The sequence below is a fragment of the uncultured Planktomarina sp. genome (assembly GCA_943788425.1).
Taxonomy (GTDB): domain Bacteria; phylum Pseudomonadota; class Alphaproteobacteria; order Rhodobacterales; family Rhodobacteraceae; genus Planktomarina.
In genome coordinates, this window is sequence record CALSQF010000010.1 from 1 (window position 1) to 57,671 (window position 57,671).

50 protein-coding genes and 2 pseudogenes (1 of these 52 running past the window's edge) are annotated in these 57,671 nt (G+C 54.7%); 29 read left to right on the forward strand and 23 right to left on the reverse strand.

Going from position 1 to position 57,671, the window contains the following annotated elements; genetic code table 11:
• From ABLW18_RS09455 to ABLW18_RS09465, 3 genes and pseudogenes are all read right to left on the reverse strand, one after another.
• Positions 1-493 (reverse strand): TSUP family transporter (locus tag ABLW18_RS09455; RefSeq protein ID WP_347824566.1); only part of this gene is annotated, 493 nt, incomplete at its 3' end.
• A pseudogene (locus ABLW18_RS09460) lies at positions 493-1,948 on the reverse strand (PLP-dependent aminotransferase family protein). The pseudogene ABLW18_RS09460 and the gene ABLW18_RS09455, both read right to left, overlap by 1 nt.
• Positions 1,949-2,100: 152 nt before the next feature.
• Positions 2,101-3,490 (reverse strand): annotated as a pseudogene (locus ABLW18_RS09465) (aminotransferase class III-fold pyridoxal phosphate-dependent enzyme).
• 458 nt (positions 3,491-3,948) lie between these two features.
• Here ABLW18_RS09465 and ABLW18_RS09470 point away from each other — a divergent pair.
• The 3 genes from ABLW18_RS09470 to ABLW18_RS09480 all read left to right on the forward strand — a co-directional run bounded on the left by ABLW18_RS09470 (position 3,949) and on the right by ABLW18_RS09480 (position 7,185).
• Entirely contained in the window at positions 3,949-4,950 is a 1,002-nt protein-coding gene (locus ABLW18_RS09470; RefSeq protein ID WP_347824567.1) for an ABC transporter substrate-binding protein, read from the forward strand.
• A 121-nt stretch (positions 4,951-5,071) separates the two neighbouring features.
• Entirely contained in the window at positions 5,072-5,878 is an 807-nt protein-coding gene (locus ABLW18_RS09475) for an ABC transporter ATP-binding protein (protein ID WP_347824568.1), read from the forward strand.
• 5 nt (positions 5,879-5,883) lie between these two features.
• Positions 5,884-7,185, forward strand: a complete 1,302-nt coding sequence (locus ABLW18_RS09480) for an ABC transporter permease subunit (RefSeq protein ID WP_347824679.1) — start codon at positions 5,884-5,886, stop codon at positions 7,183-7,185.
• 43 nt (positions 7,186-7,228) lie between these two features.
• Here ABLW18_RS09480 and ABLW18_RS09485 read toward each other — a convergent pair whose 3' ends face one another.
• On the reverse strand, positions 7,229-9,634 hold the full coding sequence (locus ABLW18_RS09485) for an FAD-dependent oxidoreductase (protein ID WP_347824569.1): 2,406 nt from the start codon (positions 9,632-9,634) through the stop codon (positions 7,229-7,231).
• Between the two features lie 155 nt (positions 9,635-9,789).
• On the opposite strand from ABLW18_RS09485, the gene ABLW18_RS09490 reads away from it, so the two are divergent.
• Positions 9,790-11,307 carry a trimethylamine methyltransferase family protein gene (locus tag ABLW18_RS09490; protein ID WP_347824570.1) on the forward strand — a complete coding sequence of 506 codons (1,518 nt, stop codon included), beginning with the start codon at positions 9,790-9,792 and terminating at the stop codon, positions 11,305-11,307.
• Positions 11,308-11,310: 3 nt separating this feature from the next.
• On the opposite strand, the gene ABLW18_RS09495 is transcribed toward ABLW18_RS09490, so the two are convergent.
• From ABLW18_RS09495 to ABLW18_RS09505, 3 genes are all read right to left on the reverse strand, one after another.
• Positions 11,311-13,614, reverse strand: coding sequence for a 3-hydroxyacyl-CoA dehydrogenase NAD-binding domain-containing protein (locus ABLW18_RS09495; protein ID WP_347824571.1), 2,304 nt, complete (start codon positions 13,612-13,614; stop codon positions 11,311-11,313).
• 135 nt (positions 13,615-13,749) lie between these two features.
• The gene (locus ABLW18_RS09500; RefSeq protein WP_347824572.1) at positions 13,750-14,415 is read right to left on the reverse strand and encodes an alpha/beta fold hydrolase; all 666 of its coding nucleotides are present in this window, start codon (positions 14,413-14,415) and stop codon (positions 13,750-13,752) included.
• Positions 14,412-15,728, reverse strand: a complete 1,317-nt coding sequence (locus ABLW18_RS09505; RefSeq protein ID WP_347824573.1) for an O-acetylhomoserine aminocarboxypropyltransferase — start codon at positions 15,726-15,728, stop codon at positions 14,412-14,414. Before ABLW18_RS09505 ends, ABLW18_RS09500 begins: the two co-directional genes overlap by 4 nt.
• 327 nt (positions 15,729-16,055) lie before the next feature.
• Between ABLW18_RS09505 and ABLW18_RS09510 the strand changes: the two genes are divergently transcribed.
• From ABLW18_RS09510 to ABLW18_RS09545, 8 genes are all read left to right on the forward strand, one after another.
• The gene (locus ABLW18_RS09510) at positions 16,056-16,727 is read left to right on the forward strand and encodes a GGDEF domain-containing protein (RefSeq protein ID WP_347824574.1); all 672 of its coding nucleotides are present in this window, start codon (positions 16,056-16,058) and stop codon (positions 16,725-16,727) included.
• On the forward strand, positions 16,691-17,404 hold the full coding sequence (locus ABLW18_RS09515) for an EAL domain-containing protein (RefSeq protein WP_347824575.1): 714 nt from the start codon (positions 16,691-16,693) through the stop codon (positions 17,402-17,404). Before ABLW18_RS09510 ends, ABLW18_RS09515 begins: the two co-directional genes overlap by 37 nt.
• Positions 17,405-17,539: 135 nt before the next feature.
• Positions 17,540-19,309 carry a sulfoacetaldehyde acetyltransferase gene (gene xsc, locus ABLW18_RS09520; RefSeq protein WP_347824576.1) on the forward strand — a complete coding sequence of 590 codons (1,770 nt, stop codon included), beginning with the start codon at positions 17,540-17,542 and terminating at the stop codon, positions 19,307-19,309.
• Between the two features lie 11 nt (positions 19,310-19,320).
• Positions 19,321-20,325: a phosphate acetyltransferase gene (pta, locus tag ABLW18_RS09525; RefSeq protein ID WP_347824577.1), complete on the forward strand. Its 1,005-nt coding sequence runs from the start codon at positions 19,321-19,323 to the stop codon at positions 20,323-20,325.
• Positions 20,326-20,351: 26 nt separating this feature from the next.
• Entirely contained in the window at positions 20,352-23,162 is a 2,811-nt protein-coding gene (locus ABLW18_RS09530) for a molybdopterin oxidoreductase family protein (protein WP_347824578.1), read from the forward strand.
• Positions 23,144-23,278: a hypothetical protein gene (locus tag ABLW18_RS09535; RefSeq protein ID WP_347824579.1), complete on the forward strand. Its 135-nt coding sequence runs from the start codon at positions 23,144-23,146 to the stop codon at positions 23,276-23,278. The genes ABLW18_RS09530 and ABLW18_RS09535 overlap by 19 nt, the downstream gene beginning before the upstream one ends.
• On the forward strand, positions 23,279-24,028 hold the full coding sequence (locus ABLW18_RS09540; RefSeq protein ID WP_347824580.1) for a 4Fe-4S dicluster domain-containing protein: 750 nt from the start codon (positions 23,279-23,281) through the stop codon (positions 24,026-24,028).
• Positions 24,028-24,900, forward strand: a complete 873-nt coding sequence (locus tag ABLW18_RS09545) for a DmsC/YnfH family molybdoenzyme membrane anchor subunit (RefSeq protein WP_347824581.1) — start codon at positions 24,028-24,030, stop codon at positions 24,898-24,900. Before ABLW18_RS09540 ends, ABLW18_RS09545 begins: the two co-directional genes overlap by 1 nt.
• 112 nt (positions 24,901-25,012) lie before the next feature.
• On the opposite strand, the gene ABLW18_RS09550 is transcribed toward ABLW18_RS09545, so the two are convergent.
• Positions 25,013-25,615 (reverse strand): thymidine kinase, encoded by a 603-nt coding sequence (locus ABLW18_RS09550; RefSeq protein WP_347824582.1) that lies wholly within the window; start codon positions 25,613-25,615, stop codon positions 25,013-25,015.
• 131 nt (positions 25,616-25,746) lie between these two features.
• Here ABLW18_RS09550 and arsH point away from each other — a divergent pair, with 131 nt between their 5' ends.
• Positions 25,747-26,463 carry an arsenical resistance protein ArsH gene (arsH, locus tag ABLW18_RS09555; RefSeq protein WP_347824583.1) on the forward strand — a complete coding sequence of 239 codons (717 nt, stop codon included), beginning with the start codon at positions 25,747-25,749 and terminating at the stop codon, positions 26,461-26,463.
• A 55-nt stretch (positions 26,464-26,518) separates the two neighbouring features.
• Here the strand turns inward: arsH and carB are convergent, their stop codons facing one another.
• Both carB and ABLW18_RS09565 read right to left on the reverse strand, forming a co-directional pair.
• Positions 26,519-29,815 (reverse strand): carbamoyl-phosphate synthase large subunit, encoded by a 3,297-nt coding sequence (gene carB / locus ABLW18_RS09560; protein WP_347824584.1) that lies wholly within the window; start codon positions 29,813-29,815, stop codon positions 26,519-26,521.
• Between the two features lie 139 nt (positions 29,816-29,954).
• Positions 29,955-30,428 carry an Lrp/AsnC family transcriptional regulator gene (locus tag ABLW18_RS09565; protein ID WP_347824680.1) on the reverse strand — a complete coding sequence of 158 codons (474 nt, stop codon included), beginning with the start codon at positions 30,426-30,428 and terminating at the stop codon, positions 29,955-29,957.
• Between the two features lie 101 nt (positions 30,429-30,529).
• Here ABLW18_RS09565 and ABLW18_RS09570 point away from each other — a divergent pair, with 101 nt between their 5' ends.
• Positions 30,530-30,769, forward strand: a complete 240-nt coding sequence (locus tag ABLW18_RS09570; RefSeq protein ID WP_347824585.1) for a DUF6356 family protein — start codon at positions 30,530-30,532, stop codon at positions 30,767-30,769.
• Positions 30,770-30,865: 96 nt separating this feature from the next.
• Positions 30,866-32,641 (forward strand): aspartate--tRNA ligase, encoded by a 1,776-nt coding sequence (gene aspS, locus ABLW18_RS09575; RefSeq protein WP_347824586.1) that lies wholly within the window; start codon positions 30,866-30,868, stop codon positions 32,639-32,641.
• A 202-nt stretch (positions 32,642-32,843) separates the two neighbouring features.
• Here aspS and ABLW18_RS09580 read toward each other — a convergent pair whose 3' ends face one another.
• The gene (locus ABLW18_RS09580; RefSeq protein ID WP_347824587.1) at positions 32,844-33,374 is read right to left on the reverse strand and encodes a response regulator; all 531 of its coding nucleotides are present in this window, start codon (positions 33,372-33,374) and stop codon (positions 32,844-32,846) included.
• A gap of 120 nt (positions 33,375-33,494) precedes the next feature.
• Here ABLW18_RS09580 and mce point away from each other — a divergent pair, with 120 nt between their 5' ends.
• Positions 33,495-33,899 (forward strand): methylmalonyl-CoA epimerase, encoded by a 405-nt coding sequence (mce, locus tag ABLW18_RS09585; protein ID WP_347824588.1) that lies wholly within the window; start codon positions 33,495-33,497, stop codon positions 33,897-33,899.
• 27 nt (positions 33,900-33,926) lie between these two features.
• A complete protein-coding gene (locus ABLW18_RS09590; RefSeq protein WP_347824589.1) occupies positions 33,927-34,220 on the forward strand; it encodes a DUF1467 family protein in 294 nt (97 codons plus the stop codon).
• On the opposite strand, the gene ABLW18_RS09595 is transcribed toward ABLW18_RS09590, so the two are convergent.
• The 4 genes from ABLW18_RS09595 to ABLW18_RS09610 are packed head-to-tail and all read right to left on the reverse strand — an operon-like array spanning position 34,177 to position 36,838.
• Complete coding sequence (locus ABLW18_RS09595) at positions 34,177-34,875, reverse strand: EI24 domain-containing protein (protein ID WP_347824590.1); 699 nt, start codon at positions 34,873-34,875, stop codon at positions 34,177-34,179. The two genes, ABLW18_RS09590 and ABLW18_RS09595, sit on opposite strands and share 44 nt — an antisense overlap.
• Positions 34,872-35,438, reverse strand: coding sequence for a nitroreductase (locus tag ABLW18_RS09600; protein ID WP_347824591.1), 567 nt, complete (start codon positions 35,436-35,438; stop codon positions 34,872-34,874). Before ABLW18_RS09600 ends, ABLW18_RS09595 begins: the two co-directional genes overlap by 4 nt.
• A 51-nt stretch (positions 35,439-35,489) precedes the next feature.
• Positions 35,490-36,587 carry a class II histone deacetylase gene (locus ABLW18_RS09605; RefSeq protein WP_347824592.1) on the reverse strand — a complete coding sequence of 366 codons (1,098 nt, stop codon included), beginning with the start codon at positions 36,585-36,587 and terminating at the stop codon, positions 35,490-35,492.
• Positions 36,588-36,604: 17 nt separating this feature from the next.
• Positions 36,605-36,838, reverse strand: coding sequence for a hypothetical protein (locus ABLW18_RS09610; RefSeq protein WP_347824593.1), 234 nt, complete (start codon positions 36,836-36,838; stop codon positions 36,605-36,607).
• Between the two features lie 137 nt (positions 36,839-36,975).
• Here ABLW18_RS09610 and ABLW18_RS09615 point away from each other — a divergent pair, with 137 nt between their 5' ends.
• Positions 36,976-37,671 (forward strand): M48 family metallopeptidase, encoded by a 696-nt coding sequence (locus tag ABLW18_RS09615; protein ID WP_347824594.1) that lies wholly within the window; start codon positions 36,976-36,978, stop codon positions 37,669-37,671.
• A gap of 40 nt (positions 37,672-37,711) precedes the next feature.
• The gene (locus tag ABLW18_RS09620; RefSeq protein ID WP_347824681.1) at positions 37,712-38,065 is read left to right on the forward strand and encodes a YigZ family protein; all 354 of its coding nucleotides are present in this window, start codon (positions 37,712-37,714) and stop codon (positions 38,063-38,065) included.
• Positions 38,066-38,217: 152 nt separating this feature from the next.
• Here the strand turns inward: ABLW18_RS09620 and rimO are convergent, their stop codons facing one another.
• From rimO to ABLW18_RS09640, 4 genes are all read right to left on the reverse strand, one after another.
• Positions 38,218-39,591: a 30S ribosomal protein S12 methylthiotransferase RimO gene (gene rimO, locus ABLW18_RS09625; RefSeq protein WP_347824595.1), complete on the reverse strand. Its 1,374-nt coding sequence runs from the start codon at positions 39,589-39,591 to the stop codon at positions 38,218-38,220.
• A gap of 52 nt (positions 39,592-39,643) precedes the next feature.
• Complete coding sequence (locus ABLW18_RS09630; protein WP_347824596.1) at positions 39,644-40,162, reverse strand: hypothetical protein; 519 nt, start codon at positions 40,160-40,162, stop codon at positions 39,644-39,646.
• Positions 40,128-40,328 carry a hypothetical protein gene (locus tag ABLW18_RS09635; protein ID WP_347824597.1) on the reverse strand — a complete coding sequence of 67 codons (201 nt, stop codon included), beginning with the start codon at positions 40,326-40,328 and terminating at the stop codon, positions 40,128-40,130. Before ABLW18_RS09635 ends, ABLW18_RS09630 begins: the two co-directional genes overlap by 35 nt.
• Before the next feature lie 134 nt (positions 40,329-40,462).
• The gene (locus ABLW18_RS09640; RefSeq protein WP_347824598.1) at positions 40,463-41,032 is read right to left on the reverse strand and encodes a GcrA family cell cycle regulator; all 570 of its coding nucleotides are present in this window, start codon (positions 41,030-41,032) and stop codon (positions 40,463-40,465) included.
• 104 nt (positions 41,033-41,136) lie between these two features.
• Here ABLW18_RS09640 and ABLW18_RS09645 point away from each other — a divergent pair, with 104 nt between their 5' ends.
• The 5 genes from ABLW18_RS09645 (at position 41,137) to gndA (ending at position 46,661) form a co-directional block, all read left to right on the forward strand.
• Entirely contained in the window at positions 41,137-41,940 is an 804-nt protein-coding gene (locus tag ABLW18_RS09645; RefSeq protein ID WP_347824599.1) for an ABC transporter permease, read from the forward strand.
• A 208-nt stretch (positions 41,941-42,148) separates the two neighbouring features.
• Positions 42,149-43,327 (forward strand): aspartate aminotransferase family protein, encoded by a 1,179-nt coding sequence (locus ABLW18_RS09650; RefSeq protein ID WP_347824600.1) that lies wholly within the window; start codon positions 42,149-42,151, stop codon positions 43,325-43,327.
• Positions 43,328-43,398: 71 nt separating this feature from the next.
• Positions 43,399-44,322 carry an ornithine carbamoyltransferase gene (gene argF, locus ABLW18_RS09655; protein WP_347824601.1) on the forward strand — a complete coding sequence of 308 codons (924 nt, stop codon included), beginning with the start codon at positions 43,399-43,401 and terminating at the stop codon, positions 44,320-44,322.
• Positions 44,323-44,428: 106 nt separating this feature from the next.
• Entirely contained in the window at positions 44,429-45,223 is a 795-nt protein-coding gene (locus ABLW18_RS09660; protein WP_347824602.1) for a hypothetical protein, read from the forward strand.
• Positions 45,224-45,251: 28 nt separating this feature from the next.
• Positions 45,252-46,661 carry an NADP-dependent phosphogluconate dehydrogenase gene (gndA, locus tag ABLW18_RS09665; protein WP_347824603.1) on the forward strand — a complete coding sequence of 470 codons (1,410 nt, stop codon included), beginning with the start codon at positions 45,252-45,254 and terminating at the stop codon, positions 46,659-46,661.
• 4 nt (positions 46,662-46,665) lie between these two features.
• Here gndA and hrpB read toward each other — a convergent pair whose 3' ends face one another.
• Positions 46,666-49,194 (reverse strand): ATP-dependent helicase HrpB, encoded by a 2,529-nt coding sequence (gene hrpB, locus ABLW18_RS09670; RefSeq protein WP_347824604.1) that lies wholly within the window; start codon positions 49,192-49,194, stop codon positions 46,666-46,668.
• A gap of 126 nt (positions 49,195-49,320) precedes the next feature.
• Here hrpB and meaB point away from each other — a divergent pair, with 126 nt between their 5' ends.
• From meaB to lepA, 3 genes are all read left to right on the forward strand, one after another.
• Positions 49,321-50,319: a methylmalonyl Co-A mutase-associated GTPase MeaB gene (gene meaB / locus ABLW18_RS09675; protein ID WP_347824605.1), complete on the forward strand. Its 999-nt coding sequence runs from the start codon at positions 49,321-49,323 to the stop codon at positions 50,317-50,319.
• A 216-nt stretch (positions 50,320-50,535) separates the two neighbouring features.
• Complete coding sequence (gene rpmB / locus ABLW18_RS09680) at positions 50,536-50,823, forward strand: 50S ribosomal protein L28 (protein WP_347824606.1); 288 nt, start codon at positions 50,536-50,538, stop codon at positions 50,821-50,823.
• Positions 50,824-51,580: 757 nt separating this feature from the next.
• On the forward strand, positions 51,581-53,377 hold the full coding sequence (gene lepA / locus ABLW18_RS09685; protein ID WP_347824607.1) for a translation elongation factor 4: 1,797 nt from the start codon (positions 51,581-51,583) through the stop codon (positions 53,375-53,377).
• Here lepA and ABLW18_RS09690 read toward each other — a convergent pair.
• Positions 53,349-54,155: an alpha/beta fold hydrolase gene (locus ABLW18_RS09690; RefSeq protein WP_347824608.1), complete on the reverse strand. Its 807-nt coding sequence runs from the start codon at positions 54,153-54,155 to the stop codon at positions 53,349-53,351. The two genes, lepA and ABLW18_RS09690, sit on opposite strands and share 29 nt — an antisense overlap.
• Before the next feature lie 73 nt (positions 54,156-54,228).
• Between ABLW18_RS09690 and ABLW18_RS09695 the strand changes: the two genes are divergently transcribed.
• Positions 54,229-54,792: a VOC family protein gene (locus ABLW18_RS09695; protein WP_347824609.1), complete on the forward strand. Its 564-nt coding sequence runs from the start codon at positions 54,229-54,231 to the stop codon at positions 54,790-54,792.
• Between the two features lie 72 nt (positions 54,793-54,864).
• On the opposite strand, the gene glyA is transcribed toward ABLW18_RS09695, so the two are convergent.
• Complete coding sequence (gene glyA, locus ABLW18_RS09700) at positions 54,865-56,145, reverse strand: serine hydroxymethyltransferase (protein ID WP_347824610.1); 1,281 nt, start codon at positions 56,143-56,145, stop codon at positions 54,865-54,867.
• 157 nt (positions 56,146-56,302) lie between these two features.
• Here glyA and ABLW18_RS09705 point away from each other — a divergent pair, with 157 nt between their 5' ends.
• Positions 56,303-57,076, forward strand: a complete 774-nt coding sequence (locus tag ABLW18_RS09705; protein ID WP_347824611.1) for an NAD kinase — start codon at positions 56,303-56,305, stop codon at positions 57,074-57,076.
• Positions 57,077-57,283: 207 nt separating this feature from the next.
• Here ABLW18_RS09705 and ABLW18_RS09710 read toward each other — a convergent pair whose 3' ends face one another.
• A protein-coding gene (locus ABLW18_RS09710; RefSeq protein WP_347824612.1) for a propionyl-CoA synthetase crosses the window boundary here: on the reverse strand, positions 57,284-57,671 show its 3' portion. The gene runs 1,502 nt beyond the window's last position; 388 of the gene's 1,890 nt are visible here — the last part of the coding sequence; its start codon lies off the right edge, out of view — the gene reads right to left on this strand; the stop codon is at positions 57,284-57,286.

The following is a 57,671-nucleotide window of genomic DNA, read 5'->3' on the forward strand; positions in this document are numbered from 1 at the left end:
GCGCTAAGACGTAAAGCGCCACAACCATGCCGCCAACACTCGCCAGGCCCGTGGCCACGCCGGCCATCCAGCCCGATCCGTAAAGCCCCCAGTTGCTCGCCAAAAAGCGCAATTGCACCCGGGCAAGTTGCAGGGCGGCGAGACTGGCGATGACCGCCAGCGCGATCAGCTTTGAGGTTTCCACATCCACCTGCGTTGTAAGGGCCAGGCCAAAAGGCACGCCAATGGTTGACCCAATGGCCAGACCCAGCGCAACCTTGCGATTGGCCTCCCGCCAGCCGCCGCGCAGCATGAAAAGCGAGGCGGTCATCTCAAGCCACCAACAGACGGGGATCAGTTGGACAGGCGGCAGGATCAAGGCGCCGGATGCCATGACCATGGCGGACAGTGCAAAGCCCGAAAAGCCGCGCACCAGCCCGGCAATTAAGCAAATCAGACCGAGCAATGCAAGGTGATCCGGCGGCAGCGCTAAGGCTGCTAAGGCCGCTTGCATCACGGGCGCATCTCGCTGGCAATAAGCGCCACGCCTTCTGCAATTTTCCGAACGGGAAGCGAGCTGTAGGCCAAGCGATAATAATTCTTTGGCGCATCTTGTTGGGTAAAAAACGGCCGACCTGGTTCGATCAACACGCCTTTGCTGCGCAGCCTCTCGGCAACCTGCTCCGTGTCAACCTGTGCCGGGGCACGCATCCAAAAGGAGCTGCCGCCAAAGGCGCCTTGCCCAGCGACGGTAAGGCCATTTTGGGAGAATGCCTCCTCCATAGCCAAGCGCCGCGCATGAAATTCAGCGCCCATCCGGCGGATCAGCGCGTCGTAATGACCAAGCGATAGAAAATAGGCCGCCGTGCGTTGAATATGGCCGGGCGGATGACGCAACACTGTTGAGCGCAGCGCCCGTGCCTCGCGAACAAATGGCTTGGACCCGACCAGATAGCCAAGCCGCAACCCGGGAAACAGCGATTTAGAGAAGCTGCCAACATAGATCACCCGCCCCTCACGGTCCAAAGATTTCAGCGCTGGAGACGGGGCCTTAAGAAAGGACATCTCAAACTCATAGTCGTCCTCAACAATCAAGAAATCTTGCTCTGCCGCGCGCGCCAGAAGCTGTTCGGCGGCGCTCCAGTGGCATTGTGGTGGCGGTCGGGCATTGGTGGGAAGGGGTGGTGAAAACCACATCGACATTAGACGGCAAGGCGTCTGGCCGCAAACCTCCCGCATCCACCTCAACGCTGGCAACTTGGCAGCGTGATTGGGTTAAAATATCGCGCAAGGATGGGTAGCAGGGGTTTTCCAATGCAGCTGTTCGCCTTTGGTTCAGCAGGACATTCGCGGTCAACCAAAGCGCATTTTGCGCCCCCATGGTGACCAAAACCTCATCTGGCTCTGCTCTGATTCCCCGCCGCGGCAGCGTGTGGCGCAGGATAAATTCGATCAACTTTGGATCATCCCGATCGAAGTAATCACTGGTCAGCGCATCGTAGTCTTTTGAGCCCAAAGCTTGAAGTGCACAGAGCCGCCAATTCGACCGATCAAACAGAGTTTCATCGGCTTGACCGTAGATGAAGGGATATTTGTAACTGCCCCAATCGGAGGGTTTCATCAGTGTCACCCCGCCGGAAAATTTTTGACCAATGGCGCGAACCCAATCGACTTTGTCTTCACGAGGCATGATGGGAAATTTCGGCGGCTGCGGTGCATTTGAGCTGATATAATAACCGGAGCGACCGCGGCTTGTGAGATAGTCATCTGCCAGAAGTTCGGTATAGGCGAGGGTCACGGTGATCCGACTCACCCCCAAATGGGCTGCCAATTTTCGGCTTGAGGGCATTTTCTCTCCGGCCCGAAACCGTCCACTTAGAATCGCTTCGGCGACCAGCTGTTGGATTTGGTTCTGCAGCGTGCCTTCCGAATCGGGCGGTAAAAAGAACGTCTCTTCAGAAATCGCCATTTTGGACCTAAGCCTATGTGAATTTTGGATCTATTGATGCCGAGTTTTCTGCCAGAGCGCAAGGCCAAGTGGTTGTGGCGCGCCGGGGCACATGCGGTGGCGCATAAAAAAGGCAGGGCGAACCCTGCCTTTCTCATCGGGTTCTCGTAGGATTAGCCGAATACGCGGGTCAGGGCCTGATCTATGGCATCGGTGATGAGATCGATATCTTCCGCCGTACAAATCAGAGCCGGTGACAGGCAAAGCGTGTTGTTGAAACCTGGCAAGGAGCGGTTCGTTGCGCCGATGATGACACCCTGCGCCATGCAATCTTTGACCACCGCCTGCACCTTTGCTTCCGGTGCTGGTTCGCGGGTTTCGCGGTCGGCCACCAGCTCGGCACCGCAGAACAAGCCTTTGCCACGGACATCGCCAATGATGCTGTGTTTCTCAGCCAAGGCTTCGAGATTTGCAATCAACTGCGCACCGCGGGCTTTACAATTTTCAAGAAGGTTTTCCTCCTCAATGATACGCATATTTTCCAGCGCTGCCGCCGGACCTGCAGTGCAGCCGCCGAAAGTGGAGATATCACGGAAGTATCCCATGTGATCGCTGGCGTCTTTGAATTGCTCGAACACCTCTTCAGTGGTGACGGTCAATGAGATGGCCGCATAGCCGGAGGCGACGCCCTTTGCCATTGTGACAATATCTGGCTGGATGTCGTAATGTTGATACCCAAACCAGGTGCCAGTGCGCCCAAGGCCGCAAACGACTTCGTCTATCATCAGTAAAACATTATATTTTTTGCAGATTTCCTGCACGCGTGGCCAGTAGCCTTCGGGGGGGACAATAACGCCACCACCTGCTGTGATAGGTTCAAGGATCAAGCCGCCAACGGTGTCCGGACCTTCGCGCAGGATGACATCTTCAATCGCATTTGCGGCGCGCAACCCGTAGCTTTCGCCTTGTCCAAGGTTGTCTTGTGCCGCTTCGCGATATTCAAGGCAATGCGGCACGGAAATGAAACCGTCGGGGAAGGGGCCATATTGCGCGCTGCGCTCATGCTGGCCGCCGGCAGCCAAAGTCGCAATCGTGGTGCCATGATAGTCGCGCTCGCGGTACAGAATTTTATTCTTCTTGCCGCCATATTTTTTATGCGCGATCTGTCGGATCATTTTGAAGCCTTTTTCATTGGCTTCCGAGCCGGAGTTCGAGAAATAGGCCCGGCTCATGCCAGGCATTTTTTCGATTAACCGCTTTGGAAAAATTGGCCGCAGGGATAGAGCCAGCGGCTCCGGCAAAAAAATTCATTTTTACCAATTGATCGCGTACTGCGTCTGCGATGCTTTCACGGCCGTAGCCAACATTGACGGTCCAAACGCCGCCTGAGACAGCATCGAGATGTTCTTTGCCCACTTGGTTCCAAACCCGCATGCCTTTGCCCTCAACAATGATGTTAGGGTCCGCAGTTTCAAACATTTTATGTTGAATCAGGTGATGCCAAACATGTGCTTTGTCGTTGGCGACAACTTCACTCAAATCATTTTGCAGATTGCCGTCCATAGGCCATGCTCCTTGTTCAGATATTTTGGAATGGTTGAATTCGATCGATTTACGTTGACAGCTATCAGCGCAGAAAAGCTATGCCAAAAATAGGTCCAGATATATATCCTTTGTATGTCCAAAAAACATTTCTGCTTGCTGGATGCGACGACTGTTTGCAGTGTTGCGCGGATGATGCCGTCGTGCTGGCGTGAAGATCAGCAGCGGCTCGTTGTGAAATTGGGAGAGACCTAAATAAAAGCTGTGCAAGTCTGAGCGAATATTTCTCTGAATATTTTAAGTGATATCGCAATATCACATAAAAAAATCAAGAATATGCTTTGCGCGGCTTGTATTTTATGGTTCGGTATACTCCTGAATTTCGCCATTTTGACCGTGCAAGCCGGTCTCATTCTGGCGAGGTTGAATGAAGGAAACAAGTTGGCCATCAAGCGCCAGCGCAACTGGGAGAAAACAATATGAAATTGAAAACTGCATTGAAGAGTGCTGTTGCTGGGTTAACTTTGGTGTCCGGCTCCGCTGCATTTGCCGGCGGCCACGGCGAGTTGAACGTCGCTTATTTTCTAGAGTGGCCAATGCCATTCCAAGCGGCAAAAGTTTCTGGCGCCTATGACGCTGCTTTGGGCATGAAGGTAAACTGGGTTTCTTTCGACACAGGCACAGCAATGTCCGCAGCCATGGCATCCGGTGACATTGATATCTCCGTGTCTCAGGGTGTTCCACCTTTCGTAGTCGCAACATCAGCAGGTCAAGATTTGCAAATCGTTGACGTGGCTGTGTCCTATGCGGACAACGACAACTGTGTGGTCGCGTCCGGTTTGGAAATTGATAAAAACTCCGCGGGCGAATTGGCTGGCAAGAAAGTTGCCGTGCCATTGGGCACAGCGGCGCATTATGGTTTCTTGAAGCAAATGGAGCACTTTGGTGTATCCTTGGACAGCGTGACAGTTGTGGACATGGCACCCGCTGAAGGCCAAGCGGCCTTGGCTCAAGGCGCTGTCGACATGGCTTGTGGTTGGGGCGGTGCGCTGCGCCGCATGAAAGAATCTGGCAATGTATTGCTGACAGGTGCGGAAAAAACTGAGCTGGGTATTTTGGTCTTTGATGTGACCACAGCACCCTCCGGTTTTGTCGCTGAAAATGCCGATGTTGTGGCGAAATTCTTGGCCGTGACTGCCGATGCGAACACCGCATGGAATACCTCTCAGCCTGAATTCATGGCCAACATGATTGCGCAAGACGCAGGTATGAGCGTTGAAGATGCGAAAAGTTCCATGAGCACATTTGTGTTCCCAGGCATCGACACTCAATTGTCTCAGTCTTGGCTCGGTGGCAATGCGCAGACCTTCATGAAAGGTGTTGCGGATGTTTTCGTGAACGCAGGTTCAATCGACAGCGCCAAAGGCAGCTATGCTGACAATGTAAATACTGGTCCTCTGGCTTCTGCTAAAGGCATGTAATATTTGAATGAGGTAGGCGATTTCAAATCGCCTACCTCTCTTTTTACTGTGTGATTAGTCCGCGGGAATCCTCCGTTAACATAAGAGAAGGCCAAGCATTTTGGCCAGAGGGGAGCTTCAGGTGTCAGGCCTGCTTATTGACAATATTTCTATGCGCTTCGATTTGCCCAATGGTGGATCGGTTCAAGCGCTTAAAAACGTAACCTTAGATATAAAATCTGGAGAACTGCTAAGTGTTCTTGGTCCGTCAGGCTGTGGCAAAACCACTTTGCTGAATATCGTGGCCGGGTTCTTGGCGCCCACAGAGGGACAGGTTGTTGTCAACGCCCATGCGGTCAAGGGACCCGGGCCTGAGCGCGGTATGGTGTTTCAGCAAGGCGCGTTGTTTGAATGGATGACCGTGCGGGAGAATGTTTCCTTCGGACCAGATATGAAGAAAATGCCGCGCAACAAAAGCGTCAAGATCGTTGATCGTTTGTTGGAAGTTGTGGGGCTTCAGGATTTTAAAGACAAGGCGGTTTATGAGCTCTCGGGCGGCATGCAGCAACGTGTGGCTTTGGCCCGTTGCCTGGCCAATGAGCCAGATGTGATTCTGATGGATGAGCCTTTGGGCGCTTTGGATGCTTTGACCCGCGAAAAGATGCAGTCCTTGGTGCTTGATCTGTGGAAAGAGACCGGCAAAACCATTATTTTGATTACCCACTCCGTGGAAGAAGCGTTGCTTTTGGGTGAGCGTTTATTGGTTATGGCGCCGCGCCCTGGCCGAATTCATAAAGAATATCGCCTGCCTTTTGCGGAAATGGGTGTTGGCGCGGATCTGCGTGCGGTTAAGAAACATCCCGATTATGCCAAAACCCGTGAGGAAATTTTGGCGATGATTTGGGAAATGGAAGAAGAAATAATGGGCCGTACGGAGGAAAGCGCATGACTGGTTTGATCCTTCTTGCCGTATATATCGCGATTTTTGCGGTTAGTATGGTGATTGTAGCTTGGGCCACAAAACAATTTTTTACCCGCGCTGATTTTACGTCCCTAAAAACAGTTACTTTTGGCGATGAAAGCGCTGTGAATGCGAACCGGGTTGCTTCTGTGATCTCGGTTCTGGCAATTTTTGCGTTGTGGGTGGCTTTTACCAATTCATCCTTGCCATTGTTCAAGGCGAAAGGCCCGTTTGAGGGTATGGTGGAATTTACCTATACTGCCACCCTGCCGGATGGACGCAGCGATGACGCATCAGTTTCTATTTTGGTTTATCCCGAAGATATTCAGCTGACAGTAGATGCCAATGGTGTGGCTGGGAAAATTCCAGAAAAACTTAAGGTTGATCTCGGCGACGGGTTCGCAAAGAACGATACATTGGTCATCCCGCGCTATGGATCCAAGCTGATCTCCGTCTTCCAAAATGATGAGTTTAAAAAATCTGATGGAGCTATCGTGACTCATCTCAACGGGCAGGCCCTAGAGCCTGGTGAACAAATTCTTTTATCCGAGGGACGCTTGGCGCTCACCGAAAAAGGCACACCGTTCTTCGAACCCTCCACCGGGTTTCGCATGGCGCGGCTCTATCTGCCTGCTCCGGAAGTAACGACGAACCGCTTTTTACAGCTGAATCGTGAAGGGTATCGCAATTTCACCCTGCTTGAGCATACTTGGGCCTCTTTGCAGCGTGTGTTGCTTGGTTTTATCTTTGGCGCGCTTGTGGGTATTCCCCTCGGTTACGCCATGGGGCTGACCAATTGGGCGCGGGGTTGGTTTGATCCGATTGTCGAATTTATGCGCCCGGTGCCGCCCTTGGCCTTGATCCCTTTGATGATTATTTGGTTCGGCATTGGTGAGACGTCCAAAGTGATCTTGCTCTTTCTTGCAGCGCTCTGGATCATGGCTATCGCGGCGCGCTCTGGCGTGTCCGGTGTGGCCATTGCCAAAGTGCATGCGGCCTATTCCTTGGGTGCCAAAAAATCGCAAATTTTGCGTAAGGTGATCATTCCAAACTCCCTGCCTGAGATCTTTACCGGCGCACGGGTGGCCATGGGCGTGTGTTGGGGCACGGTTGTGGCGGCTGAATTGGTGGCGGCGGAAAAAGGTCTTGGCATGATGATCATGGTCGCTGCTAAGTTTCAGCTGACAGATATCGTGATTGTGGGGATTATCCTCATTGGTGTGATCGGTTTTGCCATCGACATTGGAATCCGCAAACTTGAAGGCTGGCTGGTGCCTTGGAAAGGTAAAGTTTAAGACCTTATCAAACGGGCCCTATGGGCCCGTTTTTTATGCGGCTCTAAGATTTCACCCGGCTGTTGTCTGGGTCGTAAACTGGCCCGTTCAGAAGTCTGGCCGCATAGGGCTTGCCGATGATATCAACTGTGATGCCCTCGACGATATCGGGCTGCATAAAGGCATAGGCGATATTCTTGCCCGTGCGGTGCCCCCATTCGGCAGAGGTCACCGAGCCGACGAGTTCCCCGCCGGCATAAAGGCTGTCGCTGGCTTGTGGGCTGGCATGTGTGGCATCAATCTCCAGCATCCGCAATTGGCGCCGCTTTTTGCCGCCTCGGGCCACAAGCCCCGATTTTCCAAGAAAATCTTTGTCCTGGCACACAAAGCGGTCGAGCCCAGTCTCATATGGATCAAACTCAGTGATCAAATCTGATTTCCAATGTAGGTAGCCTTTTTCCATGCGCATACTGTCGACAGCGCGTGCCCCGAAATGTCCAATATCATGGGCAGCGCCAGCCTGCATCAGCGCCGAATAAGCGGCAAAAAGTGAGGCATTAGGCACATGAATCTCATAGGCCAGTTCACCGGAAAAACTTACCGACATGACAATTGCGGGCGCATGCCCAATGCGGGCTTCGCGGACCGAAAGCCAAGGAAAACCTGCGGCTGACCAATCACCTCGGGCGCAAGCGCTCAGCACCGCGCGGGACTTTGGTCCGGCCAAGACTAAGATCGTGTGGTCATTGGTCAGGCTGCGCAGCTCTACAGAGCCATCTTTCGGCAGGTATTGGCTTAACCAATCCATATCATGAAATTCGGCGGCTGCGGCGGAACCATACCAAATGCGGCCATCGGGCAGATTGGCAATCGTAGCTTCGGCTTTGACATTGCCATATTCGTTGAGAAGATACCCAAGCCCGACTTTTCCAATTTTGCGCGGTACACGAGAACAGATCATATAATCGAGCCAATCGCGCGCGCCAGAGCCGGTGATCTCAATCCGATTGAACCCGTTCACCTCCGCGAGCCCCACATGATTTTGCACCCGTGCCACCTCGGTGGCAACCACCTCATGCACCTGCGTGAACCGATAGCCATAGTCTTCCAAAAACTCTGAGGTGGGTTTGAAATAGTCAGAGCGCTCCCAGCCGTTGACCACAGTGAAATGCGCGCCGGCCTGCTCTAAGATTGGGGTCAGCGGTGTCGTTTTGGCTGGGCGCCCTGCCTGGCGGTGCTCATGGGGCAGATGAAATCGAAATTCGTTCTGATAATCTTGAATGGCGTAAAGGGACGTCAATTCTTGCGTGGCATGGCCGGTGAAACGCCTTGGATCTAGTGCCCATGTGTCATAACAGGCCTCCCCATGGACAATTTGCTGCGCCAAGAGCCACCCATGCCCGCCGCCCTCCCCAAGCCCGGCCCGTAGACCGATGATGCAAAAGGCGTTCCGCTTGCCGGGAATCGGCCCAACCAAAGGGGTGCCGTCGATGGTGTAGGTGATCGGTCCGTTGACCACCTGTTTGATGCCGACTTCTGCAAGGGCCGGCATGCGGGCAATTGCCCCTTCCAACACATCCATAACCCGGTCCAAATCATCTGGGCATAGATCATTGCTGAATTTTGGATCAATCCCATCCATGCCCCAGGTCTTGCAATCTTGTTCATAAAACCCGACCAAAAGGCCATTCTTTTCCTGGCGTGAATAGTAGTCTGAAATGGGGCAGCGAAGCAGCGGGATCCGATGTCCAGCTTCCATAACGCCGGGCATGTCTTCGGTGATGAAATACTGATGCTCCATGCTGGCAACAGGATGTTCCACCCCCATCATAGCGCCAACCTCATTGACCCGGTACCCGCAGGCGTTGACGACAATCTCTGCGCGAATATCGCCCTTGTCCGTGTGCACCGTCCAGCTGTCATCGGCATGTTGCGTCAGGTCCGTGACAGAGGTGAAACGGTAGACCTCAGCCCCGGCGGCGCGGGCCCGGCGTGCCAAGGCTTGGCAGAGCTGGGCCGGATCGATATGCCCATCACTTGGATCCCAGAGGCCGCCCATTAGGTTTTCGGTCGAAATTAACGGATGCCGCCGCGCGCATTCCTGTGCATCCAGCACTTCGAGCTCAACCCCCATGCCCTTGGCCAGGCTGGTGAAATGCGCGTATCCGTCCATATGAGCTTGCGTATTGGCCAGACGGATGCCGCCATCTCCAAAGTTATATCCGACCGGGTATTCAGGATCTGCGGCCAGTTCTTTGTAGAGTTTGATTGAATGGCTTTTGAGACCAATCATCACCTGCGACATGCCGAAATTGGTGACCTGCGCCGCAGAATGCCAGGTGGTGCCGGAGGTTAATTCATCGCGCTCCACCAGAACCACATCGCTCCACCCCTCCTGGGTCAAATGGTAAAGGGTTGAGCAACCGGCGATTCCGCCGCCGATAACCACAACGCGTGCTTGAGATTTCATTGCCTGCCTCCTGATCTGCACCTTACTCCTGGCACATTGGAAGGGGTTTTGAAAATACTTTTCCGCCATTTGATAGTCTGACAGCGCGGTCATTTTCCTTGACCGAATCCTGCGCGCGCGAGACGGTGCCTGCAAAAGTAATCGAAGGGAGTGTTATGGCGCGCGCAACAGGTGGCAGAGCGGGGCGACATCTGCGGCGCAGTAAAGCCTTGCCGATAAATCCCGCGCCCCCCGGAGGGTTTGGCGGGCAATATAAACCTTTGAGTATGTCTGATATGGAGCAGATCTACGATGTCGCCCTGCGCTTGCTCGAAGAGCTTGGGGTTGGCGAGGTGCCGGACCGCTTGCGGGATCTCTTTGTGCAGCAGGGGGCTCGATTCGAAGCTGGGCGGATTCATATACCGCGTCGCTTGATTGCGCAGGCCGTTGCCGCTGCTCCAAAAACCATCACTTTGCACGGCCGGGATCCCGCGCGCAGCATCGAAGTGGGCGGGGATCGGGTGCATTTTGGCACCGGAGGCGCGGCGGTGCAGACTTTGGATTTGGACGGTGGCGATTATCGCGCCTCGACGCTTCAAGACCTCTATGATTTTGCCCGGCTTCAGGACCAACTGACCAATGTCAGCTGGTTTACCCGTTGCTGCGTTGCCACCGATTTGGTTGGAGAGGAGGCTTTGGATATCAATACAGCCTATGCCTTGCTCGCAGGCACCAGCAAACCTGTGGCCACCTCTTTCACCTTAGCGGACCATGTGGCGCCCATCGTTAAGATGATGGATATGGCGGAGGGTCGCAAGGGGGCGTTTTCGGAGCGGCCGTGGTTGGCGGCCCATATCAGCCCGATGATTTCACCGCTGCGATTTGGCGCGGATGCGGTCGAGGTGTGTTTTGAATGCGTGGCGCATAATATCACGGTCAGCTGCATCACCGCGGCACAATCAGGGGCAACAGCGCCGGCCACCCCCGCGGCATTTTTGGCGCAATCTTTGGCGGAAACATTGGCGGCTCTGGCCATGGTGCATGTGATGAAGCCTGGCCATCCGATGATTTTTTCCAACTGGCCATTCGTGATTGATCTGCGCAGTGGAGCGTTCTCGGGCGGGGGTGGTGAGATTGCCCTCATGAATGCCGCATCGGCACAGCTTTCAAATTGGTTGGGCCTGGTCAGCGGTGTCGCCAGCTCGATGACTGATTCCAAGGCGATTGATGCGCAATATGGCTCGGAGAAAGGGGTGACCGCCCTCGCTGCAGCCTTATCGGGTGCCAATATGATCTACGAAAGCGCCGGCATGACCGCGGCTTTGCTCGGGGTTTCTTTCGAAGGGTTTGTTCTCGACAATGATATGCTTGGCAATATTTATCGCATGCTGCGCGGGGTTGAGGTGACCGAAGAAAACCTCGGCTTTGAGGTGATTGTGGACGCGGTCCACGGAGACGGACATTTCCTGGGCCATCCTCAAACGATGGCCGCGATGGAGCGAGATTATTTCTACCCGGAGACCGCCGATCGAGAGGCGCCAATCACTTGGCGCGAACGGGGCAGCATGGATGCGCAGACTCGGGCCATAGCCAAGGCGCGCACGCTTTTGCAGTGGCACCCCACCTATTTGTCGGCAGAGGCCGATGCCCGCATTCGCGCGGCCTTCGACATCCAACTGCCACCAAAGCGATAGCTTTTATTCGATCGCATTGCCGCTGAGCATGGCGTTGATCCAGCCCTTGGTCTCGGAGGTTTTGGCGAGCCTAAGAAAGGCTGCGCGTTCACGGTCGAACATATCTTGCTCCGTGACCTGCAACTGTGCATCGGAGGCGGTATTTACGACGATGGTCGCGATTTCCATCGCCGTGGTTTTGTTGTGCGGTTTGAACCAGCCCTTTGCCACGCCATCGGCCATAAAGGCCTCCATTTTGGTGTAGATGGCTTGACCCGGCAGGGTCAGTCTTGGCGGCTCTGGTGGTGTGTATCCTGGTGCCATGTCGTGGATCATAGCACTGGCGCGGGTGATGAGCTTGTCTCGGTTCATCACTGTCTCGTCATGGCCGGGCTGAAAATATCGCAATTTAGTAGCCTGCTCAGGGCTTTCGCCAGTTTTGCCATAACCGATTTGCATCCAGCTTTCCCAAGCGGCGGCATCTGCATCGCCGGTCGCTTCAAACCAGCGTTGGTAAGTGGTCTTGACCCCGCCGCCACCGGGCACAACCCCAACACCGCTTTCCACCAATCCCAGCACGGAATTGGCGTGGGTGAGCAGGCGGTCGCAATGCAAAAGTACCTCAAAACCGCCGCCGAGCGAAAGGCCGGAGGGCGCGCCCACAACTGGCACGGGGCAATATTTTAATGCCGCAACGGCCTGTTGGAAATCATTCAGAAAGGCATCCATTTCTTCCCAAGCTTCGCGGGCGATGAAGTTGGCAAAGCGGTTCAAATCGACCCCCGCGCTGAAGTGCTGCGCATCGTTATGGATCAAAATGCCGGTGCCATGATCTTCAGCCGCTTGGCGCACGATGGCCATGCTCTCACCTGTGAGTGCATTGGCTTTGGAATGAAACTCAACCAAACGCAGATCACCGGGCAGGCTCCAAAGGCTCGCTGCGCGATTGCTGGCAATCGGGGTTAGAGTGCGGCGCGTGAGGCTAAAGCGCTCTGTGCCGTCGGGCAGTTGCACGGGTTTGAGCTGTGATGCAGTTTGATCAAAATTGCGGACCATCAGAGTGCCCTCTTGCACCTGATAGAACGGGCCATGATCTGCGGATATTTGCAGGGCTTGGGGAATGGTGCAGCCGGCGTTTTGGGCCAATTTTATGACCACGTCAGCGCCCAAAGCATCGATCATTTCAAATGGGCCGCGGATCCAGTTGAATCCCATCTTCATCGCGTCATCAATGTCTTGCGGCGTGCCGGTGACATCCGGTATCAAAGCCGCCGCATAGGCGAGCACGCGGCCAAGAAAATTGCAACAAAATTGATGATGCGGTTCGGAGCCTTCGATCATCATCGGCAGGGTTTCGAGACCATCTTGATGCGCAGTGGCGGCCTTTTGTGCCAGGGCTGGCAGCTCGGTGATGCGCGGGCGTAATGCGCCGCTGGTCAAATCAACGGCTTGATCCTCACGATAAAACCCGCCTTTACCAGATTTCAAGCCAGTGAAGCCTTCTGAGATCATCGAATCTATCAGGGTATTAGCTGGGTTGTTGGAGCGCCCAACTGCGTGAAACACGTCATTTTCTGGGAGGATATCTCCCAAAGTGTCCACCACATCGGACATGAGGTCCACGCCGATCATATCGTAAAGACCAAATACCCCAGTTTTTGGAATGCCCATGGGACGGCCCATTAGAGCATCGGCATGTTCGATGCAAAGACCCTGTTTGAAGGCCTCGTCCATACCCACTTGTAGTGCAAAGACCCCAACGCGATTGCCTAAAAATCCGGGGGTGTCATTGCAGGGAACCACGCCCTTGCCAAGAATTTCGTCATTGTACTGCGATAGGCGCTCCATCACATCGGCGCGGGTATCGGCGCCACGGACAAGCTCCAAAAGGCGCATGTAACGCACGGGGTTGAAGTAATGGGTGATGGCAAATCTTTGGCGGAAGGCCAAAGGCATCTCCGCTACCAAAAGCTTGATCGGAATGGTCGAGGTGTTGGAGGTGACAATACAATCGTCGCGGATCACTGCGTCCAGACGTTTGTACAGATCGCGTTTGATGTCGAGACGTTCAACCACAGCTTCAACAATCCAATCGCATTCCGCGAGCTTGTCAAAATCAGCCTCAATGGTGCCGGTTTCAATCAGATCGACATTGCCACGCTGGTGCAAAGGCGCGGGTTCAGATTTTTGGAGCCGTTCCAAAGCGTAATCTGTAGCTTTGGTTGTCAGGTCCAAAAGGAGAACCTTGTGACCTGCATTGGCGATTTGACCGGCGATGCCAGAGCCCATGGTGCCAGCGCCGATAACTGCGATGCGCTTGAATGTCATGCTCTACCTGCCTGTTAGAAAAATGCCCTGAGGGCTTTGTTGACATCAAAAGGGTGTTCGGTGATCGACATATGGCCCGATTGGGCAATTTCGACCAGTCCACCTCCTAGCGCAGCCTGTAGGGCCAATCCAGTTTTACGGGGCGTCATTCGGTCTTGGCCGCAGACCACAGTCAAGGTGGCGCAGGTAGATAGATTGTGCGGCGGCGGGGCCATTGGCATACGCATTACAAGCCACCAAATCTTTATGCAGAGTGCCTGGAGCATTGCCGGCCATAAGGCGGCTGCCATAAAGCATATGTGAGGTGCCCGGCATTGTGTGGTCATGAATGTGACCTGCTGAACCATGGCCCCAATCCATCATCGCGCCAATGGCAGCGCCTTCTTTTGTTGCGGCCAGATCGATCAGCGCGTCATTGACCGGTATCGCGAGGGCTGTGCTGATAAAGGCCGCCTTGGCGACGAGATCAGGGTAGCGGCTCGCCAATTCCAATTCGATTAGGCCGCCCATGGAGTGACCGACCAAAGTTGCTTGGGTGATGCCGAGAGCCTGTATGAAGTGCGCATACCAATCGGCCATCGCCTCAATTGTTGTCAGTGCCTCGCCCTTGGATAACCCATGTCCAGGCATATCGGGCGTGATGCATTGAAAGCCTCGATTGGCAAAAAAGCGATGTTGCAACATGAAACCAAGATGTGATTGGCCTGAACCGTGCACAAAGAGCACAACCGGACCAGACGGGTCAAAATCGCGCCCACCGGTTGAGGCAAAGATTTCGGTATTGTTCAGCGTCAGTCTCATGCGCCTGTTCCTTTTGCCTTTGCTGCTGTTAGTTTTCCGGCTGTGCGCAGCGCTTGTTTGAAATCATCAATAATGTCTTTTTGATCTTCCAGACCTACTGAAATTCGGATCAAATCATCGGTCAGCCCCGCCGAGGCCATAGCCTCGGACGTGAGATGTGAATGTGTGGTCGAGCCGGGGTGGATCACCAGGGTTTTGGCATCCCCAACATTGGCCAAATGGCTGGCCAACTGCACAGATTCGATGAAGGCTCGGCCTGCGTCGCGGCCGCCTTTGATGCCGCAGGCGATGATTGAGCCTTGGCCTTTTGGCATGAGGCGCATGGCGGTGTCATGACCTGGATGATCCGGCAAGCTGGGGTGTTTGACCCAAGAAATTTGTTCATGACCGACGAGGAACTCTAACAGGGCTGCGGTGTTGGACATATGTTTTTCCATCCGTAGACCAAGGGTCTCGAGCCCTTGCAAGATATAGAACGCATTTTGCGGCGACATGCAGGGGCCGACATTCATCATGCCTTCCGTGCGGATCCGCACCGACAGGGCTGCCGGGCCGAACTCTTCCCAAAGAACCGCGCCCTGATATCCGAAATGCGGGGTGGTCAGCATGGGGAATTTATCATTTTGCCCCCAGTTGAAATTGCCCCCATCAATCACTGCACCGCCCAAGGCGATGCCATGGCCGCCCATCCATTTGGTGAGTGAATGGATCACCACATTTGCGCCCAATTCGATCGGTTTGACCATCCAAGGGGTGTTGAATGTGGCATCAATTATCAAAGGTATGCCGGCAGCTTGGGTGATCTTGGCCACAGCAGGCACGTCCATGATATCCATGCCGGGATTGCCGATCACTTCTCCAAAGACCATTTTCGTATTGGGGCGAATGGCCCCAGCAATGGCTTGTGGGTCATTCGGTGCCACGAAGCTGGTCTCGATCCCGTAGCGTTTCAACGTATGTTCAAATAGGTTGATATTCGCACCATACATTTGCGAGGAGCTGACAATGTGATCGCCTGCCGAGCAAAGAGCCAGAACGGTGACAAAGAGTGCGGACATCCCCGACGCTGTGGCAATGGCAGCAACCCCACCATCTAAGGCGGCCAAACGCTGTTCGAGTACGGCGACCGTTGGATTGGTCAGGCGCGAATATATGTGCCCGCCAACTTCCATATTGAATAAGGCAGCGGCATGTTCGGTGCTGTCAAAAACATAGCTGGTGGTTTGGTGAATTGGCACGGCCCGGCTGCCAAAGCGCGCATCGGGGCTTTGGCCGGCGTGAAGCGATAGGGTGTCGAATTTATAGTCAGCCATGAGAGTGCTCCTGGGCAAGAATTTTCAGTGCCTTTGCTAACCGGCAATGGACCATAGCTCAAGCGTTTGCGCTATGTCATTTCAGGCGTTGCAATCATAGATATTTGAAATCCCAAGAATATTGGGAGATGTGACGTAGGGTGAAATTGGCAGCCACAGGCCGCAGACAGCGCATCGCGCGATTTAATCTTGCGTTTTAGGCGGGAGATGGGCTTTAATATCCATATTATGATATTGATATTTTACGTAATATTCTGTTCGCTACTTTCTGCAACGCTGATTTTTTCACTTTATAAGCTTCGTCGCAGTCGCCTGGAGAACCGCAGAATGCGCCGCCGGATTGACCGGTTGCGTCTGTCGAACTCTAAGCTCTCTCGCTATGTTGATCTTGATGATCTCACTGCAGCGCAATCGCGCCGATATCTCGTGGAGCGGATTGACCGCCATAAACGCATCGAAACGCACGCGATGCTTTACGTGGATTTGGATGATTTCAAAACGGTGAATGACACCTATGGTCATGAAGTTGGGCATTCGCTGTTGATTAAGGTGACCGATGCCATGGTGGCGACCTGTCGGCCCGGAGACTTTGTCGCGCGGCTCGGAGGGGATGAATTTTGTGTTTTTCTGAAAGGCTGTGATTTGGAGCGCGCTGAGCAGGTGGCGCACCGCTTTTTGCAGGCGGTGGTCGGGGCCAATGTGGAGGTTGCGGGGCGCCGTGTCATCTGCACCGCCAGCATTGGAGTGTGCGAATTGCGGCCGGATCAAAGTATGGAAGATGCTTTAAAGGTCGCTGATGCGGCGCTCTATGAAGCGAAATCTAAGGGCAAAAACCAAATTTTAGCAGCGGATCATGAAGTGGTGCGCCGCATGCGGCAAAAACAATCACGCCCCTCTGCTGAGGAGGTTGGAGCGGCTTTGGAAATGGGGAGATCACCTATTTTGTTCAGCCCATTTTTGATTTGGAGCAGGATCGAATTGAGGGGGTTGAAGCTTTGATCCGATGGGTCAAACCGGATGGCGAGATTTTATTGCCAGGGGACTTTTTGGATCTGATGGCGGACGGTTATAAACGCGGCGTGCGCCCACCGCTTGAGGAGGCCAATCAAGCTGCAATTGGTTTTTCGGAATTAGATCCGCCGATCTATTGCGGATGGAATATTTCGAGCAAGTTCCTCAACAATACTGTGCAGCCGGGGACGGATATGGATTGGCTCAAAGCCTTGCTCAATGGCTTGCCACCAGAAATGACAGTTTTTGAAATTGTTGAGAGCACAGTGATTGATAACCCTGAGGCCACGAAAACGCTCATCAATGCGCTGAGATCCAAGGGTGTGCGGATCGCTCTGGATGATTTTGGCATTGGGATGTCCAACCTTGAGCGATTGCTGGAATATCCGATCGATATCTTGAAAATTGACCGCTGCTTTGTTCAAAGCCCGACACGAGAAAGCCGCGAGGGGATTATGCGCGGATTGGTCGAGATGTCCAAAACCATGGGTTTTGAAATCGTCGCAGAGGGAATCGAGACTCAGGGTCAATTGGACCTTGTGCGGGCTGCAGGAATCACCCACGCACAGGGTTATTTTTTGGGCAAACCAGAGAGAGCTGACTATTGGCTCGCAGAAACATTGCGCCGGCGGTCTCAAAAATCGCCATCTGCGCGACAATTTTGATGTGGATATATTCGAGGGCTCCAACTGGCCCTAAATATGTCATTGCCTATGTCCTAATAGAAGGGCAGGAATAAACCCACAGAGATGCCGCGAGAGAATGCCGCGGCATATTCAATCCCTTTAAGGAGCTGCCCGATGAAAATGACCACTGAAGAAGCCTTTGTAAAAACGCTTCAGATGCACGGTATCCGCCACGCTTTTGGGATCATTGGTTCTGCCATGATGCCTATTTCTGATATTTTTCCAAAAGCTGGAATCATGTTTTGGGACTGCGCCCATGAAGGCTCTGCCGGCATGATGGCAGACGGCTACACCCGCGCAACTGGCGAAATGTCCATGATGATCGCGCAAAACGGTCCTGGTATCACAAACTTCGTCACCGCCGTGAAAACAGCCTATTGGAACCACACGCCCTTGCTGTTGGTGACACCACAAGCGGCCAATAAGACCATCGGTCAGGGTGGCTTCCAAGAAGTTGAACAGATGAAATTGTTCGAAGATATGGTTGCCTATCAAGAAGAGGTGCGCGATCCGAGCCGGGTCGCTGAGGTTCTTAATCGTGTGATCATGCAGGCCCATCGTGCCTCTGCTCCAGCGCAGATTAACATCCCGCGGGATATGTGGACCCAGGTCGTTGATATTGAACTGCCGAAGATTGTCTCATTCGAGCGGCCACAAGGCGGTGAAAGCGCGGTTGCTGAGGCGGCTGAGTTGATCTCAAGCGCGAAATTCCCGGTTATTCTAAACGGTGCCGGTGTTGTTTTGGCGGATGCTTTCGACGATGTCGCCGCTTTGGCCGAGCGTTTGGATGCGCCGGTTTGTGTTGGGTATCAGCACAACGATGCGTTCCCAGGCTCGCATCCATTGTTCGCAGGTCCTTTGGGATACAATGGCTCAAAGGCCGGAATGGAGCTGATCTCACGTGCCGACGTCGTCGTCGCACTGGGCACACGGCTTAACCCGTTCTCGACGTTGCCAGGCTATGGAATTGATTACTGGCCAACGAATGCGAAGATCATTCAAGTGGACATCAACCCAGATCGGATCGGTTTGACCAAACCTGTGACCGTCGGCATCGTGGGTGACGCAAAGAAAGTGGCGCAAGGTCTCTTGGCCCGTCTGTCTGATAGCGCAGGTGATGCGGGTCGCCAGGAGCGCAAGAACCTGATCGCCACAACGAAATCAGCCTGGGCGCAAGAGTTGACGTCCATGGATCACGAAGATGACGATCCCGGTACAACTTGGAACCAGCGTGCACGTGCGGACAAGCCAGATTGGATGTCCCCGCGTATGGCTTGGCGCGCTATTCAATCAGCGCTGCCGAAAGAGGCGATTATCTCCTCAGATATTGGCAACAACTGCGCCATCGGCAACGCCTATCCCTCTTTTGATGAGGGCCGAAAATATTTGGCTCCGGGTCTCTTTGGTCCCTGCGGCTATGGTCTCCCGTCGATTGTTGGTGCGAAAATTGGTCAGCCTGACGTTCCTGTGGTCGGTTTCGCCGGTGACGGCGCCTTCGGGATTGCGGTCAATGAGCTGACGGCTATTGGTCGGGATGAATGGCCTGCCGTGACACAGATCGTGTTCCGCAACTACCAGTGGGGCGCAGAAAAGCGCAACTCAACCCTCTGGTTCGATGATAACTTTGTTGGCACAGAGCTGGATACCAAAGTGTCATATGCAGGCATCGCACAGGCTTGTGGCCTGATCGGTGTGCAAGTGAAAACTATGGACGAGTTGACCGATGTGCTAAACCAAGCCATCAAAGATCAAATGGAAAATAATAAAACCACTTTGATCGAGGTCTTGTTGAACCAAGAATTGGGTGAGCCTTTCCGTCGGGACGCAATGAAAAAACCTGTTCAAGTTGCAGGCGTATCTTCGGCAGATATGGCGGCTGAATAAGGAGCATCGGTGTGGCGGCATTTCGCGATATTCTTGCCGCCACCCCTGGCGCGAAACCAACTATTGTATTGAGCGAGGGTGCAGACCCTCGCGTTGCAGAGGCCGCAGTTGCGGCCTCTGTTGCCAATTTGGCAAAGATTATATGCATAGGTGACCCGGACCTGGTTGAGCCCGCGCTTTCGGCTGCCGGCAGCGCAGGGGATATCGCCATTGAAGATCCTGCCAACAGCCCAAAGTTGTCGGGCTATATTGAGCAATATGTTAAAAAGCGCGCGGCCAAGGGCATGACACCAGACAAGGCGCGGCTAGAACTTTCACAGGCCAATTTTTTCGCCGCGGCGATGGTCGCGGCAGGCGATGCCGATGGCACGATTGGCGGGGCGGTTTATTCTACCCCCGATATCATCCGCGCGGCGCTCAAGGTGATTGGCACGGCGGAGAACACAAAGCTACTGTCGTCTTTTTTCTTTATGCTGTTCCAAGATCGCCCTGATCTGCCTAGCGAAGTGAATGTATTCACTGACTGTGGTCTGGTGATTGACCCAACGGCGGAAGAACTGGCTGACATTGCGATCTCCTCTGCAGAGTCGATGCACCGGCTCACCGGTCTGCAGCCCAAGGTTGCAATGCTGTCTTTCTCCACCCGCGGCAGTGCACAACACGGCAATGTAACCAAAGTGAGCAAGGCCACAGCTCTGGTGCAGGCGGCACGACCGGATCTTGTGGTCGATGGCGAGTTGCAATTTGATGCGGCCATGGTGCCATCGGTCGGCGCTGCGAAAGCGCCGGGCTCGCCAGTGGCTGGGCAGGCAAATGTTTTTGTCTTTCCGAATTTGGATGCGGGCAACATCGGCTATAAAATTGCGCAGCGTTTTGGCGGTGCCAAGGCGATTGGCCCAATCTTACAAGGCTTGGCAAGACCAGCAAATGATTTGTCACGCGGCTGTAGTGCGGATGATATCATTGACATGATTTGTGTAACGGCAGCTCAGGCCGCCGTCCAAAAAAATACCTGAATTGCAGGCAATAGGGGGTCCTACCCATGGGATTTGAAGAACCAAAACTGAATTTGTCACCCAAGGTAAGTGATGAGATTCGCAAGACCACCTGCTATATGTGCGCTTGCCGTTGTGGGATCAATGTCCACATGAAGGAAGGCAAGGTCGCCTATATCGAGGGAAACCGCGATCACCCGGTCAATAAAGGGGTTCTCTGCGCCAAAGGTTCAGCGGGCATCATGCAGGTCAACGCCCCGTCGCGTCTGCGTGCGCCATTGAAACGGGTCGGGCCGCGGGGCTCCGGGGCGTTTGAAGAAATTTCATGGGATGAGGCGCTGCAGCTGGCACAGGATTGGTTGGAGCCGGTTCATAAAGAAAATCCGGAAAAATTGGCTTTTTTCACTGGGCGCGATCAATCTCAAAGTTTCACCTCCTTTTGGGCGCAGGGGTTTGGCACGCCAAACTATGCGGCCCATGGCGGCTTTTGCTCGGTGAATATGGCCGCTGGGGGCATTTACACCATGGGCGGTGCTTTTTGGGAATTCGGACAGCCTGATTGGGAGCGAACAAAATTGTTCATGCTCTTCGGCGTGGCCGAAGATCACGATAGCAACCCGATCAAAATGGGTTTGGGGCGGTTGAAGGAACGTGGTGCGAAGGTGATTGGCGTCAATCCGATCCGCACAGGTTATAATGCGATTTCCGATGAATGGGTCGGCATTACGCCCGGCACAGATGGCTTGTTTATCCTCTCCATGGTGCATTTGTTGCTCAAAGCTGGCAAAGTGGATTTGAATTATCTCGCTCAGTTGACCAATGCGCCGGCATTGGTGGACAGCACTGAGGGGCCAAACAAAGGCATGTTGTTGCGCGGCGCTGATGGCAAGCTTCTGGTTATTGACCGCAAAACCAAAAAACCTGTGGCTTTTGATACCAAAGGCATCACGCCAGATTTGGCCGCCACTTACGAAGGGCATCGCACGGTATTCCAGCATCTGGCCGAGCGTTATTTGTCCGATGACTATGCACCTGAAAATGTTGCCGAACGCTGCGGTATTTCCGCGGATCGTATCAGGGCCATTGCCGCAGATCTGGCGCGGGTCGCTTTTGATGAAGCCTTCGAGCTTGATCAGCCCTGGACAGATTTCCGCGGTAATAAGCATGAAAAGATGATTGGTCGCCCGGTGTCGTTTCACGCCATGCGTGGGGTATCGGCGCATTCAAATGGTTTTCAAACCTGCCGCAGCCTGCATTTGCTGCAAATCATCCTGGGCACGGTTGAGGTGCCCGGCGGGTTCCGCTTTAAGCCTCCTTATCCCAAACCTGTCTCTGCGCATCCCAAGCCGCATTGCAAAGTCACCCCCGGCGCAGCGCTGGACGGGCCGCATTTGGGCTATGTTCAAGGGCCGGATGATCTGTGCCTGAAAGAGGATGGCAGTGCTGCACGCATTGACAAGGCCTACACTTGGGAAAATCCCATGTCGGCCCATGGTCTGATGCATATGGTGATTTCCAACGCCCATGCTGGCGATCCCTATAAAATCGATGTCTTGTTCATGTATATGGCGAATATGAGCTGGAACAGTTCGATGAACAGTGGTGGCGTCATGGAGATGCTCACCGATAAGGACGAAAACGGCGAATACGTCATCCCAAAGATCATCTACAGCGATGCCTATTCTTCGGAAATGGTGGCCTATGCGGATCTGATTTTGCCAGACACAACCTATCTGGAGCGCCATGACTGCATTTCTTTGCTGGATCGGCCGATCTGCGAAGCGGGCGGTGCGGCCGACAGTATCCGCTGGCCGGTGGTCGAGCCGGATCGCGATGTGCGTGGCTTTCAGTCGGTTCTGGTCGATTTGGGCGCGCGCTTGGGGCTCAAGGGCTTTGTCAATGATGATGGATCCGCCAAATACAAAGACTATGCAGATTACATCGTCAATCACGAGCGCCGCCCGGGTGTGGGACCGCTGATTGGGTTCCGCGGTGAGGTGGGCCAAGAGGAAGGGCGCGGTGCGCCGAACCCCGATCAAATGCAGGCCTATATCGACAATGGCGGGTTTTATGAAATCCACGTGCCCGAAGGGGCCGAATATTACAAACCCTGGAATGCGGCCTATCAAGATTGGGCTGTGAAAATAGGCATTTATGATGCGCCGCAACCCTATCTTTTTGACATATATTCCGAGCCCATGCGCCGCTTTCAATTGGCCGCAGAGGGTCATGGCGAGCGGCAACCGCCAGAGCATCTGCGCGCGCAGATCAAACAGACGTTGGATCCGCTGCCGATGTGGTATGCGCCGTTTGAGGATGGCGCGGTAGATGTGGAAGAATTTCCCATCCATGCGCTGACCCAGCGCCCCATGGCGATGTATCATTCTTGGGGGACGCAAAACGCTTGGCTGCGGCAAATCCACGGGCAAAACCCGCTCTTTGTCCCCACCAAAATTTGGCAGGCCAATGGCTTTGCCGAGGGCGACTGGGCGCGGGTCACGTCGGCCCATGGCTCGATTGTGGTGCCCGTGGCGCATATGGCAGCTCTGAATGAAAATACCGTTTGGACCTGGAACGCGATTGGCAAGCGCAAAGGCGCTTGGGCCTTGGATGAGGCAGCGCCTGAGGCAACCAAAGGCTTCCTGCTCAACCACCTGATCCACGAGCTGCAACCGTCCAAGGGCGACGGGCTGCGGTGGTCCAATTCTGATCCGGTAACCGGCCAAGCGGCCTGGTTTGATCTGCGGGTGAAAATCGAAAAGGCTGAAAGCCAATCCGAAAGCAGCCCCCGATTTGAGCCGATCACCTCCCCCGTGGGGACGGGGCCGGGAGAATTGGAATGGAAAGTAAGCAAATGATGGGTGTGGCCAAACTCATCTCAGAAACGTTGGAACTTATTCCGCGCGGTGTGGCTACAGCCAGAAAAGACGGCGCTTACCAACACATATATTTAGCAAAACAGGGGCAAAAGTAAATGACAACGCTTCCCAAAACCACCTCGGCTAAGAAGCTGGGCTTGGTCATTGACCTTGACACCTGCGTCGGCTGCCATGCCTGTGTGGTCAGCTGCAAAGGCTGGAACACCGAGAATTATGGCGCGCCCCTGTCAGATCAGGATCCTTACGGGTCTGATCCTTCGGGCACCTTCTTGAACCGTGTGCATTCCTATGAGGTGCAACCCGAGACGGGCCCGGCGCAGCTGATCCACTTCCCGAAATCTTGCCTGCATTGCGAAGACGCGCCCTGCGTCACCGTTTGCCCCACCGGCGCGAGCTATAAGCGCGCAGAGGATGGGATTGTGCTGGTCAATGAGGATGCCTGCATTGGCTGCGGTCTTTGTGCTTGGGCCTGCCCTTATGGGGCGCGGGAGATGGATCAAGCGGCAGGTGTGATGAAGAAGTGCACGCTCTGTGTGGACCGGATCTACAATGACAACCTGCCGGAAGAGGATCGGGTTCCGTCTTGTGTACGCACATGCCCATCCGGCGCGCGGCATTTTGGCGATTTGGGCGATGATACCTCCGAGGTGTCGCAATTGGTGGCGGCGCGTGGGGGCATGGATCTTATGCCCGAGCTGGGCACCAAGCCGGTGAACAAATACCTGCCACCACGTCCGAAAGATGTGCCGGCCGATCTTGATATCTTGGCCCCCTATTTGGAGCCTGTTTCGGGCACTCAAAAAGGCTTCCTTGGGTGGCTCGATAAAGCTTTGGAGAAACTCTGATGCATCCTGCTGGTTCTGTAATACTTTTCACTGTCGCATCGGGTTTGGGCTTTGGCATGCTGACCTGGCTGGGGCTTGGTCTGCCAGATGCGCGCGGCTGGGCGGCGTTTTTCCACTATGCTGTGGCCTTTGCGTTGGCGGGGGGTGGGCTTTTGGCCTCGACCTTCCATTTGGGAAATCCACAGAGGTTCTTGAAGGCCTTCTCGCAATGGCGCAGCAGCTGGTTGAGCCGTGAGGGCTGTTTGGCGGTCGCGTGTTTGCTGGTCATGGGTGTCTTTGCCCTCGGGACTGTGTTTTACGATAATGCATGGCAGCCTTTGGGCTATATTGGCGCGGCTTTATCAATCTTGACGGTTTTTGCCACCTCGATGATCTACGCACAGCTGAAGACCGTGCCACGTTGGAACCATTGGAGCACTCCCGTGCTGTTTTTGGCTTTGTCGCTGGGTGGCGGTGGATTGCTTGCCGGTCAAGTGGGTCTCGCCATCGGGCTTTTGTGTTTGGCGGGGGCTCTGCAGCTGTTCGCTTGGCTGTCTGGTGATGGACGGTTTCACGAGCGGGGCACGGATGTTGGCACGGCAACCGGCCTTGGTGCGCGCGGTATCGTGCGCGCCTTCGAGCCGCCCCACACGGGCAATAACTATCTGCTGAAAGAGATGGTGCATCAGGTCGGTCGAAAGCATGCGGTGAAATTGCGTGTGATTGCTTTTGCTCTGATGATTGTTGCGCCCTTAGTGTTGTTGATGATTTCGAGCAGTGTGCTCATGATTTGTTTGGCTGTGGCTTGCCATGCGCTGGGAACCTTTGCACAGCGTTGGTTGTTCTTTGCTGAGGCCGAGCATGTTGTGGGGCTTTACTATGGCAAGCGCTGAGCATTCGGCGAGTCCAAAACCTTGAATAAAGGTGGGAGGTGGTTGTATACCCCCCGCCTTTTTTTGAGAAACGGCGGCCGGCGAGCGGCTAGATCCTGGAGATGACAATGCCTTAGATTGGAAGCTGAGGAGACTCGTCGTCGGCCACTGCGGCGCGGTAATGTTTGCGGCAGAGCGATAGATAGGTTTCATTGCCGCCAATCTGCACTTGATCTCCGGAGGTGACGGCTTTGCCGGTGCTGTCAAATCGCACCACCATCGTCGCCTTTTTGCCGCAGTGGCAGATGGTTCGCACCTCACGCATTTCATCGGCCAGGGCCAAGAGCGCGGCGGATCCTGGAAACAGCTCTCCCATAAAATCTACCCTTAGACCATAGCACATGACGGGCAATCCGAGGTCATCTACCACGCGGGCCAGGGCCCAAACTTGATCCTTGGTCAAAAACTGTGCCTCATCAATAAAGGCGCAGGCGACGGGTCCTTGTGCCAGCCGCGTTTTTATCTTCTCAAACAGGTCATCATGGGGTGAAAATGTGTCTGCCTCTTCGCCAATGCCGATGCGGGAGGCGATTTTGCCCTGTCCGGCCCGAGTGTCCATTTGGGCCGTGAGCAGATAGGTCTGCATGCCACGCTCTTTGTAGTTATGCGACGCCTGAAGCAGCAAGGTCGATTTGCCGGCGTTCATTGTGGAGTAGTTGAAATAGAGCTTAGCCATATGGATGTGTGCCCCGAGCGCGGAGACGATGCAAGAGGGTCGGGGGCGTGTCCATGGGGCGGCAATTGTGGCTTTCGCGGTACCTGTAATGGTGCTAACTGCGCGCGATACATTGACCGGAGGAGGGTGAAATGTCCCAAATTGAAGTTCCGCTTTATGATCCCAACATGCTGCGCCCAATTGATTTTTCGGCTTTGGCTGGCCCGAAAGATGATGGGCATGCGCCACGTATTTTGCTGCTATATGGGTCGCTCAGGCCGCAAAGCTATTCGCGGTCGGTGGCCCAAGAGGGTGCGCGGGTTCTGCGGGCCTTGGGTTGCGAAACCAAATTTTTTGATCCCACTGGCTTGCCGTTACCCGATGGGGCGCCCGACAGCCATCCGAAGGTACAAGAGCTGCGCGAATTGGCGCTGTGGAGTGAGGGTATGGTTTGGTCCAGTCCTGAGCGGCACGGGGCGATGACTGGGGTTTTGAAAAATCAAATTGATTGGATCCCACTGTCTGCCATTGGTGGGGTGCGTCCGACCCAAGGGAAGACTCTTGCTCTGATGCAGGTTTCTGGTGGATCGCAATCGTTCAATTCGGTCAATCAAATGCGGATCCTGGGGCGTTGGATGCGGATGATCACGATTCCAAATCAAAGTTCGTTGCCAAAGGCATGGCTCGAGTTCGAAAATGGACGGATGAAGCCATCGTCCTTTTACAATCGGGTTGTGGACGTGATGGAGGAGCTGGCGCGTTTTACCGTAATGACGCGTGGGCGTAAAGAAATGCTGGTGGATCGCTATTCAGAACGCGTCGAAACTGCTGAAGAGCTGCACAAACGCGTCTCACTGACAGACATCTAAATTGGCCTGGCCCATCCCCAAAGGGTGACGCCGCGGGGATGGGGCCGGTCTGCAGTTACAGCTGCAATGCTTTCACACCCACGTCGCCCTCTGCATGGGCTTTGATGGCGAAGGCGGCGGCATGGCTGCCGGCCAGGGTGGTAAAATATGGTATTTTATCCATCAAGGCTGCAGCCCGCATGCTGCGGCTATCATCTACCGCCTGTGCACCTTCGGTGGTGTTCAAGATAAGGGCGATATCGCCATCTTTGATCTGATCAACGATATTTGGGCGGCCTTCATAGACCTTGTTCACCACGGTGCTGTGAATGCCGGACGCAGCGAGGAATTCCGCAGTTCCTGAGGTGGCGGTCAGGCTGAGGCCCATTTCCACCAAACAGGTTGCGGCCTCGAGCAACATCGGTCCCTTGTCATCATCTTTGATCGACAGGAAGACTTTGCCAGTGGTCGGCAATTGCGTGCCCGCACCCAATTGTGCCTTGTAAAAGGCGCGATGGAATTTGCTGTCAAAGCCCATGACCTCGCCCGTGGAGCGCATTTCAGGCCCAAGCAGCGTATCAACGCCCGGGAAGCGTGCGAAGGGTAGGACAGCCTCTTTCACCGCAAAGCCTTTGATGCTGGCTGGATCCACCAGGTCAAAATTACTCAAGGGTTCACCAGCCATAATTCTGGCAGCAATGGCGGCAATCGGGCTGCGCACGGCTTTGGCCACGAAGGGTACGGTGCGGCTGGCACGCGGGTTGACTTCGATCAGGTAAATCTCGCCATCTTTGACGGCGAATTGCACATTCATCAATCCGACAACATTCAACGCCAGCGCCAAGGCTTCGGTTTGCTGTTTCAATTGGTCAATGATGTCTTGCGACAAAGAGTAGGGCGGCAAAGAACAGGCGCTGTCACCCGAATGCACGCCGGCCTCTTCGATATGCTGCATAATTCCAGCAACATGCACATGCGTGCCGTCGCAAAGCGCGTCCACGTCAATCTCAACTGCGCCAGAGAGGTAGCTGTCGAGGAGCACTGGGCTATCGCCCGAGACCACAACCGCTTCGGAAATATAACGTTCAAGATTGGGTTGGTCGCGGACAATTTCCATCGCGCGGCCGCCCAAGACGTAAGAGGGGCGAATAACCAGCGGGAAACCGATCTCACTCGCTATCGCCAAGGCTTCAGCGTCAGAATGGGCAATGCCATTCTTGGGTTGTTTGAGCTTGAGAGTATTCACCAGATCCTGGAACCGCTCGCGATCTTCGGCCAGGTCGATGGCATCGGGTGTGGTGCCCAAGATTGGGATGCCTGCGTCCGCGAGGGCGTTGGCCAGTTTTAGGGGCGTTTGCCCACCGAACTGCACAATCACACCGTGCAGCGTTCCGTTCTCTTGCTCAACTCGCAGGATTTCCATCACATGCTCATAGGTCAGAGGCTCAAAATACAGGCGGTCTGAGGTGTCGTAATCTGTGCTCACCGTTTCAGGATTGCAGTTGACCATAATGGTCTCATAGCCCTGCTCTGTGAGGGAATAGCAGGCGTGGCAGCAGCAATAGTCAAACTCAATCCCTTGACCGATCCGGTTTGGCCCACCGCCGAGAATAACCACTTTCTTGCGGTCAGATGGCCGTGCTTCACATTCGGTTGAGCCCATCGCCGGAGCTTCATAGGTGGAATACATATAGGGGGTTTGTGCTTCAAATTCGGCCGCGCAGGTATCGATCCGCTTGAAGGACGCAACAACGCCGAGCGATTGCCGCGCGTTGCGAATATCAGTCTCGGTGCGGCCGGTCAAAATAGCCAGACGGCCATCGGTGAAGCCCATCATTTTAATTCGGCGCAGCCCCTGTTCATCTTGGGGCAGCCCTTCGGCCTTGATGACTGTTTCCATCTCTATGATTTCGCGAATGCGCGCCAAGAACCAAGGATCAAAGCGGGTGATGCTGTGCAACTCATCATCGGAAAATCCGAAGCGCATCGCATGAGCAATGACCCGCATCCGGTCTGGCGACTGGATTGCTAGCTCGCGGGTCAGCGCCTTGTCGATCGCCATTTGAGCTTCGGGGCTTTGACCCACTAAGATCCCGTCCCGCAGGACCAAGTCATCGGCACTGGGCATGCCGTCAATCTCGACCTCATCAAAACCTGTGAGACCTGTTTCCATCGAGGCCAGCGCTTTTTGCACCGATTCGTGAAAACTACGGCCGATGGCCATGGTTTCGCCAACAGATTTCATCGCCGTCGAGAGCACTGCTTGAGATCCTGGGAATTTTTCGAATGCGAAACGTGGGATTTTGGTGACAACGTAATCGATGGAGGGCTCAAAGCTGGCTGGGGTCACTTTGGTGATGTCATTGTCCAACTCATCCAACGTATAGCCAACCGCTAATTTTGCTGCAACTTTTGCGATTGGAAATCCAGTTGCCTTGGAGGCGAGTGCCGATGAGCGTGAGACACGCGGGTTCATCTCGATGACCACCATCCGGCCGTCTTCTGGGTTCACGGCCCACTGCACGTTCGAGCCACCGGTCTCTACACCAATCTCGCGCAGAACGGCAATGCTGGCATTGCGCATGATTTGGTATTCTTTATCGGTTAACGTCAGGGCCGGGGCAACCGTGATGCTGTCGCCTGTATGCACGCCCATAGGATCGACATTCTCGATAGAGCAGACGATGATTGCGTTGTTTGCGGTGTCGCGCACCACTTCCATTTCATATTCTTTCCAGCCCAAAAGGCTCTCATCAATCAAGATTTGACTGACGGGGGAAGCGTCCAGGCCAGTTTTGCAAAAATGCTCATAATCTTCTCGGTTATATGCCACGCCACCGCCGGTGCCGCCCAAAGTGAACGCAGGGCGAATAATTGCGGGGAGACCGATGTCATCAAGCGCGGCCATACATTCTTCCATCGTCTCAGCAATCGTGGCACGCGGGTTTTCAAGGCCAAGCCGATCCATGGCTTCACGGAAGAGTTTGCGGTCTTCGGCCATTTCAATCGCTGGGCGCTTGGCGCCGATCATCTCTACGCCAAACTTGTCCAAAACGCCCATTTCCTCAAGCGCGAGCGAGGTGTTCAGGCCGGTCTGTCCGCCCATAGTGGGCAGCAGCGCATCGGGACGCTCAATCTCTATGATCTTGGCCACAGTCTCAGGTGTGATGGGCTCGATATAAGTCGCATCGGCCATATCTGGATCGGTCATGATGGTGGCTGGATTTGAATTGACCAAAATCACCCGGTAGCCTTCTTCGCGCAAAGCCTTGCAGGCCTGGGCGCCGGAGTAATCGAACTCACAGGCTTGACCGATCACAATGGGACCCGCCCCGATAATCATAATGGATTTAATGTCAGTTCTCTTCGGCATGAATCTATCCTTCAGTGTCGGGCGCAAACTGTCCTGCCTTATAGGGAAGGAGGTCTTGGGTGCAAGGGGCTTTGTGATACTCAAGTCCAGTTTGCGGCGCCCAGATTTTAAGACTGGCACGGTCCCATCGTGCCGCAGCTCAGGGCAGGGGCAATTCGGTTGTGTCTTTGAGCTCTTCCATCACGAAGCTGGCGCTGACATCGGCCAATTCGATACGCGAAATGAGGCGCTGATAGAGATCATCATAGGCTTGGACGTCCCGGATGCGCGCTTTGATTAAATAGTCTTGATGCCCCGAAGTGCGATAGGCCGATTGCACATGTGGTAGGCTGCGAATGACCTTTGTGAATTGATCGGCCCAATCTTTGTTGTGGCTGCGCACAGAGATTGACACAAAGACAGTCAGACCAAGCCCAATCTTTTGTGCATCTAACAGCGCCACGCGGGCCTTCAAAAGACCGCTGTCTTGCAGGCGCTTTAACCGCCGCCAAACCGCGTTGCGCGACAGGTGGAACGCCTCGGATAATTCCTCTGAGGGCTGCGCGGCATTGCGCTGCATCTGTTGCAATATAGCGCGGTCATAATCATCATATGTTACGTAATCATCCGATATTTTGGGATATTATCACGCAATTAAAGCATGGCATAGAAAATTTGGGAAAAAAGTTGAGTCCACGCAGTTTATGCTGGTGTCAGCAATTTTAGAGCTTTTACATGACCCGTTCACCGAATTATTTTACGGTGCATTTGAGCAATATTGGCGAAAGCTACGGCCAGCATTTTTTGCACGTAATCTATTACTTTGTCATGCTCTTGACCGCGGCGATCTGTGCTCTGATCCATGCGATCCTGCCCTTTTTATTTGAAAAATCCGCAAGCCAAATCATTTCCAAGCTTTACAGAAAAATGACTGAGAGAAAGCTGCTTGAGGCGTATTCACCCTCAAAGGGCTGAATTTTTGCCGTACGCAGGTCAGAAAACGGCGGTTTGGCTTGACTTTAGGCGTCTGTCGGGATGTATCAGCGCGACCGCTTGAAGGAGCCCTGACCCATGCATGCTTATCGCAGCCACACCTGTGCCGACTTGAACATAAATAATGTTGGCGAGACAATCCGCCTTTCGGGATGGGTGCATCGCGTGCGCGACCACGGCGGTTTGCTCTTTATCGATCTGCGAGATCACTATGGGATGACGCAGGTGCTTTGCGACCCGGATAGCCCGGTGTTCAAAGAAGTAGAAAAGTTGCGCAGCGAATGGTGTATTCGCATTGATGGTACGGTGAAAGCCCGCGACGCGGAATTGGTGAACCCGAAAATTCCTACAGGAGAGATCGAGGTCTTCATCCGTGACCTTGAGGTCTTGGGCGCGGCGAACGAGCTGCCGTTGATGGTGTTTGGAGAGCAAGAATATCCTGAAGAGACACGATTGAAATATCGCTATCTCGACCTGCGCCGGGAGAAGCTGCAAAAGAACATGAAAATGCGTTCCGACGTCGTGGCGTCGATGCGTCGCCGGATGTGGGATCAAGGGTTCCGCGAGTTTCAAACACCGATCATCACCGCTTCTAGCCCCGAGGGCGCGCGGGATTTCTTGGTGCCATCGCGTCTGCACCCGGGTAAATTCTATGCACTGCCACAGGCGCCGCAGCAGTTCAAACAGCTCATTATGGTCTCTGGCTATGATAAATATTTCCAGATCGCTCCGTGTTTTCGCGATGAAGATCCGCGCGCGGATCGCTCACCAACAGATTTCTATCAGCTTGACTTAGAAATGTCTTTTGTGGATCAACAAGATATCTTTGACACGATACAGCCTGTTTTAACCGGTGTGTTTGAGGAGTTTGGCGGTGGTCGCAAAGTGGATCAAACATGGGAGCAAATCAGCTATCGTGATGCGGCGCTTTGGTACGGCAGTGACAAGCCAGATCTGCGCAACCCAATAAAGATGCAGGTGGTTTCCGAGCATTTTGCTGGTTCGGGCTTTGCCATCTTCGCCAAGCTCTTAGAACAAGAAGGTACTGAGATTCGCGCCATTCCGGCGCCAAAAGGTGGCAGCAGAAAATTCTGTGATCGCATGAATGCGTTTGCGCAGAAAGAAGGTCTGCCCGGCATGGGCTATATTTTCTGGCGCGACCAAGGTGACGGCATGGAGGCCGCTGGCCCATTGGCTAAGAATATCGGTCCTGAACGAACAGAGGCTATTCGTCAGCAGTTGGGGCTTGGCGTTGGTGATGCGGCGTTCTTTTTGGGCGGCAAACCAAAAGCCTTCGAAGGGGTTGCTGGCAAAGCGCGGATGGTGATTGGCGATGAATTGGGCCTGACGGACAAAGAGCGCTTCGCGTTTGCCTGGATTGTTGATTTCCCGATTTATGAGCAAGATGAAGAAACCGGCAAGATCGATTTTGAGCACAACCCATTTTCGATGCCACAAGGGGGTATGGAGGCCCTTCAGGGTGATCCTTTGCAGGTGTTGGGGTATCAATATGACCTGGCATGCAATGGCTATGAGTTGCTCAGTGGTGCAATTCGGAATCACCGCCCAGAGATCATGTTCAAAGCCTTTGAAATTGCGGGCTATGGTAAGGAAGAGGTCGAAAACCGCTTCGGCGGCATGGTGAACGCCTTCCAATACGGCGCCCCGCCGCACGGTGGTTGCGCTGCCGGCATAGACCGAATTGTGATGCTTTTGGCCGACGAGGCGAACATTCGTGAAGTCATTATGTTCCCGATGAACCAACGGGCGGAAGATCTCATGATGGCAGCGCCGTCGGAACCGACGAATGAGCAGCTGCGGGAATTGTCACTTCGGGTCATCGCGCCAGAATAGCGCTTCGCGAAGAGGGCAGGTCGGCCGATTACCGACGGCCCTCTCACACCGCTATTTTCTCTGCCAAAAACTCCGTCAGCGCAGTGCGGAGATCGGACCGGTTCTCAGTGGTTAAATACCGTTCGGCGGCCTGTTCTAGCGTTGGATCGGAGGCGGTGCGGGCCACGCCAGCGATAAAGGCCGCAAGGTAGCCGGGCTGCGCTCACTCTTTGTTGTTGAGCAAGTCTAACGCATGGACCAAATCCTCTTGCAAGGCGCGTTGGTCAGCCTCAAACGCTAGATCTGGCAGGAGACGTATGTCCATAGGCCGGCGATGATTTGGGAGATTCATTAGGATTGCGCTTTGAAATCCTGCAACGGAATTGAGGGGTTTTTCGATGAAACTATCGGCGCCCGCTTCCATCGCCGCGGTGGCGCGGCTTGGATCTGCGGAAAGACCGATGATGGTCTGGGTGCGGGGACTGGCTTGTGCAAGTTCTGAGATCAGCTCAGCGCCGTCCCCATCTGGCAGGCCCATATCAACAATGGCCACATCCGGGCGATAAATTCTAAGGTGTCGTCGGGCGCTTGTCATACAGTCTGCGCGTCTCAATCGTGTGCCAGAGGTGATGCACATCAAGCGCACGGCCTCGCCCGCGGTGAGACTGTCTTCCACCAGAAGCACCATCAAGCCGTGCAATGGTCTGCGGCTGGTAGGTTTGAGTGAGTGTAACGTGTTCGACATCCCGGTCATGATCGCCCCCTTATTTTCAGATCATGGGCCAGTTTTGCGCTCAAAGACTCTAACGCTTGGTTAATGCGGCTTGCCTTATTTGGCGGTGCGGCTTTACAAGACGGAAAACAGGAGATGAAAATGATCGGACGGCTTAATCACGTGGCGATTGCAGTGCCTGATTTGCAGGCGGCTGCAGCGCAATATAAATCAACTTTGGGTGCAAAAGTTGGCCCGCCACAAGATGAACCGGATCACGGAGTGACCGTTGTTTTTATCGAGTTGCCAAATACAAAGATTGAGCTGCTGTTTCCATTGGGTGAGGGCTCTCCAATCCAGAATTTTTTGGATAAAAATCCTTCGGGCGGCATTCATCATATCTGCTATGAGGTGGACGACATCCTCGCGGCGCGTGCGCAATTGCAAAGTCAGGGCGCGCGCGTATTGGGCAGCGGTGAGCCAAAAATTGGCGCCCATGGGAAACCCGTGCTATTTTTGCATCCTAAGGACTTCACAGGGTGCCTCATCGAGCTAGAACAGGTCTAAGTCTAGATAAATTTTCAGGAAATTCTCATGCCGATTACCTCAGCCCTCGTACTTTTTGCCGTCATATGGTTTTTGACTTTGTTCATTGTCTTGCCACTGCGCTTGCAAACTCAAGGGGATGTTGGAAAAATAGAACCTGGGACCCATGCGGGCAGCCCAGAAAACCCACAAATGAAAAAACGTTTTATGGTGACAACCGTCGTCGCCTTGGTGATTTGGGCAGTTGTTGCAGGAACGATTATCAGCGGGGTGATTTCCGTGCGCGACATTGATTGGTTTAACCGGATGGCAACGCCCGAAGTCTCTCGAACAGATGGGTGAAGGTGGCCGCGCCGAGAATAGGGATAAACAATCCCACCAGCGGTATAGTCAAGGGAATAGCCATCAAGATCCCAGCGCACCAGATAGCGCCCTGATGGCGCCGCAATAGCTCTTGGGCCTGCGTGCGCGGCACGCGCCGCATAGCGGCCATTTGAAAATATTCCCGGCCCATCAAATAGCCGTTGGTGGCCCAAAACACGACCGGCGCCAAAAATGGCAAAATCATTGAGAGGATCAAAGCGCCAATATTGGCAAGAATCAAAAATCCTAAAAACCGGATACTGACCAAAATTTGATCTTGCAGCTTGGCGGCTGCCTGTTTTGGAAGATGCGGATAGTGCCGCGCCTCAACCGCTTGCGCCACCTCATCGAGAAACAGAGCGATAATCGCTGAGGCCACGGGAACCATTACCCAAATTGACAGAACGATGGTAAGTAAGACCCCGCCGATATTGAACAGGGAGCCGAGCCAACTCTGCTCACCGATCATGCCAGCCACTAAAGCTGAGGACAACAATTGGTTGACGCCATAGATCACCAATAGGCAGGCGGCGGCTAATAATACGATGGTAAGCCCCAAGCTGCGCCACAAAACGCGGCGAAATCTCGGATCGTCAAATTGGGCGATAGATCTCAGAAAGTCTGAAAAAATCATTCATCCAACCATTGGGTGAGGGCAGCAACATCGGGGCGCGGACGGTCGGGCATTTGGGCCGGGCCAGTTCCGATATGAACAATTCCGGCGATATGTTCATGTGGCGCAAGTGCCAAGCCTTCTTTGCAAAAATCTGGGTTGTGCGAGGCCCAACCCGAAAGCCAATTGGCGCCCCAACCACTGGCCAAAGCTGCATTCAGCAGCGACAGGCAGACAGCGCCGGCGGAGTAGGTTTGCTCAATTTGCGGAAACTTGTCGCAGGGCTTTGGGCTGGCGACAACCACGACGGCCAAATGCCCAATTTCAAACTGCTGGCTTGCTTTGTTTGCATCAACCACGTCTGGCCCGGCCGCCTCAGCCATATTGCGGGCCAAAGCGCCCAAGCGGCGCAATGCGGTTTTCTCTAGAACAATGAACCGCCAAGGCTCTAGCTTACCATGATCTGGCGTGCGCGCGGCAACACATAAGAGCGCCTCAAGCGCGTCCCGGTCTGGCACTGGAGCGGTTAAGATTTTCGCCGGGCGAGAGCGGCGCGTTTTCAAAAAGGTCAATGCATCTGTCATGCGCTATGATGTGGGGCATTGCTGGGCTTTTCGCAAGGGGTGTGCGTTTATTCACGGTCTGTGGAATGCCGCTAAATCATCGACCCAAGATCTGAGGAAATCCGCAAACTTGCCGTGCGGTTGGCGCTGGGCGAAAATGTCCGCAAAGGGATCAGGAGCCTCAATTGTGCTGTTGGCCAGGGTTGAGATCGTGGCATGGCCGCAAAAGGGGACATAGACCTCTGAATATCCGCCCTCGTGCACCAAAACCAAACGGCCGTCACAAAGCTCTGTCGCGCTGGCTTTGATTGCAGCAGTTAGGTCACGGAAGGTCTGGGCCGTAGCGAGCATACGAGACAAGGGATCAATGGCGGCGGCATCATATCCACAAGCAACAATGATCAAATCTGGTTTAAATCGTTGCAAGGCAGGCTGAACGATCTGGTCCATAACCTGCATATAGGTGGCATGGCCTGCCCCAGGTGGCAGCGGGATGTTGATGTTGCTATGATCCACTCCGCGAAGGTCGACGTCTCCGCTGTCTAGCGGATAATTTCTTTCTTGATGGATAGAGAGGGTCAGAACGGCTGGATCGTCGATGTAAATCGCCTCTGTCCCGTTCCCGTGATGCACATCCCAATCTATAATGGCCACTTTCAAATCCGGCTGCGTGCTGCGGGCGGCTTCGACCGCCACGGCGATATTGGCCAAAAGACAAAACCCATTTGGAAAATCTGGCAAGCAATGATGCCCCGGGGGGCGCGACAACGCATATGCATTGCTCACACGTCCCGCCATCACATCTGCAACCGCCCGGCAAGCCAGTCCGGTGGACAGCGCCGCCTGCTCATAACCGCCATGACCGAAAGGCACGCGCAGACCCAGCTCGCCGCCGCTTGCCTTTGACGCCTCCTCAAATGCATCAAGATAGCTGCTGGGGTGCACCCGCAACAGCGCGTCCCGCGTGGCAATATCCGCGCTCTGGCTTGCGAGGGTCTGGGTCAGCCCGGTGACGTCCATCAGATTCTTCAACCGGCGTTTGGTTTCGGGGTTTTCAGGAATGCCGCCAGCAGCGAGAGGCTGAACCAAGCCACCGACGGGCTGGGTGAAGGCATAATTGCCGCCAGAAAACCAAAAACAGCGCTCATCCCAATAAAATCCGGTCGTCATCTTTGGCTCTTTCGCAGTTAAGGTTCGGCCCGTTGGTAGACGCCTTCAGGCAAATCCAGCGCAGCGGCAAGGTCGCGGGCTTGGTTCATGGAGAGCGTGATCCTGTGCATGCGATCACGGGCGGCGTCCCATTGCTCAATAACAATTCGGTCCTCATAGGATTTGATACACACATCTTCCAAAAGCGCGCCGATCGTATCATCGATCAAAGTTATAGAGGTGGCTTCAAAGCCATGTTCAATGGTAAACATATGCTAACCTTAATTAGATTTACTTATGGTGCAAGTGACAAGTGCACTGGGTGATTTCTCGCCTAAGAGGCCGGATCAAAGGGGTGGTTTGCAGCAATTTTATGGGTAAGCTGTCGGAGAGGTTTAAGGAGAGCGGAATGCGGATCATTCCTGTAATAGTGATGCTTGCGTTGGCCGGATGCACACTCATGCCAGATGCGCGATCTCCTGTGGTGGTGGCGGATGAGCCGCGGGTTTTGAAAGCCGAAGATGTGCCCGAGCGTTTTGCCATCGCTGTGCGCAGGATGCGGCCAGTCGTAATCGAGACCTGCAAGTCGACCAGCCCGAATTTGAACTGTGACTTTCTCATCGCCATTGATCCAAATCCCAAAAATGCGCCCAATGCGTTTCAAACGGTGAATGACGCGGGACAGCCAATCTTGGCATTTACCCTGACCCTGCTGGAAGACATGTACAACGCCGATGAGGTGGCCTTTGTCATTGGACACGAGGCGGCTCACCATATTTTGCGGCATTTGGAGCGGCAAGATGAATTCGCGCGCGGTGGGGCCACGCTTTTTGAGGTATTGGCGGCAGCTTTGGGCGGCTCCAACCGTTCGGTTGATGCGGCGTCGGAAATCGGCGCAGCGGTTGGCCGGCGCAATTACTCAAAAACCTTTGAGCTTGAGGCGGACCGCTTGGGCGCGAAAATGACGCAAAACGCAGGGTTTGATGCGGTGCGCGGCGCGGCTTATTTCACGCGAATTCCCGATGCAGGCAATCGGTTCTTTGGCACCCATCCGCGCAATGCGGATCGGATCGCTGGGGTGAAAGCCGCGGTGGCAGAGTTATGAACAGGCGCGCGGCCCTGACCCTTGTCCCGAGGGCATGGTTGTGAGGAAATTGGGGATAATCCTCAGTGACCGCGGCTCGAAATATGCGGTTTCCGGCTGCGCAGTTGCAGATCGGGCAGAGATTGATGCGGCGCTCCGCGATCTGAAGCGGGACAAGAAATATGCCAAAGCGACTCATAACAGCTGGGGTGTTCTGCTCGATGGGGTGCCGCTAAAGTCGGATGATGGGGAAAGCGGCGCTGGGATGGTGATCCTGCGCATGTTGGAGCGGGCCGAGCGGGTGGGTGAGCTGATTGTTGTCACCCGCTGGTACGGCGGCAAACCTCTTGGCGGCGACCGCTTTCGCCATGTGCAAGAAGCAACGCGTCTTTACCTTGATCACCCCGCCCCATAACACGGGTTTGCGCGCAGCGGCGGGCAGGCGCGGCCTGGTGTTGCTGTCGGGCGAGGAGATTTTGCTGTAATAGTCTGTTATGCAGAGGCTGTGCAAATGCCCCCATTCACTGTGGCGACCAAGATAACATCCAAAATAGTGACTTCGGGCAGTTACGACACGATACGGCCCCAGAGATCATAGGCGCCGGCTTCATCCACTTCCACCGTTACGATGTCGCCAGGGGCCAAAACGTCTGCAGCCTCGTCAATAAACAGGTTGCCGTCGATTTCGGGGGCGTCAGCCTTGGTGCGGCAGGTGGCGATGCCCTCTGCGTCCAGCTCATCAACGATCACATCCATGCGTTGGCCCAGTTTGGCCGCAAGTTGCGCCTCGGAAATGGCCTGTGCCTTCTCCATAAACCGGCCCCAGCGCTCCTGCTTGACATCTTCGGGCACATGATCGGGCAGGTCGTTGGAGCGCGCGCCAGCGACGTTCTCATATTGAAAACAGCCAACCCGGTCGAGCTGCGCCTCATCCATCCAATCGAGCAGGGTTTGAAACTCTGCTTCAGTCTCGCCGGGATAGCCGACGATGAAAGTTGATCGAAGGGTGATATCGGGACAATCGGCGCGCCAGGCGGCAATCTCATCAAGGGTTTTGGAGGCGGCGGCAGGGCGGGCCATACGTTTGAGCACATCGGGGTGTGCGTGTTGGAAAGGAATGTCGAGATAGGGCAGGATCAACCCCTCGGCCATCAGGGGAATCAAATGGCGCACATGGGGGTAGGGGTAAACATAATGCAGCCGCACCCAAGCGCCCAATTGCCCCAATTCGCGGGCCAGATCGGTGATATGGGGGCGGATGTCTCCCTCTACCGCTGATTTAATATCAATGCCATAGGCGCTGGTGTCTTGTGAGATGACCAAAAGCTCGCGCACGCCAGCCTCAACCAATTTCTCCGCCTCCCGCAGGATCGCACGCGGTGGGCGGCTGACCAATTTGCCGCGCATATCGGGAATGATGCAGAATTTGCACTTATGATTACAGCCCTCTGATATCTTCAAATAGCTGTAGTGCCGCGGTGTCAGCGAGACGCCGGATGCGGGCAAGAGATCTACGAAAGGATCCGGTGCGGGCGGCACGGCGGCATGGACAGCATCCAAAACCTGTTCGTATTGATGCGGGCCAGTGACGGCCAAAACCTTGGGATGCGCGCCGGTGATATACTCGGGATTGGCTCCCAAACAGCCGGTGACAATCACCTTACCATTTTGATGCAGCGCCTCACCAATCGCCTCAAGACTTTCCGCCTTGGCGCTGTCAAGAAAGCCGCAGGTGTTTACAATCACCGCCTCGGCACCCGAATAATCAGGGCTGATCGCATAGCCCTCGGCGCGCAGGCGGGTCAAAATGCGCTCGCTATCGACCAAAGCTTTGGGGCATCCCAGCGACACCATGCCGATGGTTGGCTGGCCCGGGCGTGGGGTTTCTATCCGCGCTTTGGGCGCGAGGTCGGGGCGGAGATGGGGAGGATTCTGTGCCATAGGGCCGCTATAGCAGAGATTGCGCGGATGTGTAGATGGCAGATTGCCGAGCCTATATCCCGCCAATGGCCCAGGCAAAGGTCTCAAAAATCCAAAGCACGGTGTTGAATGTGGCGCCGCGGTCATGGGTGATGACGAAGACGAAGATGCAGATCGGACTCCAAACTGCGACGGTGATCATGGCGCAAATGCAAATGCCGGAAAAGAGGGCCGCCTGGTGGCTCTGTGCACCCCTCTCCAAAAGATCGGCAACAAAATTGCGCCACCATGCGGGATATTGCAGCGCCAGGGTGAGTGCCGCGATCGATAGATGCAATAGCGTGGGCAAAAGCGTGGAAGTTAGCGCAACCATCAACCAGATATAATCGCCGGGTGCAGAGCGTAGTTTGGCAAAAAGCTCTGCTAAATCCCATAGCGGCACCCCATCCGCAGGGGTAGCAAAAGTGATGAAGGCGATGAGCGCAGATCCCAAGGCAAAGAAAATGGCAATCCCGCCCAGCCCATCTAACACCGCCCGCCAAGCCGCCTGTTTTTGATCAAGCCCTTTGCACTGCGCCTTGCTGCGCCCCATCAGCGGAGAGCCGGGTGTCGAGCCAATCCAACCATCCGTCCATCACCGAACGATAACGTTCTGCTGGGCGATCGTCGCGCAGCAATTTAAGCCAATATGCGCGGTCGGTTGGGCGCGACGCAGTGTTGCGGAATGCTGGAATGCTCATAAGGCCGACAAAAGTCACGAGCGGCCACCCGATTAGCCCATTCTGGAGCAAAGCCCATTCTATAAAAGCTTGAATCAATTTACCGTCGCCCCTGGGGCCTAAAATTTTCTTTTCAGAATATCAATGGGCTGGGGAATTTCAAGACGGTTGGCTTACCTGCGGCGGTCGCGGCGGCTGGACATGGGCTGAAAGGCCACACCAACATGCGCCTCGCAATAGGGTTTGCCGGCTTTTACCGCCAGACCGCAGAACCAAAAATCATCTGTCGCGGGATCACCGACCGGCCATTTGCAGGTTTTTTCGGTCAATTCCATCAAGCTGATCTTCTTGGCGGTCTTTTCCACTTCACTGACTTTTGCCAGAGCTTCGGGGCTGATCTCATTGGCTGAGGGCTGCGGCGGAAGCGGCTGGCCGGCAGGAATGATCTTGCGCACCGCAGGCGGGGTGACCCGCACGGTTTCGGTCGCAGGCGCAGCCGGTTTTGGCGGTGCGGCTGGTGTCGCGGGCGCGGCTGGCTTTGCCCTGACCTGCGCTTTTGCCTTTTCCTTGGCGGCCGGCTTGGCCGTGGTCGAGGTCACGCGGTTGGACAGGCCCAAACGGTGCACTTTGCCGATCACCGCATTGCGGGTTACGCCGCCCAATTCCTTGGCGATCACACTGGCCGATTGGCCCTCGCCCCACATTTTTTTCAGAACTTCGACGCGTTCATCAGTCCAGGACATCATGCCCCCCCTTGAATTTCGTAGCCATACCGGGTGATACCCATGCAGCATCCTACTTTAGGCTCAACTGAGGCTAAGGACAACCACCCAAGTGGAGATAAGCTGTGGCAAATGTTTCTCAATACGGCGCAAGACGCTTCGGACGGGTCAATTGGCTGGGCCTTTGGACGCTCATTCGCCGCGAGAATATGCGCTATCTGGCGATCTGGCAGCAGACAATTTTTGCTCCGTTGATAACTGCTGGTTTGTTTCTATTGGTTTTTTCTATTGCCATAGGTCCGGGCCGCTCGGAAGTCATGGGGTTTGATTATGTCAGCTTTTTGGCACCGGGTTTATTGATGATGACGGTGATACAAAATTCTTTTGCCAATACCTCATCTTCCATGCTTTCGGCGAAAGTCATGGGGTCCATTGTCGATACGTTGATGCCGCCGCTGTCGCCCTTGGAAATGACCGTGGGATTCTTGGCGGGTGGCATTGGGCGCGGATTGGTGATTGGCGCAGTGCTCTGCCTGTCGATGGGATTAAGCCTCGGCATCTGGGTAGCTCATCCGCTTTGGACCTTGGCCTTTGTGGTTTTGGGGGGGATGTTCATGGGCGCGCTGGGGCTTTTGGGCAGCATCTATGCGTATAAGTTTGATCAAATGGCTGCGATCTCAAATTTTGTGATCACACCCTTGGCATTCTTGTCTGGAACCTTTTATTCGATCCAAGCCTTGCCCTCCATGATGCAGCCACTGATCCATGTGAATCCGATGTTTTATATCATCGACGGCGGTCGTTACAGTGTTCTGGGGGTTTCAGATGGCAGCCCGTGGGTGGCTTTGGCGGTGATTTGTGGCGCCAATATATGTGCGGTGGGCTTGGCTTGGGTTTGGTTGGCACGGGGCTATCGGTTGAAATCTTAGTGGGATTTGCAGCAGCAGATATTTGGACTTCCCATGGCCGGGGGGCTTTGGTATGATAACGGTATGAAAACGATAATTGAATTGACATTGCGACGCCGACGTCGCTGATATGATCACCGCAACGAGGCATGCCCCTCGTGTTTTGCGCTCCTAGGCCTCTGTCCCAATTTTAGTTTTCTCACTCCCACCTCATTAGAAAGGTATTCCGATGATCCCTTCGATTCTGCCCACCTATAATCGCGCGCCGATGTCGTTTGTCTCCGGCACAGGCAGTTGGTTGACCAGCGATGACGATCGGCGATTTTTGGATCTCAGCGCTGGGATTGCGGTCAACAGCTTGGGGCATGCGCATCCGAAACTGGTGGCGGCGCTGACGGCGCAAGCCGGTCAATTGTGGCACACATCCAATTTGTACCATATTCCAGCTCAACAAAAACTCGCCGATCAGCTGGTGGCTTTGACCTTCGCCGACACGGTATTTTTTACCAATTCTGGGACAGAGTCTTGTGAGTTGGCCGTGAAAATGGCGCGCAAATATTTCTATGACAAAGGACAACCTGAGCGCGTGGAAATTATTGCCTTTGAAGGGGCGTTTCATGGGCGTTCCTCTGCAGGTATTGCGGCTGCTGGTGCAGAAAAGTTGACAAAAGGCTTCGGGCCCTTGCTGCCCGGCTTTGTGCAATTGCCATTCGCCGATCACGACGCGCTGCATGCGGCTGTTAACGACAAGACCGCAGCCGTATTGATTGAACCGATCCAAGGGGAGGGCGGCATCCGCCCCGTGCCGGATCATTGTTTGAAGGGTTTGCGCGATTTTTGTGACAGTCATGGGATCTTGCTGATTTTTGATGAGGTGCAATGCGGTGTTGGACGGACCGGGAAGTTGTTTGCCCATGAGTGGGCAGGGATTGATCCAGATATCATGATGGTGGCCAAAGGTATTGGTGGAGGCTTCCCCATAGGGGCCGTTTTGGCAACTGAAGAGGCCGCAAGCGGCATGGGGGCGGGTACGCATGGCTCAACTTATGGCGGGAACCCTTTGGGCTGTGCGGTGGCAAGTGCTGTCTTGGACGAGGTGGCTGCTCCGGAGTTTTTGGCAGAGGTGAGCCGCAAAGCCGGGGCGCTGCGCCAAGGGCTTGAGGGGTTGGTCGCGCAATACCCGGATGTGTTTGAGGGTGTGACTGGCGCAGGGTTGATGCTGGGTCTGAAATGCAAGGCGAGCAATATCGATGTTGTCACAGCCGGATATGACTGTGAGGTTTTGACCGTGCCTGCGGCCGATAACGTTGTGCGCGTTCTGCCAGCGTTAAATATCTCAAACACCGAGATTGCGCAGGCGCTCGAGCGATTGGAGACGGCGGCGCAAGCGGTTCAATCTGCGCAATGAACAGCGTGGGTTCTCACATTTTGGCGTATGGTGCCGCGCGGCACGCCGCTTGCTTATAGGACAGACTAAAAATGCAAAATTTTCTCGATATCGATCAGGTTGATCCACAAAAATTGCGTGGCATTTTGGACGAGGCCGCGCGGATCAAAACCGCGCGTGCTGGTCTGTCCAAGGGCATGTTGGATGCTGAACGCCCACTAGAGGGCAAGATGGTGGCGTTGATTTTTGAAAAGCCATCCACACGCACCCGTGTGAGTTTCGATCTCGGGGTGCGGCAGATGGGCGGTCAGACCATGGTTTTGTCCGGCAGTGAGATGCAGTTGGGCCATGGGGAAACCATTGCGGATACAGCGCGGGTCTTGAGCCGTTATGTGGACATGATCATGATCCGCACTTTTGAAGAGGCGACGCTGCTTGAAATGGCCGAATATGCCAGCGTGCCAGTGATCAACGGGCTAACGAACCGCACCCATCCATGCCAAATCATGGCCGATATTTTGACGTTTGAAGAGCATCGCGGCTCTATACAGGGCAAGCGCGTCGTCTGGACGGGTGATGGCAACAACGTTTGCGCGAGCTTCATCCATGCCGCCGGCCAATTTGGCTTTGATTTCGTGTTCGCTGGCCCTGCGACGTTGGATCCTGAGGCGGAATTCATTGAAAAGGCGCGGGCCAAAGGCGTGAAGATCGAGATACAGCGGGATGTGCAAGAGGCGGTGCGCGGTGCAGATCTATTGGTGACCGACACTTGGATCTCTATGCATGACAGCCAAACGGCGCGGGAACGGCGCCACAATCAATTGCGCCCCTATCAGGTCGATGATGCATTGATGGCACAGGCCAAGCCAGATGCTCTTTTCATGCATTGCTTGCCAGCACACCGCAACGAAGAGGTGACAAGCTCCGTCATGGATGGGCCGAATTCGGTGGTATTTGATGAGGCGGAAAACCGGTTGCATGCGCAAAAGGCGATTATGCGCTGGTGCCTAGACTAAATATGGCTCTTGGTGCATGATTTTAGGGTAAAATCTCTGCTTGGCTCTGGTTGTTTGTGGATTAAGGGTTAAGGAGAACGGGACGTTTCTCATAAAGTGATCTGGCATGTCCTTAAATATTGGATGTTTGGTTCGAAAATTTGATTGGATGGAGCGTTGGCAAGCGCCGGCGCCAGTAGATTGGTTGGAGCGACTGGGGTTTTCCGCGCAGTCAGATCAGGTTGATGAGGCGCACCTCGATTATTTCCAAGACTCTGATCACATGGTTGTCTTCTCGCAGAAAGGCCAAGAGGTTTGGCTTGGTCTTGGCGTGAGTCATCTGTTCAATAAATTGTGCCAATCCCAAGATTTTAAGGGCTTAGGTGCTGGCGTTGCCATGGTCGCGGATGATGCGCATGGCTATTACGGCTTTCAGGAGTTTGCACGCGGCGAGGCGGGTTGGGGCGCGCAGGTGACAACCGCCCCCCCCAGCATGTGGATGCGCCCGGCCTCTCACGGAACCGCAAGCCCCCAGCGCACCATGGCGATCCAGTCGGTTGCAGATCTTTTGGGCGCACGGGTCAGTGTGATCGAAGCCTGCGCGACGGCGCAGGGCGAAGACGCGGCTTGCGGCATCGCATGGCATGGACAGATGCAAGATTGGGTTTTGGCGTCGATGGCGGCTCATGGGACGGCTTTTCAACAAATTGATTCGTCGAATTTTTTACCGACCGGCACATTATTTGAGGCGGTTGATCCTCCCAGTGGTTGGCCGCGCTATTGGCGGCAAGGGGATTTGTTTGCCGCGATGCAAGATCGTTTGAGCCGTGCCTGTTGTGGCGTGGGGTTCAGCGAATTTACTCTCAACCATCCAATACTGCGGGGCTCCTGCCTCGTGATTGAATTAACCGCAGATACATAACAGAAGCGCCTGGGCGCTGGAGGTGAAGATGACACAGGCTTATATCGGTGTGATTGGGGTTGGAACGATGGGCTCAGCACTGGCGCTGAACTTCGCCGAAAAGGGCCATGATGTCGTTCTTTGGAACCTTGAGCTGGAAGCGGTTGATCGGCTGATCGCTTCCGTTGGGGATTTGGCCACTCGGCTGCAGCGCTGCGAGACCCTGATCGATATGGTGGCGGCTTTGCCCGTGCCCCGTTCCATAGTCTTGATGATCCCGGCGGGCGCGCCAGTGGATCAAACGATAGCGGCGCTGCGGCCTTTGCTATCCGTCGGCGATACCATCATTGATGGCGGCAATTCCGATTTTCGCGATACAATGACCCGAACGAAAAGCCTTGAAGCTGCGGGGCTGTCCTACTTGGGGATTGGCGTGTCTGGTGGCGCAGAGGGTGCGCGGCGGGGACCGTCCATGATGGTCGGAGGCACAGGCTCTAGCTATAACCGCGTCGCACCCATTTTGGAGGCGATTGCAGCCCGCTACGAAGGTGATCCCTGCGTGGCGCATTTGGGACCAGACGGGGCTGGGCATTTTGTAAAAACGGTCCACAATGGGATCGAATACGCCGATATGCAGATGATCGCCGAGGTCTACGGCATGATGCGCGATGGCGCGGGTCTGGCGGCCAGCGATATCGCGCCGGTCTTCCGCAGCTGGAACCGTGGACCACTGGCAAGCTATCTTATCGAAGTCACGGGAGAGGTCTTGGGGACCAAAGACCCGCAGACGGGTGAGGATATTGTAGATCTTATCGTGGACCAAGCTGGGCAAAAAGGCACCGGCCGTTGGACTGTGATTGAAGCGGTGCGCATGGGCCAAGCGGTGAGCATCATTGAGGCAGCAGTTGGCGCCCGGGCCATGAGCGCGCAAAAATCCACCCGTCTACATGCCTCCAGAGCGCTTGTGCCGGCGGGCACGGATATGATGATGCCAGTCACAGAGCATGATTTGCAATCTGCCTTAATCGTCGGGCGCATTTTGACCTATGCGCAGGGGTTCGAAATTTTGGCGGCCGGTTCAAAAGAATTCAATTGGTCGTTAGATTTTGCCCGTATTGCAGAGATTTGGCGTGCTGGCTGTATCATCCGTTCGGCCATGTTAGACGATATTGCCACAGCGTTTCGCAGCCCGCTTCCGGCCGGAAATTTGGCGCTGTCTGACCATTTCATCTCCCTGCTCACTGCTCATATCGCCGGGCTGCGCCAGGTGGTTTCTGCCGCAGCGCTCAAAGGGCTGCCGACGCCTGCACTGGCTGCGGCTTTGAGTTGGTTTGATATGATCCGCCAAGAACGCGGAACTTCGGATTTGATCCAAGCGCAACGCGATTACTTTGGGGCCCATTCCTTTGAACGTGTTGATGCGGAGGGATCGCATCATGGTCCGTGGCACGCGTGCTGACCGCTCAGCGCTTGCGGGGTTTGGCGCGTAGGGTTGGGTCCGCTTGGGTGGGATCCTCGGGCCAGGGGTGTTTGGGATATTGCGCCCGCATATCCTTGCGCACATCCCCATAGCTTCCGGTCCAAAAGCCGGGGATATCGTTGGTCACTTGGATGGGTCGATGTGCCGGAGACAGCAAGGTCACTTTTAGCGGGTGATCGCCGATCATAGGATGGCAGGTCTGCCCAAACATCTCTTGAATACGCAGTTCAATGGCCGGGTGATCACCAGTGTAATCAATTGCGATTTTTCGGCCCAGCGGCGTGATGAAATGCGCTGGGGCAATTTTTTCAAGCTGGTGCAACCCATTCCAACCAATATAGGCTTCTAAAGCTGGCAGCGGGTCAAAACTTTTCCAATCCTGTTCTGTGGTCATCCCTGTAAGATAGGGCGCCAGCCATCCTGGCGCGGCTTCGAGAAGGGCTGCATCTGCGCAATCGGGAAATTGTCCGGTTGGCGCCGCCGCGACGCGTGCTTGCAAAAGTCGCGCGGCTTTTGGCAGGCGCAAGCCCATGTGATGCACGCCCTCCACCATAGCTGCAGCCAGTGCATCGGTGGGTGCCTCGCGCCAAACCTCTTGCGTGAGCGACAGGGCGCCGAGCGTTTCACTGCGACTTGCAATGACCCGCCGGTGGCGTTTGGACCAGTGGCAGCGGGTCTCCCAAGTGATGCGCTCGGCAAAAACCTCTCGAAGCTCTGCTTCACTGAGCGCAAGGGCCCTGCGGATTTTAGGGTCTGGGCCCGTGCTGATATGCGGGTTTCCAAGATCTGCAATTACCAAATATTGCGCATTGGCCAAAGTATCATCGCTGGCTAAAACTGCGCCCTTGCCTCCCGCCATGATGTAGCGTGGCTGCGTGCCGGGCCTGCGCTGGGCGACACGTTCAGGATAGGCCAGTGCCAAGCATTGCGCGGGGCTTAAGGCAACTTCGCGTATGGCTTTCGGCGCGAGTCTGCTGAGGCGTTTGGCCTCCTGTTTGATTCGTTCAAGCGCGCTGTGATCGCGAATTGTACCGGCCGGTGCCTTCTGGCCAGCCGGCCCACGCAGGGCAGTGAGGGCGGGTGCCAGATCGCAATTTTGGGTGGAGAGCATGTCTCGATCAGACAAAAGTGCTGTCAGCGGCGCGGCGCGAGGCCCGGCTTGCAGCAGCATTTGCGCCAAACGTGGATGCAGTGGCAATTTGGCAAGCGCCGCCCCGTAGGGCGTCAGGCGACCCCCTGACAGCGCGCCGAGTTGAACAAGCAAGGAATTTGCCTGGGCCCAAGCGCCTGGTGAGGGCGGTGTGAGAAAGGCCAAATTCTCTGGCCCGGAGCCCCATTGCGCTAGCTCAAGTGCCAGCGGGGCCAGGTCGGAAATTTCAATTTCAGGGGGCGCGAAGGCGGGCATGGTTCCTTCTTCGGCACGCGCCCACATGCGATAGCAGCGACCGGCTGCCACCCGCCCTGCGCGCCCGGCGCGCTGGGTGGCTTCGGCCTTACTCACCCGTTCGGTCACCAGCTTTTGCAGTCCCTTTGCCGGATCATACCTGGCCCGGCGTGCACGGCCGCAATCCACCACAACGCGGATATCCTGGATGGTCAGAGAGGTCTCGGCAATGGCGGTTGCCAAAACGATCTTGCGCATATTTTTCTGGGCCTCAGGTTGGATGGCCAACTGTTGCTCGGCAAACGGTAGGTTTCCCAACAGAGGGCGCAGAACGCAATTTTTGGGCAGGTGATCTTGCAGAGCAGCTTTGGTGCGGCGAATTTCAGCCTCGCCGGGCAGGAAAACCAAAATTCCGCCCTCGGTATCGGTGACCGCCTGAATAATCAGGCTGCAAGCTTGTGCTTCAAACGTGAGGTCTTTGGGCGCTGGGCGCGGCAGATAGGTAAGCTCTATGGGGAAACTGCGCCCGGCGCTTGTGATAATTGGTGCATCGTTGAGCAGGGCGGCTACGGGCGTGGCGTCCAATGTGGCAGACATGACTACAAGCCAGAGGTCCTCTCGCAGGGTCTCGCGCAGCTCCCAAGTCAGGGCCAGACCAAGATCGGCGGCAAGGGAGCGTTCATGAAATTCATCAAAGATAATGGCGCTGACGCCGGGCAGCTCTGGATCCGCCTGGACCATGCGGGTGAGGATACCTTCGGTGAGCACTTCAATGCGGGTATTGGGGCCAACTTTGGACTGGCCGCGGATGCGATATCCCACCGTTTCACCCAATTTTTCGTCCAGCGTCTCTGCCATGCGTTCTGCGGCGGCGCGCGCGGCCAGGCGCCGGGGTTCGAGCATCAGAATTTTTCCAGGGCAATGCCCTGACTGTAAGATGGCCAAGGGGGTGCGTGTGGTTTTGCCGGCCCCCGGCGGGGCTTGCACAACCACACGGCTAGACTGTGTTAAACACTCCAGCACTTGCGGCAGGACCGCATCTATTGGCAGATCAAACTTCACCCCACCCTTATCGGCGAGAAAATCTTGCGCGTCCACGGCTGGTTTGCGACTGGAGGCTTTTGGCATGTAAGACCTTTTGGCGGGATAAATTGCCTCGCACCGCGCCTTTGCAATTGCGCAGCTGCGCGGTAGATGGTCAATTTAAATGGATATATCCGCAATTCGAGTGCCAGACACCGTCCTGGAGGGCTAATGAGTAAAGCAGAATTTGCACCAGAGGCGACCGCCCGTTTGATAGAGCAGGGCAATCGGCGGGCTTTGGCGCGGGCCATTACTTTGGTGGAGAGTGCCCATCCGGAGCATCGGCAGCAAGCCACGGCTTTGCTCGCAGCTCTGCGAAAGGATCGACAAGCCATTCGCATCGGATTGTCAGGAACGCCCGGTGTTGGCAAATCTACTTTTATTGAAATCTTTGGGCTGCACTTGGTGGAAAGCGGTCTCAAGGTTGCCGTTTTGGCGGTAGATCCCTCGTCTGCGCGATCGGGTGGATCTATTTTGGGCGATAAAACCCGAATGGATCAGCTCTCGCGCCATCCGGGCGCCTATATCCGCCCCTCACCCAGCCAGACCCATTTGGGCGGTGTGGCCCGGCGCACCCGAGAGGCCACCGCGCTATGCGAAGCCGCCGGGTTTGATGTGGTTCTGATCGAAACCGTAGGCGTGGGGCAGTCAGAGACGATGGTGGCTGAAATGGCGGATTTATTCGTGCTGCTGCTCGCACCGGCCGGGGGGGATGAGCTACAGGGGGTGAAGCGCGGCATTATGGAGATGGCCGATTTGATTTTGATCAATAAGGCCGACGGCGACCTCAAATCTGCCGCCATCCGCACCTGCGCCGATTATGCCGGTGCTCTGAGGTTGCTGCGGAAGCGGTCGCAAGATCCTGAAGGCTTCCCCAAGGCGCTGACTGTATCTGCTTTGGAAGGCGGGGGATTGCGACAAAGTTGGGAAGAGATGCTGGCCTTGGTGGCTTGGCGCCGCGAACAGGGTGTTTGGGCCCGCACCAGAGCGTCCCAAAATGCCTATTGGTTCAATGCGGAATTGCGCCACGCGTTGCTCACGCGGCTTGAACATGATCCAGAGGCTGCGGCGGCCTCACGGCAATTGCAAAAGGCTCTTCAAGCCGGGGAGATTGCACCCTCCGTTGCGGCCGAGCGCGTTGTGGATATCTTCTTGCGGACCAAGATATAGAAGGGCTATCGATTCGGGTCTGCGCCTCAGTTTTGCAAATGTTTGAGGTAATATTTCTGACATTAATCGTGAAAAGCCTAAAAACCGATGTTAAAGCGCAGCCGAAGACAGCAAGAAGGCTTGACCTTGCATTAGGATACTCCTAAACCCCGGCAACGAGTTTTCACCCGAAGCCATTTGGTGCGGGTTTTCAATATCTGAATAAGGACGCATTAGATGGCACGCCGCTGCGAACTGACGGGCAAAGGCCCAATGAGTGGAAACAATGTAAGCCACGCCAAAAACCGCACACGTCGTCGGTTTTTGCCAAACTTGAATGAGCTGACTTTGCATTCCGATGCTTTGGGTCGTGCGTTCAAGCTGCGCATCTCTTCAGCTGCCCTGCGCACCGTGGATCATCGCGGCGGCTTGGATGCTTTTCTTGCCAAGGCAAATGATGCAGAATTGTCTGACACAGCCTTGAAAATCAAAAAAGACATCGCGAAGGTACAGGCGACCGCCTAAAGCCTAATGCTGATGTGACCCGAAGAGCTCCTCTTTCGAGGGGCTTTTTGTATTTTGGAGACCGCATTACAGGGGCAACCGGGCTGACCACTCGAAAAGGTGTAGCTTCGAGTGGAATTTGATACAGCTAATTGATTTTAGGTTAAACCTTTATAGGTTAAGCGCATTAAGAACGCTGGTTTTTAGCATGAACCTATTTTTGACATTTCCAACCTGTTATTGGCTTATGCTCCTGCATTGGCAGTGTCTGGTTCGCCATGGGGGCCTTGGACTATGTGATGATATCCTAAAAATTCCGGCTTATATGCAAGCGATGCCTGAGGATTTACAGTTTTGGCTTGACCCGCGTCCCGTGTGGTTCACGAGTGTTTGGGCGATAAGCGTTTGGTCTGCGCTTCTTGGATCTTTTTTATTGCTGCTGAGGCATAGGCAGGCGTTAGGCCTCTTTGTTCTGGCGCTGGTGAGCTTTCTCATTGTGGTGCTTTGGGCCTATTTGTCTGAAGCGGCCAATATGGCGCATATGCAGTCTGCAATAATTCATATTTTCAATGGTTTAAATTGTGTTTTCACTCATATTTTTTATAGCCTTCTGCCGGCGATACATTCAAACTGGTGTTTTGCGCTAGGCGGTACGGAGCAATCGGGCGCCATTGGTCTGACAGATGCGGCATATTCCGCGTGGACGGGGGGCGACTCTCCTTTGTGCAGATGATGATCCCCCATTGACCAAACCCCTACTCTATTCCATATCCCACCTATGACAGCTCTATCTCATATCAGAAACTTCTCCATCGTGGCGCATATTGACCATGGAAAGTCCACTTTGGCTGACCGGCTGATCCAGGAGACTGGAACAGTTAAGGACCGGGATATGCAGGCGCAGATGCTGGACAGTATGGATATCGAGCGTGAGCGCGGGATCACTATCAAGGCCAATACAGTGCGGATCGATTATACGGCCCTCAACGGCGAGAGCTATGTGCTCAATCTGATCGATACGCCGGGCCACGTGGATTTTGCCTATGAGGTCTCCCGCTCCATGCGCGCGGTGGAAGGTTCGCTTTTGGTGGTGGATAGCTCGCAAGGGGTTGAGGCCCAAACGCTTGCTAATGTGTATCATGCGCTTGATGCCGATCATGAGATTGTACCGATTCTCAATAAAATCGATTTGCCAGCGTCGGATTGTATTCGCGTGGCGGAACAGATTGAAGATGTTATTGGCATCGATGCCACGGACGCCATACAGGTCTCTGCCAAGACTGGCCAAGGGATTGTCGAAACACTTGAAGCGATCGTACATAGGCTGCCTGCTCCGAATGGCGACATCAACGCTCCGTTGAAAGCAATGTTGGTGGACAGCTGGTATGACTCCTATTTAGGAGTGATCGTCCTGGTGCGGATCATTGATGGAAAGCTGAAAAAGGGTGAACGGGTTAAGTTCATGTCCAACGGCAGCACCCACCACGTTGACCGTATCGGTGTGTTCCGGCCGCAGATGGAAATGATTGACGAATTGGGGCCAGGTGAGATCGGGTTTTTGACGGCCTCGATAAAACAGGTGCGTGATACCCGCGTTGGTGACACCATTTGCCATGACAAGCAAACTGTTGAAGCATTGCCAGGTTTCAAACCATCACAGCCGGTGGTGTTTTGTGGCCTTTTCCCTGTGGATGCGGCGCAGTTTGAAGACTTGCGAGACAGTATTGATAAATTGGCTCTTAATGACGCCAGTTTCAGTTTCGAGATGGAAACCTCGGCGGCGCTTGGCTTTGGGTTCCGGTGTGGCTTTTTGGGGTTGCTGCATCTTGAGGTGATCCGCGACCGTATTGAGCGCGAATATTCGATTGACCTGATCACCACAGCACCCTCTGTGATTTATGACATCCACATGCGTGATGGGCGGGTCGAGCAGCTGCACAACCCGGCAGATATGCCCGACCTCACATTGGTGGATCATCTTGAAGAGCCACGGATCAAAGCAACTATTTTGGTGCCTGACGACTATCTCGGCGATGTTTTGAAACTCTGCCAAGATCGCCGCGGTGTGCAACTGGATCTCACCTATGCGGGCGCGCGTGCCATGGTGGTTTATGATTTGCCGCTCAATGAGGTCGTGTTTGATTTCTATGATCGCTTGAAATCTGTGACCAAAGGCTATGCCTCTTTTGATTATCAAATGATCGGCTATCAGCAAGATAATTTGGTGAAGATGAGCATTCTGGTTAACGACGAGCCAGTGGATGCGCTGAGTACTATGGTGCATCGAGATCGTGCGGACATGCGTGGCCGCGCGATGGTTGAAAAGCTAAAAGATTTGATTCCCCGCCATATGTTCAAGATCCCAATCCAAGCGGCCATTGGTGGCAAGGTGATCGCGCGTGAAACGCTGAGCGCGATGCGCAAGGACGTGACGGCAAAATGCTATGGTGGTGATGCGTCACGGAAGAAGAAACTTCTGGAAAAGCAAAAGGCTGGCAAAAAGAAGATGCGCCAGTTTGGCAAAGTCGACATCCCACAAGAAGCGTTTATTTCAGCCTTGAAGATGGATGGCTAGGCGTCGTAGGCGACTTGGCTTCTAAAAATACGCGAACTGCGGCTTCAAATTCACGCGGCTTTTCTGCGTGTAGCCAATGACCTGCTTGTGGAATTTTCGCAAAACGGGCTTTTGGGAAGAGGGCTTTGATGAGCGGGCGATGCTCTGGGAGCAGATAGTCTGACTGAGCACCTGTAAGGAACAAAGTCGGGGCGTTGAAACGGCCTGAGAGTTCTGGAAACCCAATGATTTGATCCATAGAGGCACTGAGAATCGGCAGGTTGAGCCGCCAACGGCGCTCGCTGATATTCAAGCTTTGCAACATGAAATTGCGTAGGGCCGGATCTTCAATATGGCCGCTCAAGGCTTGATCGGCCTCTGCGCGGCTGGAGATGTCATCGAGAGGCACAGACTGCATGGCGTCGATGACGGGCTGTTGGCTATGGCTATAACCCACGGGGGCAATATCGGCGATGATGAGCCGGCGGATCGGCGCACCAGAAAGGGCCGCGACCATGGCCGCCTTGCCCCCCATGGAATGACCCAAGAGATCGACCGGTTGACCCAGCTGTGTGGCCACCTCGGCGATATCTGCCGCCAAAGCGTGATAGCTGTGATCCGCATGCCAAGGGCTCGCTCCATGGTTGCGCATGTCCAAAGCAATGACCCGGCGATGATTGGCCAATCGTTTGGCAATCACGCCCCAATTGCGCCCAGAGCCAAAAAGCCCATGTGCGATGAGCAAAGGCGTGCTGGCTTCGGGGTCACTTTCAGGGCCATGGGAGATCATATGTAGCATATTGGCAATCTAATCTGGGTTTGCACTCTGCACCAGCCCCGCTAGGGTGGTTGTGCTGTAATGAGGATAAACCATGTCAAGAACCATACCGACCCAAGGGCTGCATCATATCACTTTGACCGGCGCAGGGCGGCAGATCACCTTGGACTTTTGGGAGGGGGTCTTGGGCATGCCCTTCATCTTTGAGCAGCCCAACCTCGACAACCCCGATGAGAGTCATTTGTATTTTGATCCTGGGGACGATCGTTTGATCACAGTATTTTGCGATGAAACTCGTGCACCTGTGCCGGGCAAAACCCCGAGTGTGCCAGGTGCCGTGCATCACATTGCATTTTCGGTCAGCCAAGCGGTATCAATACATTTGCCGCAAAAATTGGACGCGCTTGGCATAGCACATTCGGGTTTGAAAGACCGGGGGTTTATGAGCTCAATCTATTTTCGTGAGCCTTTGGGGCTGTTGATTGAATTGGCGTCTTATAAGTTCACGCCGCCGCAGGGGGTCTCGCATGCAAGGGTGCTATTTGAGGCGCATAGGATTCGGGTGGCGGCAGGGGATGCTGCGATTGCAGATCGGCATGTGGCTGAAGCCTTAGGGGTATTGGTGCACGGCCAGGTTCCAAGCCTGTCCGATGTATAAGACGGCGGGCGGCGCTATTTGATGGCGGGCAAGGCCCGCCATCAAATAGCGCCCCACCCGCCGTCCCGTGGTTCAGTAAATCGGGAAACCTGCGCAGAGCTTTGCGACTTCGGATCGCACTTTGGCTTCAACGGCCGCATTCCCCTCTTCGCCGTTGGCGGCCAATCCATCAACCACTTCGATAATCCAATCCGCAATTTGACGGAATTCCGCTTCACCAAAGCCGCGGGTTGTGCCCGCCGGGCTGCCCAGACGGATACCGCTGGTAACGGCTGGTTTCTCTGGGTCGAAAGGCACGCCGTTCTTGTTGCAGGTAATATTGGCGCGACCGAGGGCTTTTTCGGTGGCATTGCCCTTCACACCTTTGAGGCGCAGGTCAACTAGCAAAACATGCGTGTCGGTTCCATGGGTTACCGTATCCAGACCGCCTTTGATCAGCTGATCGGATAGGGCTTGCGCATTCGCAATGACGTTTTGGATATAGGTCTTGAACTCAGGTTTCAGAGCTTCGCCAAATGCAACGGCTTTAGCGGCAATAACATGCATCAAAGGGCCCCCTTGAATACCGGGGAAGATTGCCGAATTAAATTTCTTGGCGAGAGCGGCATCATTGGTCACGATCATACCGCCGCGAGGACCGCGAAGGGTCTTATGCGTGGTGGTTGTGGCGACGTGTGCATGTGGGAAGGGGCTTGGGTGTTCACCCGCTGCGACTAGTCCCGCGAAATGTGCCATGTCGACATGTAGATAAGCGCCCACGCTGTCAGCGATCTCACGCATGCGCTTGAAATCAATTTGCCGAGGGATGGCCGATCCACCCGCCACAATGAGCTTGGGCTTGTGCTGAGTGGCCAGTTCTTGAACTTGATCATAGTCCAGCAGGTTGTCTTGTTTGCGCACGCCATATTGCACGGCATTGAACCATTTGCCCGATTGGTTTGGTGCGGCCCCATGGGTTAAATGGCCCCCAGCATCCAAAGACATGCCAAGGATCGTATCGCCCGGCTGCAAGAGTGCTTGGAAGACACCTTGGTTGGCTTGGCTGCCCGAATTGGGTTGGACATTTGCAAATTCGCATGCAAACAGCTGGCAGGCGCGCTCAATAGCCAAGGTCTCGGCAATGTCTACGTATTCACATCCGCCGTAGTAGCGCCGTCCCACATAGCCTTCAGCATATTTGTTGGTCATGACAGAGCCTTGTGCCTGCATCACTGCCCGTGAGACAATATTTTCGGATGCGATCAATTCAATTTCATCGCGCTGACGGGTCAGCTCTTTATCAATGGCCTGCGCCAGGGCTGGATCGGTGTCGGCCAGTTCTGCATTGAAAAATTGGGAGAGGCTGGATGTCATGGTTTTGCTCCTTAGACGGTTTGTGCCTTATTGCGTGTTTCCTATAGGAAATGTCAAAGGTTCCTGCCGCGACCTTTTGACCGAATTCCCGATATTTTAGCCATGGCTTGCGTTTTTAGCCTGCCCCAGCATAGGGTGCGGAAACGGAGTTTCCGAAATGCACAATATACAGAACAAACGCATCGCCTTTATGGCCAGTACCGCAGAGTTGGCGCAGTCTGCAAGGAATACATTGGTGCACAGTTTTGGCGATTGCGACACAAGCACTGCGGAGGTGATCGTGGCGCTTGGTGGCGATGGTTTTATGCTGCAAACTCTGCATGCGACCCAACATTTGAACGTGCCCGTTTATGGGATGAATCGCGGAACGGTTGGGTTCTTGATGAATGAGTTCTCGACTGAGGGTTTGAGTGCGCGATTGGCGGCCGCGGAAGAGGCAGTGATCAATCCGCTGCGGATGCGGGCAACCTGTGTTGATGGCCAAACCCAGACGGCGCTGGCGATCAATGAGGTATCGCTTTTGCGTCAGGGGCCGCAGGCGGCAAAATTACAGATATTTGTCGATGATCGGCTAAGGTTGAGCGAATTGGCCTGCGATGGGGCTTTGGTCGCCACACCAGCGGGCTCGACCGCTTACAACTATTCTGCACATGGTCCGATTTTGCCGATTGGATCCGAAGTTTTAGCGCTGACTGCGATGGCGGCTTTTCGGCCGCGCAGATGGCGCGGGGCGGTGTTGCCAAAGGCGGCGAAGGTGCGGTTTGAAGTGATTGAACCTTTTAAGCGTCCCGTCATGGCCGATGCGGACAATTGCTCGGTCAAAAATGTGGTGTCGGTGGAGATTGAAAGCGCGGGGGATGTGGCGCACCGTTTGCTATTCGATCCCGATCATGGGTTGGAAGAGCGGCTCATTCGCGAGCAATTTGCCTGATTGGGCGTGACAGCCGGACCTGCATGCATGGCCCGGCTGCAATTTTACTTAGGTGCCTGAAGAGGAGGCCACGCCGATTGTTGCCACGATCACAACCAATGGCAAAATGTTCACCAAGCTGGATGTGTCGATAACATTTTTCATTTTTTAACATGACGTTAAGTTCGAACAGCGAAGATTGCATCCAGAACTATTATAATGCGCGCTTTATGATTGGGCGTATCCCAAGCTTTGCAGCGCTGAACGCACCTCGTCCAAAACAGCAGGATCATCTATCGTCGCGGGAGCTTTATAGGCTTTGCCGTCAGCTATGCTAACCATCGTTGCGCGCAAGATTTTGCCTGAGCGTGTCTTGGGCAGGCGATCCACCACACAGGCCAGTTTGAATGCCGCAACGGGACCGATCTTCTCGCGTACCAAGGTGATGACCTCGGCAACGACCTGCTCGGCTGTGCGGGTGCAGCCATCGTTGAGGCAGAGAAACCCAAGTGGCAATTGCCCCTTGAGCTCATCGCCCACACCAATCACGGCGCATTCAGCCACATCTGGATGACTGGCCAAAACTTCTTCCATTCCACCGGTTGAAAGCCTGTGC

Excerpts from the sequence above, each read along its gene's own strand:
- glyA (WP_347824610.1), bottom strand. The coding sequence starts at position 56,145 with ATGACATCCAGCCTCTCCCAATTTTTCAATGCAGAACTGGCCGACACC.
- ABLW18_RS09490 (WP_347824570.1), top strand. The coding sequence starts at position 9,790 with ATGGCGCGCGCAACAGGTGGCAGAGCGGGGCGACATCTGCGGCGCAGT.
- ABLW18_RS09540 (WP_347824580.1), top strand. The coding sequence starts at position 23,279 with ATGACAACGCTTCCCAAAACCACCTCGGCTAAGAAGCTGGGCTTGGTC.
- ABLW18_RS09495 (WP_347824571.1), bottom strand. The coding sequence starts at position 13,614 with ATGACATTCAAGCGCATCGCAGTTATCGGCGCTGGCACCATGGGCTCT.
- hrpB (WP_347824604.1), bottom strand. The coding sequence starts at position 49,194 with ATGCCAAAAGCCTCCAGTCGCAAACCAGCCGTGGACGCGCAAGATTTT.
- aspS (WP_347824586.1), top strand. The coding sequence starts at position 30,866 with ATGCATGCTTATCGCAGCCACACCTGTGCCGACTTGAACATAAATAAT.
- ABLW18_RS09500 (WP_347824572.1), bottom strand. The coding sequence starts at position 14,415 with ATGAGACTGACGCTGAACAATACCGAAATCTTTGCCTCAACCGGTGGG.
- ABLW18_RS09595 (WP_347824590.1), bottom strand. The coding sequence starts at position 34,875 with ATGATTTTTTCAGACTTTCTGAGATCTATCGCCCAATTTGACGATCCG.
- ABLW18_RS09650 (WP_347824600.1), top strand. The coding sequence starts at position 42,149 with ATGATCCCTTCGATTCTGCCCACCTATAATCGCGCGCCGATGTCGTTT.
- ABLW18_RS09510 (WP_347824574.1), top strand. The coding sequence starts at position 16,056 with ATGCGCCGCCGGATTGACCGGTTGCGTCTGTCGAACTCTAAGCTCTCT.
- carB (WP_347824584.1), bottom strand. The coding sequence starts at position 29,815 with ATGCCGAAGAGAACTGACATTAAATCCATTATGATTATCGGGGCGGGT.
- ABLW18_RS09535 (WP_347824579.1), top strand. The coding sequence starts at position 23,144 with ATGGAAAGTAAGCAAATGATGGGTGTGGCCAAACTCATCTCAGAAACG.
- ABLW18_RS09660 (WP_347824602.1), top strand. The coding sequence starts at position 44,429 with ATGTCCTTAAATATTGGATGTTTGGTTCGAAAATTTGATTGGATGGAG.
- ABLW18_RS09470 (WP_347824567.1), top strand. The coding sequence starts at position 3,949 with ATGAAATTGAAAACTGCATTGAAGAGTGCTGTTGCTGGGTTAACTTTG.
- ABLW18_RS09640 (WP_347824598.1), bottom strand. The coding sequence starts at position 41,032 with ATGTCCTGGACTGATGAACGCGTCGAAGTTCTGAAAAAAATGTGGGGC.
- ABLW18_RS09600 (WP_347824591.1), bottom strand. The coding sequence starts at position 35,438 with ATGACAGATGCATTGACCTTTTTGAAAACGCGCCGCTCTCGCCCGGCG.
- ABLW18_RS09705 (WP_347824611.1), top strand. The coding sequence starts at position 56,303 with ATGCACAATATACAGAACAAACGCATCGCCTTTATGGCCAGTACCGCA.
- ABLW18_RS09605 (WP_347824592.1), bottom strand. The coding sequence starts at position 36,587 with ATGACGACCGGATTTTATTGGGATGAGCGCTGTTTTTGGTTTTCTGGC.
- ABLW18_RS09550 (WP_347824582.1), bottom strand. The coding sequence starts at position 25,615 with ATGGCTAAGCTCTATTTCAACTACTCCACAATGAACGCCGGCAAATCG.
- argF (WP_347824601.1), top strand. The coding sequence starts at position 43,399 with ATGCAAAATTTTCTCGATATCGATCAGGTTGATCCACAAAAATTGCGT.
- rimO (WP_347824595.1), bottom strand. The coding sequence starts at position 39,591 with ATGGCACAGAATCCTCCCCATCTCCGCCCCGACCTCGCGCCCAAAGCG.
- ABLW18_RS09590 (WP_347824589.1), top strand. The coding sequence starts at position 33,927 with ATGCCGATTACCTCAGCCCTCGTACTTTTTGCCGTCATATGGTTTTTG.
- ABLW18_RS09570 (WP_347824585.1), top strand. The coding sequence starts at position 30,530 with ATGACCCGTTCACCGAATTATTTTACGGTGCATTTGAGCAATATTGGC.
- ABLW18_RS09485 (WP_347824569.1), bottom strand. The coding sequence starts at position 9,634 with ATGAAATCTCAAGCACGCGTTGTGGTTATCGGCGGCGGAATCGCCGGT.
- ABLW18_RS09545 (WP_347824581.1), top strand. The coding sequence starts at position 24,028 with ATGCATCCTGCTGGTTCTGTAATACTTTTCACTGTCGCATCGGGTTTG.
- xsc (WP_347824576.1), top strand. The coding sequence starts at position 17,540 with ATGAAAATGACCACTGAAGAAGCCTTTGTAAAAACGCTTCAGATGCAC.
- ABLW18_RS09505 (WP_347824573.1), bottom strand. The coding sequence starts at position 15,728 with ATGGCTGACTATAAATTCGACACCCTATCGCTTCACGCCGGCCAAAGC.
- meaB (WP_347824605.1), top strand. The coding sequence starts at position 49,321 with ATGAGTAAAGCAGAATTTGCACCAGAGGCGACCGCCCGTTTGATAGAG.
- ABLW18_RS09695 (WP_347824609.1), top strand. The coding sequence starts at position 54,229 with ATGTCAAGAACCATACCGACCCAAGGGCTGCATCATATCACTTTGACC.
- gndA (WP_347824603.1), top strand. The coding sequence starts at position 45,252 with ATGACACAGGCTTATATCGGTGTGATTGGGGTTGGAACGATGGGCTCA.
- mce (WP_347824588.1), top strand. The coding sequence starts at position 33,495 with ATGATCGGACGGCTTAATCACGTGGCGATTGCAGTGCCTGATTTGCAG.
- rpmB (WP_347824606.1), top strand. The coding sequence starts at position 50,536 with ATGGCACGCCGCTGCGAACTGACGGGCAAAGGCCCAATGAGTGGAAAC.
- ABLW18_RS09580 (WP_347824587.1), bottom strand. The coding sequence starts at position 33,374 with ATGACCGGGATGTCGAACACGTTACACTCACTCAAACCTACCAGCCGC.
- ABLW18_RS09615 (WP_347824594.1), top strand. The coding sequence starts at position 36,976 with ATGCGGATCATTCCTGTAATAGTGATGCTTGCGTTGGCCGGATGCACA.
- ABLW18_RS09610 (WP_347824593.1), bottom strand. The coding sequence starts at position 36,838 with ATGTTTACCATTGAACATGGCTTTGAAGCCACCTCTATAACTTTGATC.
- arsH (WP_347824583.1), top strand. The coding sequence starts at position 25,747 with ATGTCCCAAATTGAAGTTCCGCTTTATGATCCCAACATGCTGCGCCCA.
- ABLW18_RS09630 (WP_347824596.1), bottom strand. The coding sequence starts at position 40,162 with ATGGGGCGCAGCAAGGCGCAGTGCAAAGGGCTTGATCAAAAACAGGCG.
- lepA (WP_347824607.1), top strand. The coding sequence starts at position 51,581 with ATGACAGCTCTATCTCATATCAGAAACTTCTCCATCGTGGCGCATATT.
- ABLW18_RS09690 (WP_347824608.1), bottom strand. The coding sequence starts at position 54,155 with ATGCTACATATGATCTCCCATGGCCCTGAAAGTGACCCCGAAGCCAGC.
- ABLW18_RS09530 (WP_347824578.1), top strand. The coding sequence starts at position 20,352 with ATGGGATTTGAAGAACCAAAACTGAATTTGTCACCCAAGGTAAGTGAT.